At 57.3% G+C, this 41,789-nt stretch carries 37 protein-coding genes; 20 read left to right on the top strand and 17 right to left on the bottom strand.

Going from position 1 to position 41,789, the window contains the following annotated elements:
* The 4 genes from AC2FAJ_RS20865 to argC all read right to left on the bottom strand — a co-directional run.
* Nucleotides 1-140 (bottom strand): helix-turn-helix domain-containing protein (locus AC2FAJ_RS20865; protein ID WP_420315056.1); only part of this gene is annotated, 140 nt, incomplete at its 3' end.
* A 128-nt stretch (nucleotides 141-268) separates the two neighbouring features.
* On the bottom strand, nucleotides 269-1,642 hold the full coding sequence (gene argH, locus AC2FAJ_RS20860; RefSeq protein WP_485454487.1) for an argininosuccinate lyase: 1,374 nt from the start codon (nucleotides 1,640-1,642) through the stop codon (nucleotides 269-271).
* 74 nt (nucleotides 1,643-1,716) lie between these two features.
* On the bottom strand, nucleotides 1,717-2,493 hold the full coding sequence (gene argB, locus AC2FAJ_RS20855) for an acetylglutamate kinase (RefSeq protein WP_098946274.1): 777 nt from the start codon (nucleotides 2,491-2,493) through the stop codon (nucleotides 1,717-1,719).
* Between the two features lie 6 nt (nucleotides 2,494-2,499).
* Entirely contained in the window at nucleotides 2,500-3,504 is a 1,005-nt protein-coding gene (gene argC / locus AC2FAJ_RS20850) for an N-acetyl-gamma-glutamyl-phosphate reductase (protein WP_041911806.1), read from the bottom strand.
* 88 nt (nucleotides 3,505-3,592) lie between these two features.
* Between argC and argE the strand changes: the two genes are divergently transcribed.
* From argE to fsa, 4 genes are all read left to right on the top strand, one after another.
* The gene (gene argE, locus AC2FAJ_RS20845; RefSeq protein WP_028014830.1) at nucleotides 3,593-4,744 is read left to right on the top strand and encodes an acetylornithine deacetylase; all 1,152 of its coding nucleotides are present in this window, start codon (nucleotides 3,593-3,595) and stop codon (nucleotides 4,742-4,744) included.
* A 271-nt stretch (nucleotides 4,745-5,015) separates the two neighbouring features.
* On the top strand, nucleotides 5,016-7,667 hold the full coding sequence (gene ppc, locus AC2FAJ_RS20840; protein WP_041911805.1) for a phosphoenolpyruvate carboxylase: 2,652 nt from the start codon (nucleotides 5,016-5,018) through the stop codon (nucleotides 7,665-7,667).
* Between the two features lie 57 nt (nucleotides 7,668-7,724).
* Nucleotides 7,725-8,489, top strand: a complete 765-nt coding sequence (locus AC2FAJ_RS20835; RefSeq protein ID WP_047366804.1) for a helix-turn-helix transcriptional regulator — start codon at nucleotides 7,725-7,727, stop codon at nucleotides 8,487-8,489.
* 128 nt (nucleotides 8,490-8,617) lie between these two features.
* On the top strand, nucleotides 8,618-9,280 hold the full coding sequence (fsa, locus tag AC2FAJ_RS20830) for a fructose-6-phosphate aldolase (protein WP_485454486.1): 663 nt from the start codon (nucleotides 8,618-8,620) through the stop codon (nucleotides 9,278-9,280).
* 112 nt (nucleotides 9,281-9,392) lie between these two features.
* Here the strand turns inward: fsa and katG are convergent, their stop codons facing one another.
* The 4 genes from katG to metB all read right to left on the bottom strand — a co-directional run bounded on the left by katG (nucleotide 9,393) and on the right by metB (nucleotide 16,862).
* Nucleotides 9,393-11,573, bottom strand: coding sequence for a catalase/peroxidase HPI (katG, locus tag AC2FAJ_RS20825; protein WP_041911802.1), 2,181 nt, complete (start codon nucleotides 11,571-11,573; stop codon nucleotides 9,393-9,395).
* 146 nt (nucleotides 11,574-11,719) lie between these two features.
* A complete protein-coding gene (metF, locus tag AC2FAJ_RS20820; protein WP_041911801.1) occupies nucleotides 11,720-12,607 on the bottom strand; it encodes a methylenetetrahydrofolate reductase in 888 nt (295 codons plus the stop codon).
* Nucleotides 12,608-13,266: 659 nt separating this feature from the next.
* A complete protein-coding gene (locus tag AC2FAJ_RS20815) occupies nucleotides 13,267-15,699 on the bottom strand; it encodes a bifunctional aspartate kinase/homoserine dehydrogenase II (RefSeq protein WP_041911800.1) in 2,433 nt (810 codons plus the stop codon).
* 2 nt (nucleotides 15,700-15,701) lie between these two features.
* Nucleotides 15,702-16,862, bottom strand: coding sequence for a cystathionine gamma-synthase (gene metB, locus AC2FAJ_RS20810; RefSeq protein ID WP_021242813.1), 1,161 nt, complete (start codon nucleotides 16,860-16,862; stop codon nucleotides 15,702-15,704).
* A gap of 275 nt (nucleotides 16,863-17,137) precedes the next feature.
* Here metB and metJ point away from each other — a divergent pair, with 275 nt between their 5' ends.
* A complete protein-coding gene (gene metJ, locus AC2FAJ_RS20805) occupies nucleotides 17,138-17,455 on the top strand; it encodes a met regulon transcriptional regulator MetJ (RefSeq protein ID WP_003862042.1) in 318 nt (105 codons plus the stop codon).
* A gap of 48 nt (nucleotides 17,456-17,503) precedes the next feature.
* Here metJ and rpmE read toward each other — a convergent pair whose 3' ends face one another.
* The gene (gene rpmE / locus AC2FAJ_RS20800; RefSeq protein ID WP_003862040.1) at nucleotides 17,504-17,716 is read right to left on the bottom strand and encodes a 50S ribosomal protein L31; all 213 of its coding nucleotides are present in this window, start codon (nucleotides 17,714-17,716) and stop codon (nucleotides 17,504-17,506) included.
* Between the two features lie 200 nt (nucleotides 17,717-17,916).
* Between rpmE and priA the strand changes: the two genes are divergently transcribed.
* From priA to rraA, 7 genes are all read left to right on the top strand, one after another.
* On the top strand, nucleotides 17,917-20,112 hold the full coding sequence (gene priA, locus AC2FAJ_RS20795) for a primosomal protein N' (protein WP_045631547.1): 2,196 nt from the start codon (nucleotides 17,917-17,919) through the stop codon (nucleotides 20,110-20,112).
* A 119-nt stretch (nucleotides 20,113-20,231) separates the two neighbouring features.
* Nucleotides 20,232-21,257 (top strand): DNA-binding transcriptional regulator CytR, encoded by a 1,026-nt coding sequence (cytR, locus tag AC2FAJ_RS20790; protein ID WP_041911797.1) that lies wholly within the window; start codon nucleotides 20,232-20,234, stop codon nucleotides 21,255-21,257.
* Between the two features lie 93 nt (nucleotides 21,258-21,350).
* Nucleotides 21,351-22,352, top strand: coding sequence for a cell division protein FtsN (ftsN, locus tag AC2FAJ_RS20785; protein WP_485454485.1), 1,002 nt, complete (start codon nucleotides 21,351-21,353; stop codon nucleotides 22,350-22,352).
* Between the two features lie 94 nt (nucleotides 22,353-22,446).
* Entirely contained in the window at nucleotides 22,447-22,977 is a 531-nt protein-coding gene (gene hslV / locus AC2FAJ_RS20780; protein WP_008501802.1) for an ATP-dependent protease subunit HslV, read from the top strand.
* 9 nt (nucleotides 22,978-22,986) lie between these two features.
* Nucleotides 22,987-24,321, top strand: a complete 1,335-nt coding sequence (gene hslU / locus AC2FAJ_RS20775) for an ATP-dependent protease ATPase subunit HslU (protein ID WP_028014840.1) — start codon at nucleotides 22,987-22,989, stop codon at nucleotides 24,319-24,321.
* A gap of 62 nt (nucleotides 24,322-24,383) precedes the next feature.
* The gene (gene menA / locus AC2FAJ_RS20770) at nucleotides 24,384-25,310 is read left to right on the top strand and encodes a 1,4-dihydroxy-2-naphthoate polyprenyltransferase (protein ID WP_100171285.1); all 927 of its coding nucleotides are present in this window, start codon (nucleotides 24,384-24,386) and stop codon (nucleotides 25,308-25,310) included.
* Nucleotides 25,311-25,402: 92 nt separating this feature from the next.
* Entirely contained in the window at nucleotides 25,403-25,888 is a 486-nt protein-coding gene (rraA, locus tag AC2FAJ_RS20765) for a ribonuclease E activity regulator RraA (RefSeq protein ID WP_014885702.1), read from the top strand.
* Nucleotides 25,889-26,472: 584 nt separating this feature from the next.
* Here rraA and zapB read toward each other — a convergent pair.
* Entirely contained in the window at nucleotides 26,473-26,712 is a 240-nt protein-coding gene (gene zapB / locus AC2FAJ_RS20760) for a septal ring assembly protein ZapB (protein WP_028014842.1), read from the bottom strand.
* A gap of 398 nt (nucleotides 26,713-27,110) precedes the next feature.
* Between zapB and AC2FAJ_RS20755 the strand changes: the two genes are divergently transcribed.
* From AC2FAJ_RS20755 to fpr, 4 genes are all read left to right on the top strand, one after another.
* Complete coding sequence (locus tag AC2FAJ_RS20755; protein ID WP_028014843.1) at nucleotides 27,111-27,956, top strand: MIP/aquaporin family protein; 846 nt, start codon at nucleotides 27,111-27,113, stop codon at nucleotides 27,954-27,956.
* 21 nt (nucleotides 27,957-27,977) lie between these two features.
* Entirely contained in the window at nucleotides 27,978-29,486 is a 1,509-nt protein-coding gene (gene glpK, locus AC2FAJ_RS20750; protein WP_028014844.1) for a glycerol kinase GlpK, read from the top strand.
* Between the two features lie 123 nt (nucleotides 29,487-29,609).
* Nucleotides 29,610-30,620 carry a class II fructose-bisphosphatase gene (glpX, locus tag AC2FAJ_RS20745; RefSeq protein WP_045630599.1) on the top strand — a complete coding sequence of 337 codons (1,011 nt, stop codon included), beginning with the start codon at nucleotides 29,610-29,612 and terminating at the stop codon, nucleotides 30,618-30,620.
* A 96-nt stretch (nucleotides 30,621-30,716) separates the two neighbouring features.
* Complete coding sequence (gene fpr / locus AC2FAJ_RS20740; protein WP_252009899.1) at nucleotides 30,717-31,463, top strand: ferredoxin--NADP(+) reductase; 747 nt, start codon at nucleotides 30,717-30,719, stop codon at nucleotides 31,461-31,463.
* On the opposite strand, the gene AC2FAJ_RS20735 is transcribed toward fpr, so the two are convergent.
* Entirely contained in the window at nucleotides 31,464-31,883 is a 420-nt protein-coding gene (locus tag AC2FAJ_RS20735; RefSeq protein ID WP_028014847.1) for a DUF805 domain-containing protein, read from the bottom strand. It lies immediately after the preceding gene.
* 112 nt (nucleotides 31,884-31,995) lie between these two features.
* On the opposite strand from AC2FAJ_RS20735, the gene AC2FAJ_RS20730 reads away from it, so the two are divergent.
* Both AC2FAJ_RS20730 and tpiA read left to right on the top strand, forming a co-directional pair.
* Nucleotides 31,996-32,592, top strand: coding sequence for a DUF1454 family protein (locus tag AC2FAJ_RS20730; protein WP_041911791.1), 597 nt, complete (start codon nucleotides 31,996-31,998; stop codon nucleotides 32,590-32,592).
* Between the two features lie 111 nt (nucleotides 32,593-32,703).
* Nucleotides 32,704-33,471, top strand: coding sequence for a triose-phosphate isomerase (tpiA, locus tag AC2FAJ_RS20725; RefSeq protein WP_006808674.1), 768 nt, complete (start codon nucleotides 32,704-32,706; stop codon nucleotides 33,469-33,471).
* Nucleotides 33,472-33,509: 38 nt separating this feature from the next.
* On the opposite strand, the gene AC2FAJ_RS20720 is transcribed toward tpiA, so the two are convergent.
* The 6 genes from AC2FAJ_RS20720 to cpxP form a co-directional block, all read right to left on the bottom strand.
* On the bottom strand, nucleotides 33,510-34,814 hold the full coding sequence (locus AC2FAJ_RS20720) for an SLC13 family permease (protein ID WP_163333587.1): 1,305 nt from the start codon (nucleotides 34,812-34,814) through the stop codon (nucleotides 33,510-33,512).
* Between the two features lie 73 nt (nucleotides 34,815-34,887).
* Nucleotides 34,888-35,631 (bottom strand): CDP-diacylglycerol diphosphatase, encoded by a 744-nt coding sequence (locus AC2FAJ_RS20715; RefSeq protein WP_041912098.1) that lies wholly within the window; start codon nucleotides 35,629-35,631, stop codon nucleotides 34,888-34,890.
* A 107-nt stretch (nucleotides 35,632-35,738) separates the two neighbouring features.
* Nucleotides 35,739-36,728: a sulfate ABC transporter substrate-binding protein gene (locus AC2FAJ_RS20710; protein WP_028014851.1), complete on the bottom strand. Its 990-nt coding sequence runs from the start codon at nucleotides 36,726-36,728 to the stop codon at nucleotides 35,739-35,741.
* Between the two features lie 134 nt (nucleotides 36,729-36,862).
* Nucleotides 36,863-37,825, bottom strand: a complete 963-nt coding sequence (gene pfkA, locus AC2FAJ_RS20705) for a 6-phosphofructokinase (RefSeq protein WP_028014852.1) — start codon at nucleotides 37,823-37,825, stop codon at nucleotides 36,863-36,865.
* A gap of 174 nt (nucleotides 37,826-37,999) precedes the next feature.
* A complete protein-coding gene (gene fieF / locus AC2FAJ_RS20700; protein WP_028014853.1) occupies nucleotides 38,000-38,893 on the bottom strand; it encodes a CDF family cation-efflux transporter FieF in 894 nt (297 codons plus the stop codon).
* A gap of 153 nt (nucleotides 38,894-39,046) precedes the next feature.
* The gene (gene cpxP, locus AC2FAJ_RS20695) at nucleotides 39,047-39,553 is read right to left on the bottom strand and encodes a cell-envelope stress modulator CpxP (protein WP_028014854.1); all 507 of its coding nucleotides are present in this window, start codon (nucleotides 39,551-39,553) and stop codon (nucleotides 39,047-39,049) included.
* 150 nt (nucleotides 39,554-39,703) lie between these two features.
* Between cpxP and cpxR the strand changes: the two genes are divergently transcribed.
* Together cpxR and cpxA are read left to right on the top strand one after the other, a co-directional pair.
* Nucleotides 39,704-40,402: an envelope stress response regulator transcription factor CpxR gene (gene cpxR, locus AC2FAJ_RS20690; RefSeq protein WP_006179159.1), complete on the top strand. Its 699-nt coding sequence runs from the start codon at nucleotides 39,704-39,706 to the stop codon at nucleotides 40,400-40,402.
* Complete coding sequence (cpxA, locus tag AC2FAJ_RS20685) at nucleotides 40,399-41,772, top strand: envelope stress sensor histidine kinase CpxA (protein ID WP_003862003.1); 1,374 nt, start codon at nucleotides 40,399-40,401, stop codon at nucleotides 41,770-41,772. Before cpxR ends, cpxA begins: the two co-directional genes overlap by 4 nt.
* Nucleotides 41,773-41,789 lie beyond the last annotated feature (17 nt).

Below are 41,789 nucleotides of genomic sequence, written 5' to 3'. Positions count from 1 at the left end.
CAGCGGCGAAGCCACTTGTAGGCGGTGGCAGGAGAAATGCCGAACTGACGGCAGAGGGAACGGATGTTCGCCCCGTCCTGCGAGGCGAACAGTACAAACTCGGTACGTAATGACATGGTATCTCTCGCATCCCAGGGCATAAGCGACTCCATAGACGGGTTCTTATGCCTCAGTTGTAAGTGTCTACCATGTCCCCGAACAAGTGTTCACTATGTCCCCGGACCGTACAGTGGGAGAGGGCCGGGGTGAGGGCATCAGCCCGCACGGTTCAAACCAGCCGGTTTTTCGCATCCGCAATCGCCTGCGCCACCTGCTTCGGCGACACGCCGCCTTTCGCCGCACGTTTATCCAGGCAGGACTGCAGCGCCAGAATCGGGTACACATCCTCCCCGATCGCCGCGCTGAATTTTTGCAGGTCGGCAAGCGCCAGATCTTCCAGCGGTTTACCCTGACGAATCGCTTCCACCACCGCTTCGCCCACAATATGGTGCGCCTCGCGGAACGGTACGCCCTTCGCGACAAGGTAGTCCGCCAGTTCGGTAGAGTTGGCATAGCCCTGCTGCGCCGCTTCCCGGCAGCGCGGACGTTTCACCTGAATGCCGTCCAGCACCAGCGCGCCCATGTGCAGACAGTCCAGCCAGGTGTCGAGCGCGTCGAACAGCCCTTCCTTGTCTTCCTGCATATCTTTGTTATACGCCAGCGGCAGCCCTTTCAGGGTCATCATCATGCCGGTCAGCGCGCCCTGCACGCGACCGCACTTGCCGCGGATCAGCTCCAGCGCGTCCGGGTTTTTCTTCTGCGGCATCAGCGATGAGCCTGAGGTCACGCGGTCGGACAGCTCAACGAAGCCCGCTTCACCGGAGTTAAAGAAGATCAGGTCTTCGGCAAAGCGCGAAAGATGCACCATCCCGATAGAGGCATTGGAGAGCAGCTCCAGCACGTGGTCACGGTCAGATACGCTGTCCAGGCTGTTGCGGGTGGCGGAAGCAAAGCCCAGCCATCCTGCCAGCTGCTCGCGGTCGATTTCATACGCCGTACCGGCCAGCGCGCCGCTGCCCAGCGGGCTGACGTCCAGACGCTTCAGGGTATCCTGCAGACGGCTTTCGTCACGCGCCAGCATCTCAACGTAGGCCAGACACCAGTGCGCAAAGGTCACCGGCTGCGCGCGCTGCAGGTGGGTATAACCCGGCATCACCGCGTCCTGATTGTTCTGCGCGGTTTCCACCAGCGCGCCCTGCAACTGACGATTTGCCGCCAGCAGTTCGCCAACGGTCTCTTTACACCACAGTTTCAGGTCGGTGGCGACCTGGTCGTTACGGCTACGGCCGGTGTGCAGCTTTTTACCCAGCTGGCCGACCTTGTCGATCAGCTTGCCTTCCACCCAGCTGTGAATATCTTCGGCATCGCTCTGCAGGATTTGCTGCGGATCCAGACGCACCTCTTCCAGCAGGTTGTTCAGCGCCTCTTCCAGCTGCTGCTGTTCGTCTGCGGTCAGTACGCCAACGGTCACCAGCGCTTTGGACCAGGCCACAGAGCCGACAATATCCTGTTCGGCCAGGCGGTAGTCGAAGCGCAAAGAGTCATTGAACTGTTTGAACCGCTGATCCGCTGCCTGTGTAAAACGCCCACCCCAAAGTGCCATAACATCGTTCCTTTATTCGTTAGTTCCGCCGGGTGGCGCTACGCTTACCCGGCCTACGGTCATTCATTAAAAACTTACGCTAAAATACGTGTGCCAATCGGCGTGCCGTTAAACAGCGCCGGCAATTGCTCCGCGTGACGCCAGGAGGCAATATCTACCGGACGGCCCAGCGTGCGCGCCGCATCCAGCGCGGCGTTCACTTTGACGATCATGCCGTCGGTAATAATGCCCTGAGCGATCAGCTGCTCGGCTTTGGCGGCTGTCATTTCCGCTATGCGCTGGCCTTTACCGTCCAGAATGCCGCTCACGTCGGAGAGCAGGATCAGGTCCGCGCCCAGCGTGGCCGCCAGCGCGGTTGCCGCCTGGTCCGCGTTAACGTTCATCAGCTCGCCCTCTTCGGTCACGCCGATAGAGCTCACCACCGGCAGGAAACCGCCTTCCAGCAGGGTGTTAATCAGCTTAGGCGAACCTGGCTGCGCCAGTCCAACATGGCCGAGCTCTTCGTCGAGCTGGGTCACTTTTACGCTATCACCGTCGCCCAGGTAGAGGCCAACGGACGCAATATGGTGTTTCTTCGCCCATGCCAGCAGCGTTTTGTTCGCCGTGCCCGCCAGCGCGCCGGTAATGATGTCAATCTGGTCAGCAGGCGTGACGCGCAGGCCATTTTTCTTTTTCACCGGCAGATTCAGCCCTTTCATCAGCTCATCCACCACGCAGCCGCCGCCGTGCACAATCACCAGCGGACGCTGGTGCGATTCGCGATAGTTCACCAGCGCGGTAAACAGGCGCTCCAGCGCTTCTTCGCTGTCCAGCAGTACACCACCGAGTTTGATAATTAATGGGTTCATCATCACACCTTAAATAAGAGCCTGCGTTTCAGGGAAGCCGAAACGAATATTTGCACACTGCATTGCCTGTGCGGCAGCGCCTTTGAGTAAGTTATCTTCTGCGGCGACCACAATCAGATGCTCGCCCTGTACGGCAAAGCCGATATCGCAGAACGGCAGGCCAACCACATTTTTGAGCGCCGGCACGCCTTTGTCGTACAGACGCACCAGCGGCTTATCCGCATACGCCTGCGTGAAGGCCTCGCTCACCTGCTCTTTCGTCACGCCCGACTTCAGGCGACAGGTGATGGTTTCGAGGATCCCGCGCGGGAAGCTGCCCAGGTGCGGGGTAAAAATCACCTCCGCGCCCAGATGGGTGGTGATTTCAGGATGATGGCGGTGATTAAACACGCCATACGGCTGAAGGCTCACTTCGCAGAAGCTGTTGGAGATAGCGGCCTTGCGCCCCGCACCGCTCACGCCGCTGGTGGCGTTGATCACCGGCCACTGGCTTAGATCCAGCAGACCGGCGTCGATCAGCGGCTTCAGGGAGAGCTGTGCCGCCGTCGGGTAGCAGCCCGGAACGGCAATCAGGTCCGCTTCTTTCAGTTTATCCGCACTCCACTCCGCCAGGCCGTACACCGCTTTTTCAAGCAGATCCGGATGCTGATGAGTGAAGCCGTAATATTTTTCGTAGAACGCGCCGTCGTTAACGCGGAACGCGCCGGAGAGGTCAAACACCACGCAGCCGGCCGCCAGGAACTGCGGCGCAAGGTCGTGGCTGACCTCGTGCGCGGTGGCTAAAAACACCACGTCGACGCCGTCGGTAAACTCGCTGATGTCAGACATCGGCTGCAGCGGCAGATCGACCATGCCCTTAAGCTGCGGATGCAAATCGGAAATTAACTTTCCTGCATCATTGCTTTGCGCTGACACGGTCAAAGCGGTTATGGTCATATGAGGGTGGCGATTTACGTAGCTTACAAGCTCTGCGCCCGCATAACCGCTAGCGCCTACAATCAGCGTATTCAACATCGGGTTCCTTTATGCTCAACGTTAATGTATTTTTATTCACATTTATTGCATGAATATTGATACTATCACGACCTAAGGTGTGTCAACAATGAAAATGAACTTACCGCCATTTATCGAGATCTACCGCGCCCTGATTGCCACACCGTCCATCAGTGCGACCGAAGAAGCGCTGGATCAGAGCAATGAGTCTTTAATCAATCTGCTGGCGGGTTGGTTTAGCGATCTTGGGTTTAACGTTGAGGTTCAGCCCGTCCCCGGAACACGCCACAAATTTAACCTGCTCGCCAGCACCGGAACCGGCGCGGGCGGCCTGCTGCTGGCCGGCCATACCGACACCGTACCGTTTGACGACGGCCGCTGGACGCGCGATCCGTTCACCCTGACCGAGCATGACAACAAGCTCTACGGTCTGGGCACCGCCGACATGAAAGGCTTCTTTGCCTTTATCCTCGACGCGCTGCGTGACGTGGACGTGACGAAGCTGAAAAAACCGCTCTACATTCTGGCAACCGCCGATGAAGAGACCAGCATGGCGGGCGCACGTTATTTCTCTGAAAACACGTCGATTCGTCCGGACTGCGCGATCATCGGTGAACCGACCTCTCTGCAGCCGATTCGTGCGCACAAAGGCCATATTTCTACCGCGGTGCGCGTGCTGGGCCAGTCCGGTCACTCCAGCGATCCGGCGCGCGGCGTGAACGCCATTGAGCTGATGCACGACGCCATTGGCCGCATTATGACCCTGCGCGACGATTTGAAAGAGCGGTATCACTACGAGGCATTCACCGTGCCGTATCCGACGCTGAACCTCGGTAGCCTGCACGGCGGCGATGCGTCCAACCGCATCTGCGCCTGCTGCGAACTGCATATGGATATCCGTCCGCTGCCGGGCATGACGCTGAGCGATCTGGATGGCCTGCTGAATGAAGCGCTGGCCCCGGTGAGCGAGCGCTGGCCGGGACGCCTGACAGTCTCCGAACTGCATCCGCCAATCCCGGGCTACGAATGCCCGCCAGACCACCAGCTGGTTCAGGTGGTGGAAAAACTGCTCGGCGAGAAAACCGACGTGGTGAACTACTGCACCGAAGCGCCTTTTATTCAAACGCTTTGCCCGACGCTGGTCCTCGGCCCTGGCTCCATTAATCAGGCCCACCAGCCGGATGAATATCTGGAAACCCGCTTCATCAAGCCCACCCGCGAGCTGATTACCCAGGTTGTGCATCACTTCTGCTGGCATTAAAACCGCACCGAAAAGTCCCCTCTCCCCGTGGGAGAGGGTTAGGGTGAGGGCAACAAATCGCATGATCACCGTCACATTTCCATAAGCATCTCTTATCTGACGCAATGCGAATTAAATTTCGTAAATTGCCCGCATTTATTCGTTTGCTGAACCGTTTTCGCAGCAATTGACGACGGGGGTTTTACGTGGCTTTATAAAGGGAGATGACAAAATAATGTCCAGAAGATTTTCGCCTGGGCATAAACAAAAATGATGGGGTGACTGGGTTTTTATGAACGAACAATATTCCGCGTTGCGTAGTAATGTCAGCATGCTCGGCAAAGTGCTTGGAGATACCATCAAAGACGCGCTGGGGGAGAACATCCTCGACCGCGTTGAAACCATCCGCAAGCTGTCTAAATCTTCCCGTGCCGGTAACGAGGCCAGTCGTCAGGAGCTGCTCACCACCTTGCAGAACCTCTCTAACGATGAGCTGCTGCCCGTTGCCCGCGCCTTCAGCCAGTTCCTGAACCTGGCAAACACCGCTGAGCAATACCACAGCATTTCGCCAAACGGCGAAGCGGCCAGCAACCCGGAAGTCATTGCCCGCACCCTTCGTAAACTGAAAGACCAGCCAGACCTCAACGAAGCCACCATCAAAAAAGCGGTGGAGTCCCTTTCGCTGGAGCTGGTGCTGACCGCACACCCAACCGAAATCACCCGTCGTACGCTGATCCACAAGATGGTGGAAGTAAACAGCTGCCTGAAGCAGCTGGATAACAAAGACATTGCCGACTACGAGCGCAACCAGCTGATGCGCCGTCTGCGCCAGCTGATTGCCCAGTCCTGGCACACCGATGAAATTCGTAAGCATCGCCCAAGCCCGGTCGACGAAGCCAAATGGGGCTTTGCGGTGGTGGAAAACAGCCTGTGGGAAGGGGTTCCAAACTACCTGCGCGAGCTGAACGAACAGCTGGAAGAAAACCTCGGCTATCGTCTGCCGGTAGACTTTGTGCCGGTGCGCTTCACCTCCTGGATGGGCGGTGACCGCGACGGCAACCCGAACGTGACCGCGGAAATCACCCGTCACGTCCTGCTGCTGAGCCGCTGGAAAGCGACCGACCTGTTCCTGAAGGATATTCAGGTGCTGATCTCCGAGCTGTCGATGGTTGAAGCGACGCCGGAACTGCGCGCGCTGGCCGGTGAAGAAGGTGCCAGCGAGCCGTACCGTTTCCTGATGAAAAAGCTGCGCGGTCAGCTGATGGCCACCCAGGCGTGGCTGGAAGCGCGCCTTAAAGGCCAGCGCCTGCCGAAGCCGGAAGGTCTGCTGAGCCAGAACGAACAGCTCTGGGAGCCGCTGTACGCCTGCTATAAATCACTCCAGGCCTGTGGCATGGGCATCATCGCCAACGGCGAACTGCTCGATACCCTGCGCCGCGTGAAGTGTTTCGGCGTGCCGCTGGTGCGTATCGACGTCCGTCAGGAAAGTACCCGCCATACTGAAGCCCTGGGCGAGCTGACCCGCTATCTCGGCATCGGCGACTATGAAAGCTGGTCCGAAGCCGACAAGCAGGCGTTCCTGATCCGCGAGCTGAACTCCAAGCGCCCTCTGCTGCCGCGCAACTGGGAGCCAAGCAACGACACCCGCGAGGTGCTCAACACCTGTAAAGCGATCGTCGATGCGCCGAAAGGATCGGTGGCCGCCTACGTGATCTCTATGGCGAAAACCCCGTCCGACGTGCTGGGTGTTCATCTTCTGCTGAAAGAAGCGGGCATCGACTACGCCCTGCCAGTCGCCCCGCTGTTTGAGACCCTCGACGACCTGAACAACGCCAACGACGTCATGACCCAGCTGCTTAACATCGACTGGTATCGCGGCTTTATTCAGGGCAAGCAGATGGTAATGATTGGCTATTCCGACTCCGCGAAAGATGCGGGCGTGATGGCGGCGTCCTGGGCGCAGTATCAGGCTCAGGATGCGCTGATCAAAACCTGCGAGAAAGCCGGTATCGAGCTGACCCTGTTCCACGGTCGCGGAGGCTCCATTGGCCGCGGTGGCGCGCCTGCTCACGCGGCGCTGCTCTCTCAACCGCCGGGAAGCCTGAAAGGCGGCCTGCGCGTGACCGAGCAGGGCGAGATGATCCGCTTCAAGTATGGCCTGCCGGAAGTGACCATCAGCAGCCTGTCGCTCTATACCAGCGCGATCCTGGAAGCGAACCTGCTGCCGCCGCCGGAGCCAAAAGAATCCTGGTGCCGCATCATGGACGAGCTGTCAGACATCTCCTGCGATCTGTACCGCGGCTACGTGCGTGAAAACAAAGATTTTGTCCCTTACTTCCGCTCGGCCACCCCTGAACAGGAGCTGGGTAAACTGCCGCTGGGCTCGCGTCCTGCAAAGCGTCGCCCGACCGGTGGCGTTGAATCCCTGCGCGCCATTCCATGGATCTTCGCCTGGACGCAGAACCGCCTGATGCTGCCCGCCTGGTTGGGTGCCGGTGCCGCGCTGCAAAAAGTGGTGGAAGACGGCAAACAGAACGAACTGGAAACCATGTGCCGCGACTGGCCCTTCTTCTCTACCCGTCTGGGCATGCTGGAGATGGTCTTCTCGAAGGCCGACCTGTGGCTGGCGGAATACTACGACCAGCGGCTGGTGAAACCAGAGCTGTGGGCGTTGGGTAAAGAACTGCGCGAACTGCTGGAAGGCGACATCAAAGTGGTGCTGGACATCGCCAACGACTCGCACCTGATGGCGGACCTGCCGTGGATCGCCGAGTCAATCCAGCTGCGTAACATCTACACCGACCCGCTGAACGTTTTACAGGCTGAACTGCTGCACCGTTCCCGCCTGGCGGAAGAGGAAGGTAAAGAGCCGGATCCGCGCGTTGAACAGGCGCTGATGGTGACGATTGCGGGCGTTGCGGCGGGTATGCGTAACACTGGGTAATGCTTTATGCCGGGCAGGCGTTTTTAGCGCCGCCCGGCACGTTTCGGTAGTCTTCTCATGTATTCCGATATCACCCGAATTTTGGCTGACCTGGTGAACCGTACGTTACCGCTGGGTCAGATTCATTTCTCAGCGCTGGCTGAACAGCATCCCCGAACATCTCCCTGCCTCGTCATTACCCTTGTTCCCCCCTGTGAGGCGATATTTTCATCCTTTGGACACATCACGCTTCCACCGCCTAACGTCCTGAGCATACATTTCGGTAAGCAGCAGCTGACTCTCGATTTACAGCGTGACAACGCGCTTTTGCAGCAGCTGCAGGTTCCCCGGCGTGGCCCGCGAACGGGTGCTTTTCTTCTGCAAGCGCTCACAGAATTACAGATGCAGCCAGACGAGCAAGACACAGCCATGCTGGTGGTATTAAGCTTGCTCAGCCACTGCCGGGATCTGCTTGGCAGTGACATCCACACCGCTAACCGCAGCCGGGCGCTATTCGAAGCCGTTCGTAGCTATATCGAAGAAAATTATGCCTCTTCGTTAACGCGCGAATCCGTGGCACAGGCGTTCTACATCTCGCCAAATTACCTTTCCCATCTCTTTCAGAAGATCGGCCACGTGGGGTTCAACGAGTATCTGACACAAACGCGGCTGGAACATGCACGCCAGCTGCTGAAAGGCTACGATCTCAAAATTAAAGATATTGCCGCACGCTGCGGATTTCCTGACAGCAACTACTTTTGTCGCCTCTTTCGCAAGCACACCGAGCGTTCCCCTTCCGAATATCGTCGCCAGTATCACAGCCAGCTTATCGCCAAAAAATAGCATTGTGATCGCTATCGCACTTCGCTAAGGACATTACATTTGTCCAGTATTTGGCAAAATTGACCTGTATCCGCCGCACTCAGCCGGGCCTTATCCTTTATTCAACCTTTCTGACTTAAGGAAAAAAAATGGAACTGTATCTGGATACCGCGAACGTGGCGGAAGTGGAACGCCTTGCCCGCGTCTTCCCCATCGTGGGCGTCACCACCAACCCAAGCATCATTGCCGCCAGCCGTGAATCCATCTGGGACGTGCTGCCGCGGCTGCAAAAAGCCGTCGGGCCGAACGGTACGCTGTTTGCTCAAACCATGAGCCGCGACGCCGAAGGCATGGTGGCGGAGGCCAAACGCCTGAGTAACGCCATCCCGGGTATTGTGGTGAAAATTCCGGTCACCGCGCAGGGGCTTATCGCCATTAAAGGGCTGAAAAGAGAGGGTATTACCACGCTGGGCACCGCCGTTTACAGCGCCGCTCAGGGTTTACTGGCCGCGCTGGCAGGCGCGAAATACGTTGCGCCGTACGTCAACCGCGTCGACGCACAGGGCGGCGACGGTATTGGCATGGTACAGGAACTGCAGTCCCTGCTGGAATTGCATGCGCCGGAAAGCATGGTGCTGGCTGCCAGCTTTAAAACACCGCGTCAGGCGCTGGACTGCCTGCTGGCCGGATGCGAGGCAATCACGATCCCCTTAGACGTAGCGCAACAAATGCTCGGTACCCCAGCGGTAGAGTCGGCCATAGAAAAGTTCGAGCAGGACTGGAAAAACGCGTTTGGTAACCTCAATCTCTAAGGGAGAAGAGGTTCGCAAAAAAAAACTCGATCGCCTGAAAAGCGGGTGACAGCTACGCCTTACCCCGCCTGGATGACTGGCAAAAAAATCCCCGCCGTGGCGGGGATTGCTTTTACTTCACGTCAAACCGATCCAAATCCATCACCTTCGCCCATGCGGCAACGAAGTCACGGACAAACTTCTCGTGCGCATCGCTGCTGGCGTAAACCTCGGCCAGCGCGCGCAGGACGGCGTTCGAACCGAAGACCAGGTCGGCGCGGGTCGCGGTGTATTTCACTTCACCGCTGGCGCGATCGCTACCGGCAAACAGCTCGTTTGAATCGTCGGTCGCTTTCCACTGGGTATTCATATCCAGCAGGTTCACGAAGAAGTCGTTGCTCAGCACGCCCTCGCGGCTGGTGAATACGCCATTCTTGCTGCCATCAAAGTTCGTGCCCAGCACGCGCAGGCCACCGATCAGCACCGTCAGCTCAGGTGCGGTCAGGGTCAGTTGCTGGGCCTTATCAATCAGCAATGATTCCGTCGTGGACACATCCACCTGCGCACGGTAGTTGCGGAAGCCGTCGGCAATCGGTTCGAGCAGGTTAAACATCTCGATATCCGTCTGATCCTGACGCGCATCCACACGGCCCGGCGTGAACGGCACGTTGACGTAAACGCCCGCGGCTTTCGCCGCCTGCTCAACGCCCACAACGCCCGCCAGCACGATGATATCCGCCAGCGAGGCTTTATTGGTGGTGCGCTGAATAGCTTCCAGAGCCGGTAACGCACGTACCGCCGCGGCGTTCACATCCCAGTCGCGCTGAGGCGCCAGCGCCAGACGCGCGCCGTTGGCGCCGCCGCGCTTGTCGCCACCGCGGAAGGTCGATGCAGACGCCCATGCCACGGAAACCAGCTCGCTCACGGAGAGGCCAGAGGCCGCGATTTCCGCTTTCAGGCTTTCAATGTCTTCCTGCGTCGGATGGAACACCGGCTGAGGCAGCGGATCCTGCCAAATCAGATCTTCTTTCGGCACTTCCGGGCCGATGTACCGCGCTTTTGGCCCCATATCACGGTGGGTCAGTTTGAACCACGCGCGCGCGAAGGCTTCGTTAAAGGCCTGCGGATCGTTCAGGAAGCGACGGGAAATTTTCTCGAATTCCGGGTCGAAACGCAGCGTCAGGTCGGTGACCAGCATGGTTGGCTTACGTTTTTTCGACGGGTCAAACGGGTCTGGCATGATTTCCGGCGCATCCACGGCTTCAAACTGAATCGCGCCTGCCGGGCTGCGGGTCTGCACCCATTCGTATTTGAACAGGTTCTCGAAGAAGTAGTTGCTCCACTGGGTCGGAGTTTGCGACCAGATGACTTCCAGCCCGGAGGTGATGGCGTCAGCGCCAATACCGGTGCCGTGCGTGCTGGCCCAGCCTAAGCCCTGCGCTTCAATCGGCGAGGCTTCTGGATCGGTACCTACGTGCGTGGCTTCACCCGCGCCGTGGGTTTTACCGAGCGTGTGACCTCCGGCAATCAGCGCGACGGTCTCTTCGTCGTTCATACCCATGTTGCCAAAGGTGGCGCGGATCGCCGCCGCAGCAGACAGCGGTTCACCGCTGGCGTTTGGCCCTTCCGGGTTCACGTAAATCAGCCCCATTTCGGTGGCCGCCAGCGGGCGCTTCGCCAGTGCTTCCGGGTCACGGTGGGTCAGCCAGGCTTTTTCATCACCCCAGTTCACGTCCAGATCCGGTTCCCAGACGTCTTCACGACCGGCGCCAAAACCAAAGGTGCGGAAGCCGGAGTTCTCCAGCGCCACGTTACCCGCGAGAATAAACAGGTCGGCCCAGGAGATTTTTTGTCCGTATTTTTGCTTGATTGGCCACAGCAGGCGGCGCGCTTTATCCAGGCTGACGTTATCAGGCCAGGAGTTCAGCGGCGCAAAGCGCTGTTGGCCGCGTCCGGCGCCGCCGCGTCCGTCAACGGAGCGGTAAGTACCGGCACCGTGCCAGGCCATGCGAATAAACAGACCCGCGTAGCTGCCCCAGTCGGCAGGCCACCACGGTTGAGAATCGGTTAACAGGGCTTTGAGATCGCCCTTGAGGGCGGAATAGTCGAGCTTGCTGAATTCTTTGCGGTAGTCGAAGTCTTCACCCAGAGGGTTCGAACGGTTGGAATGTTGGTTTAGAAGATCGATGCGGAGTTGTTTAGGCCACCACTCTTTGCTGCCGGTACCAGCGCCCGCGCTGTGATCGACGCCGCCCTGATGGAACGGACATTTGCCGGCGGATGCCGCGTTATTGGTCTCGTCTGACGTGCTCATCGCTATGCTCCCTTTACAGTGATACCGTTACGATATACACCACTAGCAATAAGATATAGTTGAATTAATCCACAGATTCGATAGTTAATACCTTTTAACTTTTTATATGATTAAAAAGCCCTCACTTTATGAGGGCTTTTTGCTGATTACGCCGGACGAACGCCCAGCGTATGACAAATGGCATAGCTCATCTCCGCGCGGTTAAGCGTGTAGAAGTGGAAGTCCTTCACCCCTTCGCGGCTTAAGATCTTCACCATGTCCATCGCGATATTGGCCCCCACCAGCTTGCGGGTTTCCGCGTCATCGTCCAGCCCTTCGTACATTTTGGACATCCACAGCGGAATGCGAACGTTGGTCATATCGGCGAACTTCTTCGCCTGTTTGAAGTTAGAGACTGGCAGAATGCCCGGGATAATTTCGACGTCGATACCTGCCGAGACGCAGCGGTCGCGGAAGCGCAGATAGCTTTCCACGTCAAAGAAGAACTGGGTGATGGCGCGGTTGGCACCGGCCTCCACCTTACGCTTCAGGTTAAGCAAATCCGCCTGGGCGCTTTTCGCTTCCGGGTGGACTTCAGGGTAGGCGGCCACGGAGATATCAAAATCAGCAACGTCTTTCAGCAGCGCGACCAGATCGGTAGCGTACATGTCCGGCTTGCCGCTTCCCGGCGGCAGATCGCCACGCAGGGCAACGATATGGCGAATCCCGTTGTTCCAGTAGTCCTGGGCAATGGCGCGCAGCTCATCGCGGGTGGCGTCAATACAGGTCAGATGCGGCGCTGCTTCCAGACCGGTACGATCTTTGATGCCTTTAATAATGCTGTGCGTGCGGTCGCGCTCGCCGGAGTTGGCGCCGTAGGTCACGGAGACAAACTTCGGCTTAAGGCTGCTCAGGCGATCGATAGAGCTCCACAGGGTTTGCTCCATTTCACTGGTGCGCGGCGGGAAAAATTCAAAAGAGACGTTAATCTGGCCGTTTACTTCGGCCAGGCTCTGATTCAGTGCTTCCCGCTGGTTGGCGTGAAAAAAGCTCATACCTTACCTCTATCTTTCGCGTGTCATTGTCTGTTGTGTTGTGAACTTCTATACGTTTAGACGTCCAGATGTAAAAATGACGGAAAAGCGGCGTGACGTCAACAGAAATAATCACAATAACGGTGAGGTTTGCTCAGGGAAGATGAAGGGAGTTCATGATGAGGGTGAGCGCGGTCTGATGCCCTCACCCTAACCCTCTCCCTGTGGGCTGAGGGATCCCCACAAAATAATACCAGCACGGACGACCCCCTCTCCCTTGAGGGAGAGGGCTGGGGTGAGGGGGAACATACGGCTCTGGTGGTCATTCCGTTCACTTTATGTTCCTTGCTACTCTGTAAGGACATGACCTGTGAACGTGCCAGGGCGGCTCAATCGCCGCCGCCCTGGCGACCCGGGCTCCCGGCGGTAAATCGCCGCTTCGCGGTGCCTTCGGCTTATTCCTTCCGGCTTGTCGGGGGCGGGCGGAGGTAACGTCCCTGTAAAGCCCGCCCTCTCGGCGCATCCATGCGCCTCGCCCCGGCCTACAGGAAACGCCTCAGCGATTTACAGCCGGACCAGGACATCGCTGTTAGTTATTCATTTCTCTGAAGCAATGTTCATCGCTTCAGGAAAAAATTACTGGGGATTCCTCAGCCCACAGGGAGAGGGAAATTCACTTTTTACAGCAGCTTAGCCAGACGGTTAATATCGGACTGGATAGCCCCAGCGGTGACGTCGCGCCCCGCGCCCGGGCCGCGGATCACCAGCGGGTTATCGCGGTACCAGCGGCTTTCAATGGCGAAGACGTTATCGCACGGCAGCAGGGCCGCCAGCGGATGGTCAGGACGCACCGCCTCGACACCCACACGCGCCTTACCGTTCGCCTCGAAACGCGCCACGTAGCGCAGCACCAGCCCCATCTCGTTTGCCGCTTCCAGACGCTGCACCATCTGGTCATTCAGCTCGTCGCCGTTTTCGAAGAAGTGATCAACAGAACCTTCTTCGCAGCCCGCAGGCACCAGCGACTCGACGCGTACGGAATCCGGTTCGATGTCATAACCGGCTTCACGCGCCAGGATTACCAGCTTGCGCATCACGTCTTTACCGGAGAGGTCAACGCGCGGATCGGGCTCGGTCAAGCCCTGCTGCCACGCCTGATCCACCAGGTCGGTGAACGGTACGGTGCCGTCAAACTGCAGGAACAGCCAGGAGAGCGTGCCGGAGAAGATCCCGCTCAGCGCCAGAATGCTGTCGCCGCTTTCAATCAGGTCACGCACGGTATGGTTAACCGGCAGGCCCGCGCCAACGGTGGCATTATAGAGCCAGTGGCGGCCCGTTTTTTCAAACGCGTCGTGGATCTGACGGTATTTATCGGTGCTGCTCGCCCCCGCCAGCTTGTTGGCGCTGATGACGTGGAAACCGTGGCTGGCGAAATCCAGATACTGATCGGCAAGCTGTTCGCTGGCGGTGACGTCCAGCACCACCAGATCGTCATACGGGTGCGCGCGCATCCACAGGAACAGCGACTCTTCATCCTGCTCAACCGCTTCATCGTTAAAGAAGGCAAGCGCCCGGCTGGCGTCCAGCCCTTCGTAGTTCAGCAGGCTGCGGCGGCTATCCACCACGCCCGCAAGAATAAATTCAAACCCGGTACGCGCCGAAAGCGTGACCTGTTCGCGGGCGAACAGCTCCAGCCAGCGGGAACCGATGTTACCCTTACCAAACAGCACCAGGCCGATGCGTTTTTCCGCGCGGAACAGCGAGGTGTGCAGACCCTGAATCAGGCTTTCGGTTGGGCCTTTACGCAGCACGGCGACCAGGCTGATGCCCTCTTCCGACTGCCAGGTGAACTCCACCGGCTGGCCCTTCAGCTGCTGCCAGAAGCGGTGGCAGTGCAGCGGGTTACGGGTGACGCCCGCGCCGACCATCGCCACCAGCGCCAGCCCCTGACGCAGGCGAAGCTCGCCCGGCAGGCCCGCTTCGTCAAGAATTTTCAGCGCGCTGTCCGCCACTTCGGCGGTATAGCAGAACTGCAGCAGCTGACGATCGTTATGCACGCCAACGGCCAGCGGACGCACCTGGGCGCGCTTCAGGATCGTGTCGATATCTTTATGCGCCAGCCTGAAGTCCTGACCCGCAGGGACCTGGAACTCAATCAGGCAGATGTCGTCGTGGCTGGTGACAATGCGCGCGCCCGTGCCGGACGCCAGCACGCGCTCAATGCGCGTGGACCCCTGATCCGGCGTATAGCTACAGCGCAGCTGCAGGTCAATATCGCTGCCGGAAACCGGCTGCAGCGTGCGCGCGTGCAGAACCGGTGCCGCCAGACGCGCCAGCTCGCTGGCTTCGTCGAGACGCAGCAACGGAAGCAGGCAGGCATCTTTCACTTTACGCGGGTCCGCGCTGTAGACACCGGCCACGTCGCTCCAGATGGTAACGCGGGACACGCCCGCCAGGGCACCAATTTGCGTTGCCGAGTAGTCCGAACCGTTACGACCCAGCAGCACGGTTTCACCGGCGTTGCTGCGGCTGATAAAGCCAGTGACGACAATACGTTTGCCCGGATGCTGCACCAGCAGCTGTTGCAGCAGCGGATAGGACAACCCTTCGTCCACCTGCGGCTGCGCGGCGCGTTCCGCACGCAGGAAATCACGCGCGTCGAGCCAGGCCGCGTCCACGCCCAGGTGTTGCAGCACGGCGGCCATCAGGCGCGCGGACCACACTTCACCGTGGCCCACCACTTCGGCATACACCGCGTCGGTAATCCCGCTGTCCAGCAGAGCAGCCAGACGCTCAAGGTCATGCGTGAAGGCGCTGATCAGCCCGTCCGCCACGTCCGCAGGCAGCAGGCCGGCAATCAGCTCGCTCTGGTAACGACGTAAGGACTGTTGCACCTGATGCGCAGAAAGGCGATCGGTCTGGCTCAGTTTCAGCCAGCTAATCAACTGGTTGGTGGTGCTGCCCGCCGCCGAGACAACCATCATGTCACCCGGCTGTGAATATTCGGTCATGATCCCTGCGACGCGCAGATAACATTTCACATCAGCAAGACTACTACCACCAAACTTGTGCAGCTGACGACCCTTCGCCCCTGCCTGCGCTATCACACTCATGATTACCCCTTGGCTGCGACCCGGAAGCCATTTTCCAGATCGGCAATTAAATCTTCAGAATCTTCAATACCGGTCGAGATACGCAGCAGCGTCTCGGAAATCCCGGCGGCGGCACGTGCTTCCGGTGCCATACCTGCGTGCGTCATGGTCGCGGCGTGGGAGATCAAGCTTTCAACCCCACCTAAGGATTCCGCCAGCGTAAACAATGACAGCCCGCTCAGGAAGCGACGCAGCGTTTGCTCGTCACCGTCCAGTTCAAAACTTAACATCGCGCCAAATCCCTTCTGCTGGCGCGCGGCAATCTCATGCCCCTGGTTTTCCGGCAGCGACGGGTGATAAAGCTTCTTCACCAGCGGCTGGGTTTTCAGGAAATCGACAATCGCCTGGGCATTACGCTGCGCCACGTCCATGCGCGGCGAAAGCGTGCGGATGCCGCGCAACAGCAGGTAGCTGTCGAACGCGCCCGCGGTGACGCCGATGTTATTAGCCCACCATGCCAGTTCCGTGACAACGTCGGGATCTTTTGCAATCACCACGCCCGCCACCACGTCAGAATGACCGTTCAGATATTTGGTGCATGAATGCAATACCAGATCCGCACCCAGTGCTAACGGGTTCTGAAGGGCCGGACTGAGGAAGGTATTATCCACTACACTTATCGCTCCCGCATCCCTTGCGAGCTGACAAATTTTCGCAATGTCGACAACGCGCAACAATGGGTTGCTTGGACTTTCCACCAGAACCAGCTTCGGCTTCTCTGCCAGCGCCTGTTTCAGCGCCTGTTCGTCGTTTTGATCGACAAACAGCACGCGGTAGCAGCCGCGCTTTGCCAGGCTGTCAAACAGACGATAGCTGCCGCCGTAACAGTCGTGCGGCGCAACCAGCAGATCGCCAGGCTTCAGGAACACCGTGGTCACCAGGTGAATGGCAGACATACCGGTATTGGTTAATACCGCACCCGCGCCGCCTTCCAGTTCCGCCAGCGCGCGCTGGGTTACATCACGCGTAGGGTTGCCGCGACGCGAGTAGTCATGCGCGCGCGGTTCATTAAATCCGGTGAAATTGTAGGTGCTGGAAAGATGAATGGGCGGGACAACGCAGCCGTACTGCTCGTCATCATTTAATCCGCTACGCACTGCGATCGTGGCCTGTTTACGCGTCATGGTGAGGGCTTCCTGGCGAATGAGGTGAAAAGTCAGCCACCAGAGTAAACATTGAAAGTATGGACGTCAATACATCTGGACATCTAAACTTCTTTGCGTATAGATTGAGCAATGCGCAAATAGCCGTTAAAATTATATGCTTTAGTGCACGCTGCAGCGGCAATATCCGTGCCACGGTATCGTCTCTACGGTAAACTACGCAAGATTACGGTTCAAAACGGGCAGTGACCGGTTTGCACCTTTAGATTAATGACTGAGAGGATTAAAGGTATCTCATGGCTGAATGGAGCGGCGAATATATCAGCCCATACGCTGAGCACGGTAAGAAGAGTGAGCAAGTAAAGAAAATTACGGTTTCCATTCCTCTGAAGGTGTTGAAGATCCTCACCGATGAACGTACGCGTCGTCAGGTGAACAACCTGCGTCACGCGACCAACAGCGAACTGCTGTGCGAAGCGTTCCTGCATGCGTTTACCGGCCAACCGTTGCCGAACGATGACGATCTGCGCAAAGAGCGTAGCGACGAAATCCCGGAAGAGGCGAAGGTGATCATGCGTGAACTGGGTATTGACCCGGAGACGTGGGAATACTGAGAAGCGGATACAAAAAAGGCACCTTGCGGTGCCTTTTTTTCGGGAAACTTATTTAGCGCCCGGGATGCTGAAACGCTTGTTGAAGCGGTCAACACGGCCACCGGTTGCAACATCACGCTGCTTACCAGTGTAGAACGGGTGGCATTTGCCGCACACGTCCAGGTTCAGATCGTGACCCACGGTAGAGCGGATCTGGATAGAGTTACCGCAAGAGCAGTTTGCAGTAATCATTTCGTATTTCGGGTGAATATCTTTTTTCATGGGAGAACCTCAGTTAAGGCCGCGTCGCTCTTCCAGCCCTAACGCCAGACACCACGCGATGTTGAATGTAAGTTCTTTGGCGTAAAGTACACCAAAGGCGGCGAATCATACAGAATTTAACCAACGTATGCAAACTGATCCGCACGCCGCTTTTACTAATGTGTATACTAACGCGCCACTTTTCAAGTCAGGAAGATTCGATGCCCGTCGCTCACGTTGCCCTGCCCGTTCCGCTTCCCCGCACCTTTGACTACCTGCTGCCCGACAGCATGAGCGCCAAAGCGGGCTGTCGCGTGACCGTGCCGTTTGGCAAACAGCAGCGCGTGGGGATCGTCGTCTCCGTCAGCGATAAAAGCGAATTGCCCCTCAATGAACTGAAATCGGTGGTTGAGGTGCTGGACAGCGAGCCGGTTTACTCCACCAGCACCTGGCGACTGCTGCTGTGGGCGGCAGATTATTATCATCACCCGATTGGCGACGTTCTGTTCCACGCCCTGCCGATCCTGCTGCGCCAGGGCAAAAGCGCCAGCCACGCCCCGATGTGGTACTGGTTTGCCACCGAACAGGGGCAGGCCGTGGACATCAACAGCCTGAAGCGTTCGCAGAAACAGCAGCAGGCGCTGGCGGCGCTGCGTCAGGGAAAAATCTGGCGGCACCAGGTCGACGAGCTTGAGGTCAGCGAAACGGCGCTACAGGCATTAAGAAAGAAAGGGTTGAGCGAGCTGGCCAGCGAAGCGCCCGCCCTTCACGACTGGCGCGACGGCTTCTCCGTCTCGGGCGATCGCCTGCGCCTGAATACCGAGCAGGCCACCGCGGTAGGCGCCATTCATAGCGCCTCGGACCACTTTTCCGCCTGGCTGCTGGCGGGCGTGACGGGCTCCGGCAAGACCGAAGTCTATCTGAGCGTGCTGGAAAACGTGCTCGCGCAGGGCAAACAGGCGCTGGTGATGGTGCCGGAAATCGGCCTGACGCCGCAGACCATTGCCCGCTTCCGCGAGCGCTTTAACGCGCCCGTTGAGGTGCTGCACTCCGGGCTGAACGACAGCGAGCGCCTCAGCGCCTGGCTGAAAGCGAAAAACGGCGAAGCGGCGATTGTGATCGGCACCCGCTCGTCGCTGTTTACGCCGTTTAAAAACCTTGGCGTTATCGTGATCGACGAAGAGCACGACAGCTCCTATAAACAGCAGGAAGGCTGGCGCTATCACGCCCGCGATCTGGCGGTCTACCGTGCGCACAGCGAGCAAATCCCCATTATTCTCGGGTCCGCCACCCCCGCGCTTGAAACGCTGCACAACGTTCGCCAGCGTAAATACCACATGCTGCGCCTGACGCGCCGCGCGGGGAATGCCCGCCCGGCCATTCAACACGTGCTGGATCTGAAAGGCCAGCAGGTGCAAGCCGGGTTAGCGCCTGCGCTGATTAGCCGCATGCGCCAGCATTTGCAGGCGGGGAACCAGGTCATTCTGTTCCTCAACCGTCGCGGATTTGCCCCCGCCCTGCTGTGCCACGACTGCGGCTGGATTGCCGAGTGCCCGCGCTGCGACCACTACTACACCTTCCATCAGGCCCAGCGACATTTGCGCTGCCACCACTGCGACAGCCAGCGTCCGGTTCCTCGCCAGTGCCCGTCATGTGGTTCCACGCATATCGTGCCGGTGGGGCTGGGAACGGAACAGCTGGAACAGGCGCTTGGCCCTTTCTTCCCGGACGTGCCTATTTCCCGAATCGACCGGGACACCACCAGCCGCAAGGGGGCGCTGGAGCAGCAGCTGGCGGAAGTGCATCGCGGCGGCGCGCGCATCCTGATTGGCACCCAGATGCTGGCCAAAGGGCACCACTTCCCGGACGTGACGCTGGTCGCCCTGCTCGACGTCGACGGCGCGCTGTTCTCGGCAGATTTCCGCTCCGCCGAGCGCTTCGCCCAGCTTTATACTCAGGTGGCAGGGCGTGCCGGACGCGCGGGTAAACAGGGCGAGGTAGTACTGCAAACGCATCACCCTGAGCACCCGCTGCTACAGACTCTGCTGCACAAAGGTTATGACGCCTTTGCCGAGCAGGCGCTGGCCGAACGCCAGACCATGCAGTTGCCGCCGTGGACCAGCCACGTCATCATCCGCGCGGAGGATCATAACAACCAGCAGGCGCCGCTTTTCCTGCAACAGCTAAGGAATCTCCTGCAGGCCAGCCCGCTGGTGGATAACCAGCTGTGGATCCTGGGCCCGGTGCCGGCGCTGGCACCAAAACGCGGTGGACGTTTCCGCTGGCAAATTTTGCTTCAGCATCCCTCGCGTATTCGCCTGCAGCACATCGTCAGCGGCACGCTGGCGCTCATCAATACCCTGCCGGAAGCGCGTAAAGTGAAGTGGGTACTGGACGTCGATCCCATCGAAGGCTGAAGACGGATCGAAAAATTTAACGCGCCTCACACTTTTTATGAAAATTCTGTAACCGATTCCATTAACTATCTGTAAAAATGGTGATGTCCGCAGTTCGGTGTTCAGGCGAGGAGAAGACGTTGAAGTCCAGGAAAGAGGTTGCCACGGCGACCATGAAAGACGTTGCCGAGAAAGCACAAGTCTCAACGGCAACCGTGTCCCGCGCATTAATGAACCCGGATAAAGTCTCCCAGGCGACCCGTAACAAGGTTGAACAGGCGGCGCTGGAAGTGGGGTATTTCCCGCAGGCGATGGGGCGGAACGTCAAGCGCAATGAATCTCGGACCATCCTGGTAATAGTGCCGGATATCTGCGATCCCTTCTTCAGCGAGATCATTCGCGGTATCGAAGTGACGGCGGCTGAGCAGGGCTATCTGGTGCTGATTGGCGACTGCGCTCACCAGAACCAGCAGGAAAAAACCTTTATCGACCTCATTATCACCAAGCAGATTGACGGCATGCTGCTGCTTGGCTCGCGCCTGCCGTTTGATGCCAGCATCGAAGAGCAGCGCAATTTACCGCCGATGGTAATGGCCAACGAATTTGCGCCAGAGCTTGAGCTGCCGACGGTCCACATTGATAACCTCACCGCCGCGTTCAACGCCGTAAACTATCTCCAGGAGCTGGGGCATAAGCGGATTGGCTGCATTGCCGGGCCGGAAGAGATGCCGCTGTGCCACTACCGCCTGCAGGGCTATGTTCAGGCGCTGCGCCGTACCGGTGCGATTGTCGATCCGCACTATATTGCGCGCGGTGATTTTACCTTTGAAGCGGGCGGACAGGCGCTGGAGAAACTGCTGGCGCTGCCGGAACCGCCAACGGCGGTGTTCTGCCACAGCGACGTGATGGCGCTGGGTGCGCTTTCACACGCCAAGCGCCGTGGCTTACGTGTGCCGAAAGATTTGTCGATTATCGGATTCGATAACATTTCACTTTCAGAGTTTTGCGATCCACCGCTCTCCACCGTTTCACAACCGCGCTATCAGATTGGCCGCGAAGCGATGCTACTTCTGCTGGATCAGCTGCAGGGTCAAACGGTTAGCAGCGGCTCGCGTTTGCTGGACTGCGAGCTGATTATTCGCGGCTCTACCCAGGCATTGACTTAAAGTAAACGCCTTTCGGACACCCTTATCTGGTCAAAGCCCCGCCGCTTAAGTAACATGGCGGGCTGACGAACGAATAAATACAGCGAAACGATAGTGGCACAACGAGATTATGTACGTCGCGGCCAGCCGGCACCTTCGCGACGCAAAAAGAGCAGTTCAAAAAGCAAGCAGCGTAATCTGCCTGCGGTCTCGCCAGCAATGGTCGCTATTGCTGCGGCCGTGCTGGTGGCCTTTATTGGCGGCCTGTACTTCATCACGCACCATAAAAAAGAAGAGTCCGAGGCCCTTCAGGGCAACAAAGTGGTGGGAAATGGTCTGCCGCCGAAACCTGAAGAGCGCTGGCGCTATATTAAAGAGCTGGAAAGTCGTCAGCCCGGCGTGCGTGCGCCTACTGAGCCCTCAGCCGGTGGCGAAGTGAAGAATGCCGATCAGCTGACGGACGAGCAGCGCCAGCTGCTGGCACAGATGCAGGCCGATATGCGCCAGCAGCCGACGCAGCTGAATGAAGTGCCGTGGAATGAACAAACGCCAGCGCAGCGTCAGCAAACGTTGCAGCTGCAGCGTCAGCGCCAGCGCCAGGCACAAATTCAACAGCAGCAACAGCAGCAACAGCAGCAGTGGACGCAAACTCAGCCGGTACAGCAGCCGAAGGCCCAGCCATACCAGCAACCGCAGCAGCAGACGCGTACGGTGCAGTCGCAGCCTGTTCAACAGCCAAAAGCGCAGCCGCCAAAGCAAGCGGCGCAGCCGTATCAGGATCTGCTCCAGACGCCAGCGCATACCACCGCGCAGCAGCCGAAAACGCAGCAGGCCGCGCCGGTAACCAAAGAGACCGAAGCGCCGAAGCAGACGGCAGAGAAAAAAGACGAGCGCCGCTGGATGGTGCAGTGCGGTTCGTTTAAAGGTGCCGAGCAGGCGGAAACGGTGCGTGCACAGCTGGCGTTTGAAGGATTTGACTCACGCATTACCACCAATAACGGCTGGAATCGCGTAGTGATCGGCCCGGTCAAAGGCAAAGAAAACGCAGACGGCACCATTTCCCGTTTGAAAGTGGCTGGCCACACAAACTGCATTCGACTCGCCTCCGGGGGTTGAAACCCCCAAAATCCCCCCCATCTATCATTTAATTCAGCCCTGAGCACAGGCTCAGGGCTTCTGTTTCCCGAATCTGTAACCAGGGGGTCTGCTCGTGACAACAATAGTAAGTGTACGCCGTAACGGCCATGTGGTAATCGCCGGTGATGGCCAGGCCACGCTGGGTAATACCGTCATGAAAGGCAACGTGAAGAAAGTCCGTCGTCTCTACAACGACAAAGTGATCGCCGGTTTCGCAGGCGGCACGGCGGATGCCTTCACGCTGTTTGAACTGTTTGAACGCAAGCTGGAAATGCACCAGGGTCATCTGGTGAAAGCTGCCGTTGAGCTGGCAAAGGACTGGCGTACCGACCGTATGCTGCGCAAGCTCGAAGCGTTGCTGGCGGTCGCGGATGAAACCGCTTCGCTTATTATCACCGGTAACGGTGACGTGATTCAGCCGGAAAACGACCTGATTGCCATCGGCTCTGGCGGCCCTTATGCCCAGGCTGCAGCCCGCGCGCTGTTGGAAAATACCGACATGAACGCGCGCGATATCGCGGTGAAGGCGTTGGATATTGCAGGTGATATCTGCATCTATACCAACCACAACCACACCATCGAAGAATTGACCTCCAAAGCGTAAGGATCTCCCATGTCTGAAATGACCCCACGCGAAATTGTCAGCGAACTGAACAAACACATTATCGGCCAGGATAACGCCAAGCGCTCCGTGGCTATCGCGCTGCGTAACCGCTGGCGTCGTATGCAGCTTGATGAAGAGCTGCGTCACGAAGTCACCCCGAAAAACATTCTGATGATCGGCCCGACCGGCGTCGGTAAAACCGAAATCGCCCGTCGTCTGGCGAAGCTGGCGAACGCGCCGTTCATCAAAGTTGAAGCCACCAAGTTCACCGAAGTGGGCTATGTGGGTAAAGAAGTGGACTCTATCATCCGCGACCTGACCGATTCTGCGATTAAGATGGTGCGCGTCCAGGCGATTGAGAAAAACCGCTACCGCGCGGAAGAGATGGCCGAAGAGCGTATTCTCGACGTGCTGATCCCACCGGCGAAAAACAACTGGGGCCAGGCTGAACAGCAGGCTGAGCCTTCAGCCGCGCGTCAGGCGTTCCGCAAAAAACTGCGTGAAGGCCAGCTGGACGACAAAGAGATTGAGATCGACCTCGCGGCCGCGCCGATGGGCGTGGAGATCATGGCGCCTCCGGGCATGGAAGAGATGACCAGCCAGCTGCAGTCCATGTTCCAGAACCTGGGCGGCCAAAAGCAGAAAGCGCGTAAGCTAAAAATCAAAGACGCGATGAAGCTGCTGATTGAAGAAGAAGCGGCGAAGCTGGTAAATCCGGAAGAGCTGAAGCAGGACGCTATCGACGCGGTTGAGCAGCACGGTATCGTGTTTATCGACGAAATCGACAAAATTTGTAAGCGCGGCGGCAACAGCTCCGGTCCGGACGTGTCCCGCGAAGGCGTACAGCGCGACCTGCTGCCGCTGGTTGAAGGCTGCACCGTCTCTACCAAGCACGGCATGGTGAAAACGGACCACATTCTGTTTATCGCTTCCGGTGCATTCCAGGTAGCCAGCCCGTCGGATCTGATCCCCGAACTGCAGGGTCGTCTGCCTATCCGCGTTGAGCTGCAGGCGCTGACCACCGAAGATTTCGAGCGCATCCTGACGGAGCCAAACGCCTCTGCTACCGTACAGTACAAGGCGCTGATGGCGACCGAAGGCGTGAACCTCGAGTTCACCGAAGACGGTATCAAGCGTATCGCCCAGGCCGCATGGCAGGTCAACGAAACCACCGAGAACATCGGTGCGCGTCGTCTGCACACCGTGCTGGAACGTCTGGTTGAAGACATCTCATATGACGCGAGCGACCTCAACGGTCAAACCATTACCATCGACGCAGACTATGTGAGCAAACATCTGGATGCGTTAGTGGCAGATGAAGATCTGAGCCGTTTTATCCTATAATCGCGGTTACTGCATTCTCATCACTGTTAATGGGGGCTAAGGCCCCCATTTTTATTGGCTAAATTACTATGACTGATATCAGCCGTACTCAGGCGTGGCTCGAAAGTCTGCGCCCTAAAACGCTTCCTCTGGCTTTTGCCGCCATTATTGTCGGCACCGCGCTTGCCTGGTGGCAAGGGCATTTCGATCCGCTGGTGGCAGGTCTGGCGCTCATTACCGCCGGGCTGCTGCAAATCCTCTCTAACCTCGCGAACGATTATGGCGATGCGGTAAAAGGCAGCGACAAGCCTGACCGTATCGGGCCGCTGCGCGGGATGCAAAAAGGGGTGATCACCCAGGCACAGATGAAGCGCGCGCTGATTATCACCGTGGTGCTGATTTGCTTATCTGGCCTGGCGCTGGTGACGGTCGCCTCGAAAACTACCAGCGACTTCATTGGCTTCCTGGTGCTGGGCCTGCTCGCCATTATCGCGGCCATCACCTACACCGTCGGCACGCGCCCTTACGGCTATATTGGCCTTGGGGATATCTCTGTGCTGGTGTTCTTCGGCTGGCTGAGCGTAATGGGGAGCTGGTACTTACAGGCGCATACGGTGATCCCTGCCCTGTTCCTCCCGGCGACCGCCTGCGGCCTGCTGGCGACGGCGGTACTCAATATCAATAATCTGCGCGATATCGACAGCGATCGCGAGAACGGCAAGAACACGCTGGCGGTGCGTCTGGGGCCGGTGAATGCGCGCCGCTATCATGCCTGCCTGCTTATTGGCGCGCTGGTTTGCCTGGCGCTATTTAACCTGATTTCCCTGCACAGTCTGTGGGGCTGGCTGTTTGTGCTTGCCGCGCCGCTGCTGGTTAAGCAGGCCCGCTTTGTGATGCGTGAACTCAGCCCGGCAGCCATGCCGCCGATGCTGGAGCGAACGGTAAAAGGCGCTCTGCTGACTAACCTGTTGTTCGTTATTGGGATTGTGTTAAGCCAGACGCTCAGTTAGCTGACAAATATCAATTAACAATTGATGATTTTGCCAACAACGCATTTCGCACGATATACTGAACACATTCGCAGCAACTGAGCGTTAAACCTATGAAATACGATACCTCCGAGCTTTGTGACATCTACCAGGAAGATGTCAACGTCGTTGAACCGCTGTTCTCCAACTTTGGTGGGCGGTCATCGTTTGGCGGGCAAATCGTCACGGTGAAATGTTTCGAGGACAACGGGTTGCTGTACGATCTGCTCGAACAGAACGGCCGTGGCCGCGTTCTGGTGGTCGACGGCGGCGGGTCCGTGCGTCGCGCACTGATTGATGCTGAACTGGCCGGCATTGCCGTCCAGAACGAGTGGGAAGGCATTGTGGTGTACGGCTCCGTGCGTCAGGTGGACGATCTCGAAGACCTGGATATCGGGATTCAGGCCATCGCGGCCATTCCGGTAGGCGCTGCGGGTGACGGCATCGGCGAAAGCGACGTGCGCGTTAACTTCGGCGGCGTGACCTTCTTCTCAGGCGATCATCTCTACGCCGATAATACCGGCATTATCCTTTCTGAAGATCCGCTGGATATTGAGTAATAAAACCATAAGCGTGAACCATAAAAAAACCGCCAACAGCAATGTGGCGGTTTTTTTGTCCCTCGGGATTCGCGGTCCGTTGGGAAGTTTTGCAACCTTTAACCAGGATTTTTATCTTACCCTGGTTCAAACCTCAGGTAACCCCATCGACCCTTTATAAGTTCCTAATTATCTATGAAAACCTTAACTACGCTGCTATTGCTCATTATGATGCAGCGTCCCTTTCCGCCATTTCGCACATGGGCATCGGTCCAGGGAAAGGTGTAACCACAACCGTAAAGCAGCCTTTAACCAGGCTTGTGTCCACCGACTTATCACCGGTGGTGAACGGTGGAGCGGTTAGCCGCAGGGACCGCATAATGAAACGCTATTTATGTATCGCGTTCATTGTCGCCAGCGTACTCGTTGTAAAAAGTGATGAACCGATCGGGTTTGTTGCGTTTACCACGACAGCGCAGGACAAGTAGCGTTAAGGCCGCCTTGGGCGGCCTTTTTTATGGTTGGATGTCAGTCAGCGAGAACCATAAAAAAAGCCGGGTAGCGGCATCGCCTTACCCGGCCTGTTCAGTTCATCCCAGTGGGAATCAGACTTCTTCCATACGTCCCAGCAGCGCCTGCAGGCGATCCTGCCAGCCGTTCTGCTGTTCGCGCAGCTGGTTGTTTTCGCGCTCCAGTTCTTCGCGGCCGTGCTGAGCGTTCTGAACTTCCTGCGCCAGGCTGTTGTTCTTCTCTTTCAGCTCTTCAATTTCCATCTGCAGCAGCGTGATGGTGTCAATCGCCTGCTGTACTTTCGCTTCCAGTTTCTCAAACACTTCTAAAGACATGATCCTACCTCTCCTGAATTGCAAGGCGACGCTTTAACGTAAACGCGCACAACATATGTTCCGATTGTATGGAGCGCAGTCGCCCCTGTCCAGCGGCATGCCACGCAGATCGCGGTTTGCAACACTTTTCGGCCTCGTCCTGGTGCGTTCGCGGCATATACCTCTAAGTTGTTAACCCATTCGTTAAAAAAATGATTCAGCTCACCATGCGCGACTGATGCAAAAACGCGCTTTATGGCGCGAAAACGCTCATTTTATTGACACAGACCACACATTTTAATTTCGATATTTCTCGTTTTTGCTCGTTAACGATAAATTAACACTATGTCTACAGGGCATCGTGGCTGTCACGGGCGGCCACGCTAACAATAAACATCAATTTCTTCAGGATTCCGATTATGAGTCAGACATCAACCTTAAAAGGCCAGTGCATTGCCGAGTTCCTTGGTACCGGGTTGTTGATATTCTTCGGAGTGGGCTGTGTCGCTGCACTGAAAGTGGCGGGTGCCAGTTTTGGTCAGTGGGAAATCAGTATCATCTGGGGTCTGGGCGTGGCGATGGCCATCTACCTGACTGCAGGGGTCTCTGGCGCACATCTTAACCCGGCGGTGACTATCGCACTGTGGCTGTTCGCGTGCTTCGACGGACGCAAAGTTGTTCCCTTCATTATTTCTCAATTTGCCGGCGCGTTTTGCGCAGCGGCGTTAGTTTACGGGCTTTATTACAATCTTTTCATCGACTTCGAACAGACGCATCATATGGTGCGCGGCAGCGTCGAAAGTCTGGATCTGGCAGGCATCTTCTCAACCTACCCTAACCCGCATATCAATTTTGTGCAGGCGTTCGCAGTTGAAATGGTGATTACCGCTATTCTGATGGGCGTCATTATGGCTTTGGGCGATGATGGTAACGGCATTCCGCGTGGCCCGCTGGCGCCATTGCTGATTGGCCTCCTGATCGCCGTCATAGGTGCGTCCATGGGGCCGTTAACAGGGTTTGCGATGAACCCGGCGCGTGACCTGGGTCCAAAAACCTTCGCCTTCTTTGCAGGATGGGGCGACGTGGCTTTCACCGGCGGCAAAGATATTCCTTACTTCCTGGTACCGCTGTTCGGACCAGTCGTAGGGGCGGCACTGGGTGCATTTGGCTATCGCAAATTAATTGGTCGCCACTTACCGTGCGACACCTGTGTGGAAGAGGAGAAGGAGACGACTTCTACCGCACAACAAAAAGCTTCGCTGTAATCTGACTACGGGACACATACCATGACCGAAAAAAAATATATCGTTGCGCTCGACCAGGGCACTACCAGCTCCCGCGCTGTCGTAATGGATCATGACGCGAATATCGTCAGCGTGTCACAGCGCGAATTTGAGCAAATTTATCCTCGTCCAGGCTGGGTAGAACACGACCCGATGGAGATCTGGGCGTCACAAAGCTCCACGCTGGTGGAAGTGCTGGCGAAAGCAGACATCAGTTCCGACGAAATCGCCGCTATCGGTATCACCAACCAGCGTGAAACCACCGTGGTGTGGGAACGCGAAACCGGTAAGCCGATTTACAACGCCATCGTCTGGCAGTGCCGCCGTACGTCAGAGATCTGCGAACAGCTTAAGCGTGACGGGATGGAAGAGTACGTGCGTAGCGCCACCGGCCTGGTGGTTGACCCGTACTTCTCCGGCACCAAAGTGAAGTGGATCCTCGACCACGTGGAAGGTTCACGCGAGCGTGCAAAACGCGGCGAGCTGCTGTTCGGTACCGTTGATACCTGGCTTATCTGGAAGATGACTCAGGGACGTGTCCACGTTACTGACTACACTAACGCCTCGCGCACCATGCTGTTCAACATCAACACCCTGGAGTGGGATGACAAGATGCTGGACGCGCTGGATATTCCGCGCGCGATGCTGCCTGAAGTGCGTAAGTCGTCTGAAGTCTACGGCCAGACCAACATCGGCGGTAAAGGCGGCACCCGTATTCCTATCGCCGGTATAGCCGGTGACCAGCAGGCTGCGCTGTTCGGCCAGCTGTGCGTCAAGGAAGGGATGGCGAAGAACACCTACGGCACCGGCTGCTTTATGCTGATGAACACCGGCGAGAAAGCGGTGAAATCAGAAAACGGCCTGCTGACCACCATCGCCTGCGGCCCGCGCGGCGAGGTGAACTATGCCCTGGAAGGTGCGGTGTTTATGGCGGGCGCATCTATTCAGTGGCTGCGCGACGAGATGAAGCTGATCAGCGATGCGTTTGACTCCGAGTACTTCGCGACCAAAGTGAAAGACACCAACGGCGTGTACGTGGTGCCAGCGTTCACCGGTCTGGGCGCACCGTACTGGGACCCGTATGCCCGCGGCGCAATTTTCGGCCTGACGCGTGGTGTGAACTCAAACCACATCATTCGTGCGACCCTGGAATCCATCGCCTACCAGACGCGTGACGTACTGGAAGCGATGCAGGCAGACTCCGGCATTCGTCTGCACGCCCTGCGCGTGGACGGCGGCGCGGTGGCCAACAACTTCCTGATGCAGTTCCAGTCCGACATTCTGGGTACCCGCGTTGAGCGCCCTGAAGTACGTGAAGTGACGGCACTGGGCGCGGCGTACCTTGCGGGTCTCGCGGTAGGCTTCTGGCAGAACCTGGACGAGCTGCAGGAGAAAGCGGTCATCGAACGCGAATTCCGCCCTGGTATCGAAACCACCGAGCGCAACTACCGCTACAGCGGCTGGAAGAAAGCGGTGAAACGCGCCCTTGCGTGGGAAGAGCACGAAGAGTAAGCCTATATTCCCTCTCCCTGTGGGAGAGGGTTAGGGTGAGGGGCTCCAACCGTACCGGTCCCCTCACCCCTCCCCACTCTGTGATAAACTTCGTGCAATTCCTTTTGATTGTACGAGTCCCTCATGAAACGTGAACTTGCTATCGAGTTTTCCCGCGTCACCGAAGCAGCCGCCCTTGCAGGCTATAAATGGCTGGGTCGTGGCGACAAAAATACCGCCGACGGCGCGGCCGTCCATGCCATGCGCATTGTACTTAACCAGGTCAACATCGACGGCACCATCGTGATCGGCGAAGGCGAGATCGACGAAGCGCCGATGCTCTATATCGGTGAAAAAGTCGGGACCGGCAAAGGCGATGCCGTGGATATCGCGGTCGACCCGATTGAAGGCACCCGCATGACGGCGATGGGCCAGGCCAACGCGCTGGCGGTGCTGGCCGTGGGCGATAAAGGCTGCTTCCTCAACGCGCCGGACATGTACATGGAAAAGCTGATTGTCGGCCCTGGTGCGAAAGGTGCAATCGATCTCAGCCTGCCGCTGGAAGAGAACCTGCGCAACATCGCCAAAGCCCTGGGCAAACCCCTTAGCGAACTTACCGTGACCATTCTGGCGAAACCGCGCCACGACGCCACCATCTCTTATCTGCAAACACTCGGCGTGCGCGTGTTTGCCATTCCGGATGGCGACGTTGCCGCGTCTATTCTGACCTGCATGCCGGACAGCGAAGTCGACGTGCTTTACGGCATCGGCGGCGCGCCGGAAGGCGTGGTCTCTGCGGCGGTGATCCGCGCGCTGGACGGCGATATGCAGGCGCGCCTTCTGCCGCGCCATGAGGTGAAAGGCGACAGCGACGAAAACCGTCGTATCGGTGAGGACGAGCTGGCGCGCTGCGCAGCGATGGGCATCGAAGCCAATAAAGTACTGGCGCTGAACGACATGGCGCGCAGCGATAACGTCGTCTTCTCTGCAACCGGCATCACCAAAGGCGATCTGCTGGACGGCATCACCCGCAAGGGCAACATGGCGACCACTGAAACGCTGCTGATCCGCGGTAAATCGCGCACCATCCGACGCATTCAGTCCATTCACTATCTCGACCGTAAAGACCCGGACGTGCAGACGCACATTCTGTAAAACCGTTTGATCGATAGAGCTTTCCGGCCCGAAGGGGCTGGAAATGTTTCCCACAAGTACGGAAGATAGAACAGAGAAACAGCACAGGAGAAGATCATGGCGGACTGGGTAACAGGTAAAGTCACAAAGATAGAATTCTGGACCGATGCGCTATTTAGTCTCACCCTGCATGCTCCCGTTCACCCGTTTAAGGCCGGGCAATTTGCCAAGCTGGGGCTGGATGTCGACGGCGAGCGCGTGCAGCGCGCCTACTCTTACGTTAACGCGCCGGATAACCCGGACCTCGAGTTCTATCTGGTCACCGTTCCTGAAGGTAAGCTCAGCCCGCGCCTTGCCGCCCTTCAGCCCGGCGACGAAGTGCAGATTGTGAGCGAAGCGGCAGGCTTCTTTGTGCTCGAAGAGATCCCTGACTGTGACACGCTCTGGATGCTGGCAACCGGCACGGCCATCGGTCCGTATCTCTCTATCTTGCAGTACGGTAAGGATCTGGAGCGCTTCAAAAACATCGTGCTGGTGCACGCCGCGCGCTATGCCGCAGATTTAAGCTATCTCCCGCAGATGCAGGCGCTGGAACAGCAGTACGGCGGAAAGTTAAAGATTCAGACGGTAGTCAGCCGCGAAACCGTAGCAGGAGCGCTTACCGGTCGCGTACCGGCGTTAATTGAGAGCGGCGCACTGGAAGACGCGGTGGGTTTACCGATGACAGCCGAAACCAGCCACGTCATGCTGTGCGGTAACCCGCAGATGGTCCGGGACACGCAGCAGCTTCTGAAGGATACCCGGCAGATGACGAAACATCTTCGCCGCCGGCCGGGTCATATGACCGCCGAACACTACTGGTGATCAGCGGTATTTCACCTCGACGGTATCTTTACCGTATTTATTTTCGCTCTGGGTGCCGATAAACGCGCCCAGATCGACAATCATCATCACGAAGATGACCGACGGCAGCAGCCTGCCCACGACCCACGGCAGGATGGAAGGCAGCATCGCCCAGTTCCCTGCCACCAGCATCCACGCCAGTATGATCAAAAATGCCCACGCGCCGGAGCGGCCGCGATCGTGCAGGCGTTTCACCACGACGGCCGCCGTTGGCCATAGCAGGCAGACCAGTGCAAATGCCGCCGTTTGCGTGCTCAGCCAAGCGTTGTAGGCAACGAAAAAAAGAAGCAGCATGGCGACGACCCACGTCACCATCCAGACCCAGAAATCACGGCGTCCAATACGCCCTTTGAATGAAAACAGCCACTGCTGTATGGTCATGTAAGGTTCCTTATTATCGTTTAGCCCGCATTTTACCCTGGAGTTGTGACCTTTTGACAAGCCGACCAGATATCGTTTTAATCATGAGCACTTACGGCCAGGTGCAATGTTGATGAAAAATTCGGCACATTCTCTTTTCCTGTGTTTAGCGATGCTCGGCGCGGGTTTTCCGCTGCACGCCGCCAACACCGCGGCCCCCACCACTGCGCCGTATTTGCTGGCGGGCGCACCGTCTTTCGATCAGTCCATCAGCCAGTTTCGCGAAGCTTTCAATCAGGCCAACCCAGGGCTGCCGCTGGATGAGTTTCGCGCCATTGATAGCTCGCGCGATACCCCTACACTGACCCGTGCAGCGAGCAAGATTAACGAGAATTTGTATGCTTCCACGGCGCTGGAGCGCGGTACGTTAAAAATCAAAAGCATGCAAATCACCTGGCTGCCGATTCAGGGGCCAGAGCAGAAAGCGGCTAAATCGAAGGCGCTTGATTACATGAGCGCGGTGCTGCAGGCGTTTACGCCTGCGCTGACGAAAAAGCAGAGCCAGCAAAAGCTGCAAAAGCTGCTGGCCGCCGGTAAAAACAAGCGGTACTACGCCACAACCGAAGGTGCGATTCGCTATGTGGTGGCGGATAACGGCGAAAAAGGACTGACCTTCGCCGTTGAACCGATTAAGCTGGCGCTATCTGACACCCTTGGCGGGGCCAATTAATGACAAAAAGCAAAGCCTTTCGAGGGAAAATCTCTATACTGATTCACAGACCATGCTGCCCGACAGGGCGGCCATATTCCTTAATTCGCTTATTTAGCGTGGAGAATTGAAATGCGACATCCTTTAGTGATGGGTAACTGGAAACTGAACGGCAGCCGCCACATGGTAAACGAACTGGTTGCAAACCTGCGTAAAGAGCTGGCTGGCGTGACCGGCTGCGCGGTTGCTATCGCTCCGCCGGATATGTACCTGGATCTGGCTAAACGTGCCGCTGACGGCAGCCACATCGTGCTGGGCGCGCAGAACGTTGACGTTAACCTGTCTGGCGCGTTCACCGGTGAAACTTCCGCTGAAATGCTGAAAGATATCGGCGCGAAATACATCATCATCGGCCACTCCGAGCGTCGCACCTACCACAAAGAATCTGACGAGTTCATAGCGAAGAAATTTGCCGTGCTGAAAGAGCAGGGTCTGATCCCGGTTCTGTGCATCGGTGAAACCGAAGCGGAAAACGAAGCGGGCAAAACCGAAGAAGTGTGTGCACGTCAGATCGACGCCGTGCTGAAAACGCAGGGCGCGGCAGCGTTCGAAGGCGCGGTTATCGCTTACGAGCCAGTCTGGGCGATCGGTACCGGCAAATCTGCTACCCCTGCGCAGGCTCAGGCAGTTCACAAATTCATCCGTGACCACATTGCTAAAGCCGACGCGAAAGTGGCTGAGCAAGTGATCATCCAGTACGGCGGCTCCGTAAACGCCTCCAACGCTGCTGAGCTGTTTACCCAGCCAGATATCGATGGCGCGCTGGTTGGCGGTGCATCCCTGAAAGCGGACGCTTTCGCGGTGATCGTTAAAGCGGCAGAAGCGGCTAAACAGGCGTAATGGCCTTTGTGGCGGGGGGCGCTTGCGCTTACCCGCCGCTACAAACGCCCTAACACGCTAAACCACAGATAATCCAGCGGCAGCAGCACCAGATACGTCGCAATCGCCAGTGCCAGGCAGAGCACCATCCCCGCCCTTGCAGGCACCTTTCCTAGCCCCATCGCCACCACAATCGGCGACGCCTGATACGGCAGCAGCGGCGTGGAATAGCCCAGTACCTGAATCATGATTACCGACAGCAGCGGGAAACCGGTCGCGTCCGAGAAGCTCTGCGCCAGCGTGGTGTACAGCGCCGGAACGCCGTTGGCAGTCATAATGAAGTTGAGTGCCGTAGTAATTCCGGTTAGCGCCAGGAAGCTGGTGAACGGTTTGTCCGCATCCAGCGGCATTATGCGCAGCAGCGCCTCGCCTACGGCCGCTCCGATACCCGTTTGCGTCACGACGATCGCCAGCCCGAGAATACCCGCAACGTAAATGCAGGTGCGCATATTTACCCCCGCCGAGAACTCCTCGCCGGTGATAAAACCAATGCGCGGCAGCATAACGATAATCGAGGCCGCCAGCCCCGTCCACGCCGGCCCCACGCCGTGCCAGCTCTCCGTCACCCACATCATCAGTACCACCACCAGCAGCCAGGCGAGTCGTTTTTCGTCACGCCCCATCGGTTCAGACAGCGTGAAATCCTTCGCTGGTTTCGGGCAGCCAGGGAACAGCCAGCAGATGAGGCCAATCAGAATCAGGCCTTTGAGAATACCGAGCACCGGCGTGTGCAGCAGCAGATACGGGACATAGTTCAGGTGAATGCCGTACGAGCCTTCCGCCGCGCCGCTCATGACCAGGTTAGGCACGTTGGCGGGCAGAATGGTGGCCGAGAGCTGGAAGGTACCGAAGCCGACTGCCAGCGCAAGGCCGAACCAGGCGCGGGAGCCGTCGGCAATACCGGCGCGTTTCGCCATCGCCGCGACAATGGGCATCAGCAGCGCAATACGCCCCATGTTTGACGGCATCACAAACGCCAGCGCGTAGCTGAGCAATACCACGCTCGCCACCATCAGCATCCAGGAGTCGGTGAGCTTTGCCGACAGCGCCCGGGCGGCCCTGTCCGCCAGGCCGGTTTTACGGATCGCCACGCCGAGCACAAAGCCGCTGAAGACCAGCCAGAAGGCCGACGAGGCAAAACCGCCAAAAATCACCTCCGGCGGGGCGATTCTGGCGATCATCGCCGCCGTGAAAAACAGCAGCGCGGTGATAAATTCCGGCAACAGCGACGTCGCCCACAGCACGATGGTGACGCCGACGATCAGCGAGGGCAGCAGCAGAGGATGCGTTAACCAGAGCGACATACCTGTCTCCTGTAGATTTTTTCAGCAAGTCTACGGTGACAGGCAGCCTGCGTAAACGCGATTTATAGTGGGGTTACTTCAGGATAGCGCATTGATGATCCTGCAATTCCTCTGCCGACGCGCGGTTAAGCGTGAGCAGGTTACGCTCGGTCGCCAGCAAAACAAACGAACCATCCGACTGCTGCGCCATCGCCAGCGCGAAGCGTCCCATATGGTCGCGCGCCTCCGGCAGCTCTTCCGCCAGCATCATAAACGGACTGCGCTGGACCAGTTCATTCTCCGTCACCCGGCGTGCGAGGTACTCATGCCCTTCCAGCCCACCCGGGAACGGTAGCCACTGGGTGCTGATATCTCCCTGCGCCGCGTTGAGCTTCTCGCGCACGTCCGGGCGCAGGCAGGAGATATGGATATGGAAATGGTTTTGCGTGCGTCCGGTCGGTGAGTTAATCGTCAGCGAAATAGCGCTGTCCGGCACTTCAGAGCCACGCTTCAGGGTCATAAAGCTGCGCGACTGCCACGCCAGCCAGAAGAAGTTTGGCGTATGAGGCTCGGTCAGGAGCGGGCTTTCGGTGCCGTTGATGCGGTACGTTGGCATCAGCAGATACTGCAGCGGCCCGTTGCGGTCCTTAAATACCACATAGCCCGCGTCAGGCTTCACCTGCACGCAGGGTGCCGGGTTACGGTGTTGCAGCTGATTAGGCAAACACTGGTCGAGGACGATATGGCGCAACGCATTCGGATTACCCGCTTTTATCCAGTACACGCCACCTGCGGCAAGGGCGATGACAATCAGGATCAATAAGATAATTTTTTTCACAACGCGTTCCCTGTTTTCAATAGAGGCAAAAGAGTAACGCAAAATGATGACCAAATAAAAAACCCGGTGGATTTCTCACACCGGGTCGCCGTGTCGTTTGCTAACCGTTAACGCTGGCTAATCTGGTCGAAGGTGCCGCCATTAGAGAAGTGCTCTTTCTGCGCTTTCGTCCAGCCGCCGAACACATCATCAATGGTGAAGAGCTTCAGTTTCGGGAATTCGCTGTCGTATTTCTTCGCGACAGCCGCATCGCGTGGACGATAGAAGTTCTTCGCCGCGATTTCCTGGCCTTCCGGCGAGTAGAGATACTTCAGGTAGGCTTCCGCCACCGCTTTGGTGCCTTTCTTATCAACGACCTTATCGACCACGGAAACGGTCGGCTCGGCGAGGATGGATTCGCTCGGAGTCACGATCTCAAACTTGTCTTTACCCAGTTCGTGGGTCGCCAGCAGGGCTTCGTTTTCCCAGGCAATAAGTACGTCGCCAATTCCGCGCTCGACGAAGGTGTTAGTGGCACCGCGCGCGCCGGAGTCCAGCACTTCAACGTTTTTGTACAGGGATTTGACGAACTCCTGTGCTTTAGCCTGGTCACCGTTGTTGTGGTGCAGCGCGTAGCCCCAGGCCGCCAGGTAGTTCCAGCGTGCCCCGCCGGAGCTTTTCGGGTTCGGGGTAATCACAGAAACGCCCGGTTTGATCAGGTCGTTCCAGTCCTTAATCTGTTTCGGGTTGCCTTTACGCACCAGGAAGACGATGGTCGAGGTGTATGGCGCGGAGTTGTCCGGCAGGCGTTTGATCCAGTTTTTGTCGATACGGCCACGCTCGGCGATAGCGTCGACATCATAGGCCAGCGCCAGGGTAACCACGTCGGCTTCAATACCGTTAATCACCGATGTCGCCTGCTTACCAGAGCCACCGTGCGACTGGCGAACCACCACGTTATCGCCGGTTTCCTGCTTCCAGTGCGCCGCGAAGGCTTTGTTGTATTGATCGTACAGCTCACGCGTCGGGTCGTACGACACGTTGAGAAGTTGAATGTCCTTTGCCAGCACGCTGGTCGATGCCAGCAATAATGTTAACCCCACGCCCCATTTATTCATCGCCCAGCTCTCTTGTGTAGTGTTTTGATGAATGCAGCGTGCCAGAAAGCGAATCGATGATTAAAGAATAAAAAAAGATTGGCTATAACGTGGAGGAATAAAAGCCCTCTTCAGAAAGAAGAGGGCTCGAAGGATCAGTACAGTTTTTTCGCGCAGTCCAGCCAGTCACCTTTGAACGGACGCTTCATGTTTTCAATTGCGTCGATGATGTCATGGTGAACCAGCTGTTCGTTCTGAATACCGACGCAGCGGCCGCCGTGGCCCTGCAGCAGCAGCTCGATAGCGTACGCGCCCATGCGGGACGCCAGAATACGGTCGTACGGGCCAGGGGAACCGCCGCGCTGGATGTGGCCCAGAACGGTCGCGCGGGTTTCGCGTTTGGTTTCGGTTTCGATGTACTTCGCCAGCTCGTCAACGTCACAGATGTGCTCGGTGATAGCCACAATCGCGTGTTTCTTACCTTTCGCGATACCGGCTTTGATTTCAGCAACCAGATCTTCGCGGCTGAATTCCACTTCAGGAACCACCACAAACTCACAACCACCGGCGATAGCGGCTGCCAGGGTCAGGTCACCGCAGTAACGGCCCATCACTTCAACGATAGAGATACGCTGGTGAGAAGAAGAGGTGTCACGCAGGCGGTCAATGGCTTCCACAACGGTGCCCAGCGCGGTGAAGTAACCGATGGTGTAGTCAGTGCCTTTGATGTCGTTGTCGATGGTGCCCGGCAGGCCGATGCACGGGAAGCCCATTTCGGTCAGACGTTTTGCACCCATGTACGAGCCGTCACCGCCGATAACGACCAGCGCGTCCAGACCACGCTTTTTCATGTTCTCGATAGCCACTTCACGGATGTGTTCGTCACGGAATTCCGGGAAGCGCGCAGACCCAAGGAAGGTACCGCCACGGTTGATCATGTCAGACACGCTGTAGCGGTCGAGCTGAACCATACGGTCTTCATACAGACCCAGGTAACCATCATAGATACCAAAAACTTCCAGACCTTCCGTCAGCGCTGCACGGACAACCCCACGAATTGCCGCGTTCATGCCCGGCGCATCACCGCCGCTTGTCAACACACCGATTTTCTTAATCATGACTACCTCTGAACTTAGGAATGCAAAATTGAAATCTGTTGCCGGAAGAAACTTATCGACCAACGAATACTGCAAATAGTATATCAATCCCTTCTGGCTGAATTGATTCAGGTCAGACCAAATGGCGGTAATTTATACACAAAATGCTGGCCTGGCTCACTTTTTTACAACGAATTACGAAAGCCCAACATGTCCGGGTACAACCGAGCAGGGATCCTGGTGAATGATGACGTCTGAACCAGGAAAACGCTGCAAAATCGCCTGCTCGACCTGCTCAGCAATAACGTGAGCCTGTACCAGTGGCAGGTTGTCTTCCATTTCAATATGAATCTGAATAAAGCGGGTCGGCCCTGACTGCCGCGTTCGAAGATCGTGTGCACCGCTGACGCCGGGCCAGGAGGTCACGATAGAAAAAATTTCGTTACGTTCTGAGTCCGGAAGAGCGCGATCGAGCAGTGATTGCACCGCGTCATACCCCATCCGCAAGGCGCTATATAAAATATAGATACCAATCCCTAACGCAAACAACGCATCGGCCCGATGCCAGCCATACCAGGCCAGACCGAGCGCAATAAGAATAGCCCCATTCATCATAACATCAGATTGATAATGAAGCATATCCGCCCGTACGGCTTGACTTTGCGTTTTGCGAACGACCCAGCGCTGGAACGTTACCAGAACAAGTGTGCTTATAAGTGCAATTACCGTGACGACCACGCCGACACCGGGATTGTTCATCGGTGAAGGTGAAACCAGATGCTGAATACCGGTCAAAAACAGGAACAGTGCAGAGCCAGAAATGAACATACTTTGCGCCAGCGCCGCGAGCGATTCCGCCTTGCCGTGCCCAAACGTGTGCTCTTCATCCGCCGGCTGCAGCGAGTAGCGCACCACCAGAAGATTGGTCAGCGAGGCGGCGATATCGACCAGTGAATCCACCAGCGCCGCCAGAATACTGACCGAGCCGGTATACCACCAGGCAAAGATTTTGATCAGCAGCAGGCCAGAGGCCATGACGGTCGCCGCAATGGCGGCCCGGCTTACCAGCCTTCCATAGGATTGATTCATAAACGCTCCTGTCATGTCATGCCGCTAGTATAACGGAAGCATGGGGAGGCAAAGGATGAATAAACGGTTAACAAATCAGAATGCGGGGCAAAAAAAACCCCCACATCATGTGGGGGAAGACAGGGATGGTGTCTATGGCAAGGAAAACAGGGTTTACTGGTTACTACGGGTACTGCTATTGCTACTGAAAAACGTCGCTTCTGAGCTTCGCTGCATCCGTGCAACCTCACGCAGCTGGTCCATACGCTGCTGATGTTTGGCATTCAAAACCGCTTGCTGCTCGGGCGTTAGCAGGTGGAACATCTGGTTGCGGACCTTCGCCATTTCTACCTGGCGGGCAACCTGTTCCTGTGCCATTTTTTCGGCCTGAGCGCGAACAGCGCTTTCGTCAAAATTTTCTGCGGTGACAAGGCGATGCATTGTCTCCATTTCGCTAACATTAACAGGGGGCTGGTCGTGTCGTGCCCTCTGCATCAGATCTCGCATCTGTTGACGCTGATGTTCGGTTAAACTTATGCCGTCAAACATATGGCTTTGGCTGCTGTGCTGCGTTGCGCCCTCTTGCGAGGAACCGTTATCGCCGATGATAGCTACAGCAGCCTGGCTAAACGCACTGAACGCCAGCGTTGAGGCCATGACGGCAGCGGTAACTTTGCGCATCACTTGCTCCCAAAATCTTTCGTGTCGCGATTCAACGAGAGACAGTCTACGATTCAGGCTGCAAACATGCGTCAGGGGGTGTAAAACAACGTAAAGTCATGGATTAGATAGCCTTGATGTCGTAATTTCTGCCTCGGAGGTATTTAAACAATGAATAAAATCCTGTTAGTTGACGATGACCGAGAGCTCACATCCCTTTTAAAGGAGTTGCTCGACATGGAAGGTTTCAACGTCCTGGTTGCCCATGATGGCGAGCAGGCGCTGAGTCTCCTTGACGACAGCATCGATCTACTTTTGCTCGACGTAATGATGCCAAAGAAAAACGGTATTGATACGCTGAAAGAGCTTCGCCAGACACACCAGACCCCCGTTATCATGCTGACCGCCCGCGGCAGCGAGCTTGACCGCGTTCTCGGCCTTGAGCTGGGTGCGGATGACTATTTACCGAAGCCGTTCAACGACCGTGAACTGGTGGCCCGTATTCGCGCGATCCTGCGTCGTTCCCACTGGAGCGAGCAGCAGCAGAATACCGACAACAGCTCGCCAACGCTGGAAGTGGACTCCCTGAGCCTGAACCCGGGCCGTCAGGAAGCAAGCTTCGACGGCCAGACGCTCGAGCTTACCGGCACCGAGTTCACACTGCTGTATCTACTGGCGCAACATCTTGGCCAGGTGGTATCGCGTGAACATTTAAGCCAGGAAGTGCTGGGCAAACGCCTCACGCCGTTTGACCGCGCCATCGACATGCACATCTCTAACCTGCGCCGCAAGCTGCCGGAGCGTAAAGACGGTCACCCATGGTTTAAAACCCTGCGTGGTCGTGGTTATCTGATGGTTTCTGCTTCATGATAGGCAGCTTAACCGCCCGCATCTTCGCCATCTTCTGGCTGACGCTGGCACTGGTTTTAATGCTCGTTTTGATGTTGCCAAAGCTCGACTCACGCCAGATGACGGAGCTGCTCGACAGCGAGCAACGTCAGGGCGTGATGATCGAGCAGCACGTGGAAGCGGAGCTGGCAAACGATCCGCCGAACGATTTAATGTGGTGGCGCAGGCTATTTCGCGCTATCGACAAGTGGGCGCCGCCAGGACAACGTCTTTTGCTGGTTACCAGCGAAGGCCGCGTGATTGGTGCCGATCGCAATGAAATGCAAATCATCCGCAACTTTATTGGCCAGGCGGATAACGCCGATCACCCACAGAAAAAGAAATATGGTCGGGTAGAGATGGTCGGCCCTTTCTCGGTACGGGATGGGGAAGATAACTACCAGCTCTACCTGATTCGCCCTGCGAGCAGTTCCCAGTCCGACTTCATCAACCTGCTGTTTGACCGTCCGCTTCTGCTGCTGATCGTCACGATGCTGGTCAGTTCCCCGCTGCTGTTATGGCTGGCGTGGAGCCTGGCGAAACCGGCGCGTAAGCTGAAAAACGCGGCGGACGAAGTGGCACAAGGCAACCTCAGGCAGCATCCGGAGCTGGAATCCGGGCCGCAGGAGTTCCTGGCCGCCGGCACCAGTTTTAACCAGATGGTCAGCGCGCTTGATCGGATGATGACGGCCCAGCAACGCCTGCTGTCGGACATCTCACACGAACTGCGCACCCCGCTCACGCGCTTACAGCTGGGCACCGCCCTGCTGCGTCGCCGCAGCGGGGAGAGCAAAGAGCTGGAACGTATTGAAACGGAAGCGCATCGTCTGGACAGCATGATTAACGATCTGCTGGTGATGTCGCGCAACCAGCAGAAAAACGCGCTGGTGAGCGAAACGGTGAAAGCCAATCACCTGTGGCACGAGGTGCTGGACAACGCGGCGTTCGAAGCGGAGCAGATGGGTAAATCGTTCACCGTCAACTTCCCGCCGGGCCCGTGGCCGCTGTACGGTAACCCCAACGCGCTGGAAAGCGCGCTGGAGAATATCGTGCGTAACGCCCTGCGCTACTCGCATACGAAGATTGAGGTGGCGTTCTCGGTGGATAAAGACGGGATCACCGTCATTGTCGATGACGATGGTCCAGGCGTCAGCCCGGAAGATCGCGAGCAGATTTTCCGTCCGTTCTACCGCACCGACGAAGCGCGCGACCGTGAGTCTGGCGGCACGGGGCTGGGGCTGGCGATTGTAGAAACCGCCATGCAGCAGCACCGCGGCTGGGTGAAAGCCGACGACAGCCCGCTGGGCGGGCTGCGGTTAACGCTGTGGCTACCGCTGTATAAGCGTTCGTAACGGTATGTGCCGGGTGG

The organism is Enterobacter cloacae complex sp. 385G4, from assembly GCF_057320665.1.
The sequence above is the reverse complement of the archived record's forward strand: the minus strand, read 5'-3'. Positions and strand labels throughout refer to the sequence as shown.

Excerpts from the sequence above, each read along its gene's own strand:
- argC (WP_041911806.1), bottom strand. The coding sequence starts at position 3,504 with ATGTTGAATACGCTGATTGTAGGCGCTAGCGGTTATGCGGGCGCAGAG.
- priA (WP_045631547.1), top strand. The coding sequence starts at position 17,917 with ATGCCCGTCGCTCACGTTGCCCTGCCCGTTCCGCTTCCCCGCACCTTT.
- AC2FAJ_RS20835 (WP_047366804.1), top strand. The coding sequence starts at position 7,725 with ATGTATTCCGATATCACCCGAATTTTGGCTGACCTGGTGAACCGTACG.
- tpiA (WP_006808674.1), top strand. The coding sequence starts at position 32,704 with ATGCGACATCCTTTAGTGATGGGTAACTGGAAACTGAACGGCAGCCGC.
- rraA (WP_014885702.1), top strand. The coding sequence starts at position 25,403 with ATGAAATACGATACCTCCGAGCTTTGTGACATCTACCAGGAAGATGTC.
- argE (WP_028014830.1), top strand. The coding sequence starts at position 3,593 with ATGAAAATGAACTTACCGCCATTTATCGAGATCTACCGCGCCCTGATT.
- metJ (WP_003862042.1), top strand. The coding sequence starts at position 17,138 with ATGGCTGAATGGAGCGGCGAATATATCAGCCCATACGCTGAGCACGGT.
- pfkA (WP_028014852.1), bottom strand. The coding sequence starts at position 37,825 with ATGATTAAGAAAATCGGTGTGTTGACAAGCGGCGGTGATGCGCCGGGC.
- metF (WP_041911801.1), bottom strand. The coding sequence starts at position 12,607 with ATGAGCTTTTTTCACGCCAACCAGCGGGAAGCACTGAATCAGAGCCTG.
- katG (WP_041911802.1), bottom strand. The coding sequence starts at position 11,573 with ATGAGCACGTCAGACGAGACCAATAACGCGGCATCCGCCGGCAAATGT.
- AC2FAJ_RS20735 (WP_028014847.1), bottom strand. The coding sequence starts at position 31,883 with ATGACCATACAGCAGTGGCTGTTTTCATTCAAAGGGCGTATTGGACGC.
- AC2FAJ_RS20710 (WP_028014851.1), bottom strand. The coding sequence starts at position 36,728 with ATGAATAAATGGGGCGTGGGGTTAACATTATTGCTGGCATCGACCAGC.
- ppc (WP_041911805.1), top strand. The coding sequence starts at position 5,016 with ATGAACGAACAATATTCCGCGTTGCGTAGTAATGTCAGCATGCTCGGC.
- cpxA (WP_003862003.1), top strand. The coding sequence starts at position 40,399 with ATGATAGGCAGCTTAACCGCCCGCATCTTCGCCATCTTCTGGCTGACG.
- metB (WP_021242813.1), bottom strand. The coding sequence starts at position 16,862 with ATGACGCGTAAACAGGCCACGATCGCAGTGCGTAGCGGATTAAATGAT.
- argB (WP_098946274.1), bottom strand. The coding sequence starts at position 2,493 with ATGATGAACCCATTAATTATCAAACTCGGTGGTGTACTGCTGGACAGC.
- fsa (WP_485454486.1), top strand. The coding sequence starts at position 8,618 with ATGGAACTGTATCTGGATACCGCGAACGTGGCGGAAGTGGAACGCCTT.
- hslU (WP_028014840.1), top strand. The coding sequence starts at position 22,987 with ATGTCTGAAATGACCCCACGCGAAATTGTCAGCGAACTGAACAAACAC.
- zapB (WP_028014842.1), bottom strand. The coding sequence starts at position 26,712 with ATGTCTTTAGAAGTGTTTGAGAAACTGGAAGCGAAAGTACAGCAGGCG.
- AC2FAJ_RS20730 (WP_041911791.1), top strand. The coding sequence starts at position 31,996 with ATGAAAAATTCGGCACATTCTCTTTTCCTGTGTTTAGCGATGCTCGGC.
- cpxR (WP_006179159.1), top strand. The coding sequence starts at position 39,704 with ATGAATAAAATCCTGTTAGTTGACGATGACCGAGAGCTCACATCCCTT.
- rpmE (WP_003862040.1), bottom strand. The coding sequence starts at position 17,716 with ATGAAAAAAGATATTCACCCGAAATACGAAATGATTACTGCAAACTGC.
- AC2FAJ_RS20755 (WP_028014843.1), top strand. The coding sequence starts at position 27,111 with ATGAGTCAGACATCAACCTTAAAAGGCCAGTGCATTGCCGAGTTCCTT.
- glpK (WP_028014844.1), top strand. The coding sequence starts at position 27,978 with ATGACCGAAAAAAAATATATCGTTGCGCTCGACCAGGGCACTACCAGC.
- fieF (WP_028014853.1), bottom strand. The coding sequence starts at position 38,893 with ATGAATCAATCCTATGGAAGGCTGGTAAGCCGGGCCGCCATTGCGGCG.
- argH (WP_485454487.1), bottom strand. The coding sequence starts at position 1,642 with ATGGCACTTTGGGGTGGGCGTTTTACACAGGCAGCGGATCAGCGGTTC.
- cpxP (WP_028014854.1), bottom strand. The coding sequence starts at position 39,553 with ATGCGCAAAGTTACCGCTGCCGTCATGGCCTCAACGCTGGCGTTCAGT.
- AC2FAJ_RS20815 (WP_041911800.1), bottom strand. The coding sequence starts at position 15,699 with ATGAGTGTGATAGCGCAGGCAGGGGCGAAGGGTCGTCAGCTGCACAAG.
- glpX (WP_045630599.1), top strand. The coding sequence starts at position 29,610 with ATGAAACGTGAACTTGCTATCGAGTTTTCCCGCGTCACCGAAGCAGCC.
- AC2FAJ_RS20720 (WP_163333587.1), bottom strand. The coding sequence starts at position 34,814 with ATGTCGCTCTGGTTAACGCATCCTCTGCTGCTGCCCTCGCTGATCGTC.
- fpr (WP_252009899.1), top strand. The coding sequence starts at position 30,717 with ATGGCGGACTGGGTAACAGGTAAAGTCACAAAGATAGAATTCTGGACC.